Genomic DNA, 56926 nt, shown 5'->3' on the forward strand with positions numbered 1-56926 from the left:
GCGCGCGCTCGGCGGTGCAAGCGCACCGCTGAGCAAGCCTCGAAGGATGAACGGCCGAGGTGCCAGTTGGGCCGTCGTCCTTCGAGGGCCGCTGAAGAAGCGGCCACCTCAGGATGACGGTGATGGCTCAGCGTTCGTGGCGCGATTCGTCGAACACCCGGTCCAGCGCCGCGTCATACGTCGCCTGCACCAGCTCCGGATGCAGCTTCGCCAGCGCCTCCATCATCACGCCGGAATTGATCTCGAGCACGCGCCACGTGCCGTCGACACGAACCACGTCGATCGAGGCAAAGACAATGCCGATGGCGCGCGCGGCGTCGATCGCGAGCTTGACGCAGGCGGTGCGGACATCGCCATCCTCCAGCAGCACCGGTTTTGCGCCGGCGTCGAGATTATGCCGCCAATCCGCGCCACGCTGCTTGCTGTAGGCGACGCGCGGCAAATCATCCAGCAGCACCACCCGCACCTCGTCCTCGATCGCGACATAGGGCGAGATCACGAGGCCCGTGCTCATCGAGAAGATCTCGCTGGCCGCGCGGTCGAGGTCCGCCTCGGTCGTCACCTTGAATACCGAGCGGCCCGATGTTCCCTCGTTCGGCTTCACGACAACGCCCTGCGGATTGTTGCCGAGCAGCTCGAGCATGGCCTCTCGCCAGCCGGCGCCGACCACGTTCCTTCCCAGCTTCGGATTGAGGAAGAGGTGATGCGGAACGCAGGGCACGCGCTCCAGCGTCAGCACCTCGGCGGTGGCCGATTTGTCGTTGGCGAGACGGTGCGCGATCGCGCTGTTGAGGCCGATGTCGTAGCCGAAGGCGAAACGGCGCATCTGGCCCCGGCGCATCGCGATCAGCCAGCCGTCGGCGCGGACATCGACGGCGATGCCGTGGTCCGCGCAATAGCGCCTGATTGCCTGAACGAAGATTCGCTCGTCGCCTGTCATGTCTCTCCTCGTTCCTGTCGCCGAAGACCGCAAAAACGCGGGCAAAAGCGCCAATCGCGTGGGAAATCAGAGCTATTCTTAATGAAATTCTCGCGAGCGCGACGGAAATTAAGTGCTGCAATCGAGCCCTGCAGGGAAAAGAAATTGCCCTCTGTGCAGCAGAGGCAGCAGATTCGTTAATGATGCGTCCAATTCCGCCGCAAATGCCGGTTTGATCGGCATCAATTGCAGCCGAAACGAGGTTGATTATTGGTCTCAATGGCGTAGATCACACACGCGAAATCCTCCGCCATGGCAATGGTGTCCGCCCCGTTTTCAGGGGCAGGGCGACGCTGTTGCCCGAAAACCGCAATTATTCGGAATATCGAAAATCATGAGCGCGTTTTACCGAGAGAAGGTTCTTTCCGTCCAGCACTGGACCGACACGCTGTTCAGCTTCCGCGCCACGCGCGATACCGGCTTCCGCTTCCAGAACGGCCAGTTCGCCATGATCGGCCTCGAAGTCGACGGCCGTCCGCTGCTGCGCGCCTACAGCATGGCCAGCGCCAACCACGAGGAAGAGCTCGAGTTCTTCTCGATCAAGGTCCAGGACGGCCCGCTGACCTCGCGCCTGCAGAAGATCAAGGAAGGCGACACCATCCTGGTCGGCCGCAAGGCGACCGGCACGCTGATCACCGACAACCTCCTTCCCGGCAAGCGGCTGATGCTGCTCTCGACCGGCACGGGCCTCGCGCCGTTCGCGAGCCTGATCAAGGACCCCGAGGTCTATGAGCGGTTCGAGTCCATCGTGCTGGTGCACGGCTGCCGCCAGGTCTCCGAACTCGCCTATGGCGAGAAGCTGGTCGCGACCTTGCGCGAGGACGAGCTGTTCGGCGAGCTGCTCGCAGACAAGCTCGTGTACTATCCGACCGTGACCCGCGAGCCGTTCAAGAACCGCGGCCGCATCACCGACCTCATCAGCTCCGAGCAGATCTTCAACGACATCGGGCAGGGCCCGCTCGACATCGCAACCGACCGCATCATGATGTGCGGCAGCCCGGCGATGCTGGAAGAGCTGAAGGTGATGTTCGAGAGCCGCGACTTCATCGAAGGCAGCGGCAACAAGCCCGGCCATTTCGTCATCGAGAAGGCGTTCGTCGAGCGGTAAGCTCGAGCCACGCTCTCGTGCCCCGGACGCAGTGCAGCGCCCCCGGCGATGCGAAGCATCGTCCGGTGCGATGCGCTGCAGAGCCGGGGCCCATTTCACCATAGCATGTGCTGTTGCATTCTGGCTCCCGGGGTCCGCGCTGGCGCTTGCCCGGGACACAGCTGGTTCGCGGCCGTTGGGGCTGCTCAATTCGGCAGGCTCTGCTGCACTGCAAAATCTATCCGTCCGGCTGATTGATTTGTCTCGGCCGAATTCGCTAGCCTTGAAACAAGGGCCACGTCATATCCGTATGACAGGCGAAGGCGTATCGTACCGCCTCATGCTGGCGAGAGGATGGGAATCGTGGCCGACGACAACAAGACGCAGCAATCCCCCAAACGCCTGCCGCTGGCGGAAGAGGGGATCATGGAAACCCTGCTGCTGCCCTTCTCGCCCCGCTTCATCGTGCTGACGATCTGCGCGGTCGTCACCGCGCTCCTGATCGGTATCGGCATCGTCGACAGCAAGATCTTCGACATCCTGCTGGTGCCGATCCTGATCTTCGGCGCGCTGACGCTGCTCGGCGTCCGCGATCTCCTGCAGAAGAGCCACGCGGTGCTGCGCAACTACCCTATCTCGGCGCATATCCGCTTTCTGCTCGAAGAGATCCGCCCCGAGATGCGGCAATATTTCTTCGAGAGCGAGAAGGACGGCATGCCGTTCTCGCGCGACACCCGCGCGGTGGTCTATCAGCGCGCCAAGATGGAGCTCGACAAGCGTCCGTTCGGCACCCAGGAGGACGTCTACCGCGAGGGCTACGAGTGGATGCACCACTCGGTCGCGCCGAAGACGCATGCGCCGGAGAAATTCCGCATCACCGTCGGCGGTCCCGATTGCACCAAGCCCTATTCGGCCTCGGTGTTCAACATCTCCGCGATGAGCTTCGGCGCGCTCAGCCCCAACGCGGTGCGGGCGCTCAATGCCGGCGCGAAGAAGGGCGGCTTCGCGCACGACACCGGCGAGGGCGGCGTCAGCCCCTACCATCGCGAGATGGGCGGCGACATCATCTGGGAGATCGGCTCCGGCTATTTCGGCTGCCGTCATCTCGACGGCAGCTTCGATCCCGAAGCGTTCGCGCGCGTCGCCTGCGACGACCAGATCAAGATGGTCGAGCTCAAGGTCAGCCAGGGCGCCAAGCCCGGCCATGGCGGCGTGCTGCCGGCGGCAAAGGTCTCGGAGGAGATCTCCAAGATCCGCGGCGTCGCGATGGGCGAGGACTGCATCTCGCCGGCCTCGCACCGCGCGTTCTCCACCCCGGCCGGCATGATGCAGTTCATCGCCGAGATGCGCCGCCTCTCGGGCGGCAAGCCGGCCGGCTTCAAGCTCTGCATCGGCCATCCCTGGGAATTCCTGGCGATCTGCAAGGCGATGCTCGAGACCGGCATCTATCCGGATTTCATCGTCGTCGACGGCAATGAAGGCGGCACCGGTGCGGCGCCGCTGGAATTCATGGATCACTTGGGCACGCCGATGCGCGAGGGCGTCAATTTCGTTCACAACGCGCTGATCGGCATCAATGCGCGCGACCGCATCAAGATCGGCGCCTCCGGCAAGATCGCCACCGCCTTCGACATGGCGCGCGCCATGGCGATCGGCGCCGACTATTGCAACTCGGCGCGCGGCTTCATGTTCTCGCTCGGCTGCATCCAGTCGCTGAGCTGCCACACCGACCGCTGTCCGACCGGGGTGGCAACGCAGGACCCGACGCGCGCGCGCGCGCTCTATGTGCCGCTCAAGATCGACCGCGTGCACAATTATCACCACGCGACGCTGCATTCGCTGACCGAGCTGATCGCCGCCGCCGGCCTCGATCATCCGCAGCAGCTGCGCCCGATCCATTTCAGCCAACGGACTTCGACGACGCAGGTGAGATCCTTTGCTCAGCTCTATCCGGCGCTGCGTCCGGGCGAGCTGCTCGAAGGCACCGCGGACCCGCGTTTCAGCGACGCCTGGCGGATGGCACGCGCGGACACGTTCCAGCCGGCGCTGTAGCGGCAGCGCCCCACCGCGCTACCGGCCTGCGCAAGGCGAGAGCGGAGCGGGCTTTTAACGGTTGGTTCAACTTTGGGTGTAAATTATGCCCATGGACGAACGGCGCAACAAGGCAAGGCATCGCGTGCTGAAAGCCGGAACCATCGAGTTCGGCGGCGGCGCGATCGATTGCACCGTCCGCAACCTGTCCGACACCGGCGCCGCGCTCGACGTCACCAGCCCACTCGGCATTCCCGAGCATTTCACCCTGTTCGTTCCGGCGGACGCAACGCATCGCGCTTGCAGGGTGGTCTGGCGCAAGGAGAAGCGGATCGGCGTGAGATTCGGGTGAGTGGGTGCGGAGCGCGCCGCAATCTCCGGTGTCGTCCCGGACGAGCGCGCTTGTCCGGGACGACAGCGGAGATTGAGGTTCGCGCTTTGGCTCAATTTACCCCGTCTCGACCTCGCTCAGCCGGCTCGCCAAGATCTTGTCGATCCTCCGCCCGTCGAGATCGACCACCTCGATGTGCCAGCCGCCGAAGTCGAAGGCATCGCCAGTGTTCGGCAGCGCGTTGAATTGTTGCAGCACGAGGCCCGCCACCGTGTTGTAGCGGTGCGGCGGCAATTCGACGCCGAGCAAATCGCCGAACTCGTCGACCGGCATCCAGCCGGAGATCAGGAACGAATCGTCCGCGCGCCTGACATAGGCCGGCTCCGGCGGTCCCGCTTCGGAATGGAAGGCGCCGACGATCGACTCGAGGATGTCGGTGGCCGTCACCATGCCCTCGAAGCCACCGTATTCGTCGTAGACGAAACCGACATGAACCGGAGCGGTCCTCAGAATGGTCAGCACGTCGCGCGCATCCGCCGACGCCGGGATGCCGGGCGCCTCGCGCACCAGCGCGCGCAGGTCGGGGTTGCGTTCGTTCATATAGGCGACCAGCAGATCCTTGGCCTGGAGCACGCCGATCGGCTTGTCGCGGTCGCCGTCGGAGACGGGAAAGCGCGAGTGCGGGCTCCTGGCGACGATCTCGCGAATCTCCTCAGGCGGGGCGTTCAGGTCGATCTCGTCGACCTCCGTGCGCGGCGTCATGACCGCGCCGACCGGCCGGTCGCCGAGCCGCATCACGCCGGCGATCATCTCCTTCTCGCCGGGCTCGAGCACGCCTGCACTCTCGGCCTCGCTGACAAGATGATGGATCTCGTCCTCGGAGACCTTCTCCTCGGCCTTGCCGCCGCGGCCGAGCAAAGTGAGGATCAGCTTGCCGGAGACGTCGAGCAGAAAGACCAGCGGCAGCGAGACCTTCGCGAGCACGTGCATGGCCGGCGCGACCCTCACCGCGATGCTTTCGGGGTCGCGCAGCGCCACCTGTTTCGGCACCAGCTCGCCGACGATCAGGGTGGCGTAAGTGATGAGCGTGACGACGAGGCCGACGCCGACGATGTCGGCAAGGCCGGGGGACAGGCCGAGCTCGAGCAGCCATTGCGTCAGCCGCTGTCCGAGCGTCGCGCCCGAGAATGCCCCGGAGAGCACCCCGACCAGCGTGATGCCGATCTGCACCGTCGAGAGGAATTTGCCGGGATCGGCCGCCAGCGTCAGCGCCCGCTCGGCTCCGCGCACGCCCTTGGCCGCGAGCAGCGACAGCCGCGCCGGACGCGACGAGACCACGGCCAGCTCGGACATGGACAGGAGGCCGTTGATCACGATCAGGACGACGACGATGACGAGTTCGACCGAGAGCATTCAGGTTCCGAGGTAACGGAGTGCGGCCAGAGCAGCGGCACCTGCCTTGATATAGGTATTCGGAGCGGAAATGCCGGCAATTTCGCCACATCTGGCCGACGGAACCCGTGCGCGACAACGTTACCGAAGCGTCCTTGACGACCCGATACTCCGCGGAACTACGGATTGATGCTTAACCGCCCCTTCATGGCCGGCAGCTAGATTTTCGACATTGCAGAAATATATTCGGGGAACTCCAAGATGCGGATCGGGAAACTTTTTGCGCTGTCGATGCTGACGGTGACGGTCTTTGCGGTCGTCCTCGGCGCCGAGGTGCTGATCCCCCAGACGCGCATCTTCACGAACCGCTCCGACGCGATCAAGACGGTCGACGCCTTCGGTGCGATGTTGACCGTCAGCCAGCATATCGCCGGGTTTCGTGCGCCCTATATCGGTCCGCTCTTCCAGGAAGCCGCTGCGACGCCGGCCCAGAGCGAAGCTGCCGGGAAGGCCGCCAAAACGGCCGATGCCGGATTCGAGGCGGCAAGGCGCGCCATCATGGTGCTCGATGACAGCGCAGCGATGATCGACATTCTGGATCGCACCGCCCGACGGCTCAAGGATATCTACACGGCGGCAGATCGCGCGATGAGCGTTCCCCTGGCGGCGCGCGACAGCGCTGTGGTCAAGGGCTTCCTGCCAGCCGTTGCCGAGGTCCTCAGCAATATCGAGCCGGTCATGAACCAGCTCGAAGGGCAGGTCGTCAACGCCGATTCCTCGCTTGCGGCGCTCTTGAGCCTGGCGCGAACGGCGCAGGATCTGCGTGTCTCGGCCGGCAGCCGCGCCGCCACCTTGTCACCGGCTCTGTCCACACGCCGTCCGCTGGTGGCCGCCGAAATCTCGTTGATGGACCGCATGCAGGGACGTGTCGAAGCCGACCGCGAGCGCATCGAGGCCGGCATGCAGCAGCTCGGCAATCCGCCCCGGATCGCCACCGCGCTGAAGGCGGCGACGGAGTCCTATTTCGGAAAAGCAGCCCCGATCGTGGAGCAGGCGATGCCCGCGGCCCGCGGCGACGGCAAGTATGGCGTCAACGCCGAGGAGCTGGCGAAGGTGATCGTCCCTGCCATCCAGATGTTCTACGGCGTGCGCGACGCCGCGCTGGCCGAAGCGGCCGAGCGCGCCACGGCTGCGCGCAACGGCGCCCTGGCGATGCTCGCGCTGGCGGGCGTCGCGGTGCTGGCTTTGCTCGGAACGCTCGGTGGCGTGACCATGATGCTGCGCAAGCGCGTGGTGGCACCGCTCGGCCGGATCGCGGACGTGATCGGAACGCTCGCCGCCGGACAGCACGAGGTCGAGATTCCCACGACCGGCCGCGACGACGAAATCGGCCGGGTGGCGGGCTCGCTGCAGCACTTCAAGGATTCGCTGCTCGCCAAGAAAGCCGCCGACGAGGCCGCTGCGGTCGAGGCCGAGGCGAAGCTGCGGCGCAGCCAGCGCATGGACCAGATCGCGCGCGAGTTCGAAGCCATGATCGGCGACGTCATCAACACGGTGTCGTCGGCCTCGTCCGAGCTGGAAGTGTCCGCGGGCACGCTGACGAGCACCGCCGACCAATCGGAGAAGGTCACCGCAACTGTTGCGGCCGCCTCCGAGCAGGCTTCCACCAACGTGCAGACCGTTGCCGCGGCGGCCGAGGAGATGGCCTCGTCGGTCGACGAGATCAGCCGCCAGGTGCAGGATTCCGCGCGCATTGCCGGCGAGGCGGTGCAGCAGGCGGGGCGGACCAACGACCATGTCGGCGAGCTTGCCAAGGCTGCAGGGCGGATCGGAGATGTCGTCGAGCTCATCAGCCAGATCGCGGGCCAGACCAATCTTCTCGCCCTCAACGCCACCATCGAGGCGGCGCGCGCCGGCGAGGCCGGACGCGGCTTCGCCGTCGTCGCCTCCGAGGTCAAGGCGCTCGCCGAGCAGACCGCCAAGGCCACCGGCGAGATCAGCCAGCAGATCTCGGGTATCCAGACCGCGACGGAGGAATCCGTCGGCGCCATCAAGGCGATCGGCGACACCATCACCCGCATGTCGGAGATCGCCTCCGCGATCGCCTCGGCGGTCGAGGAGCAGGGCGCGGCGACGCGGGAGATTTCCCGCAACGTGCAGCAGGCCGCGCGCGGCACCCAGCAGGTCTCCGCCAGCATCGTCGACGTGCAGCGCGGCGCAAGCCAGACCGGCTCGGCGTCCGCCAACGTGCTGGCGTCGGCGAGATCGCTGTCCGGCGAGAGCAGCCGTCTCAAGGTCGAGGTCGGCAAGTTCCTCGACGCGATCCGGGCGGCGTAGACGGGGTCAAACACCCTCGCCGGGATTCTCCAGGCTGAACGTCTCGGACTGCTCGTCATAGGCGAACAGCTCGGCGTAGCGTCCCCAGGACACGACCGTCTTCAGCGTCTCGTCCGCATAGCCCTCGGACATGTAGTCCTCGAGCTCGTTGCGGAAACGCGCGGCCGGTGCCGTGTGCGAGGGACGTTCGTCGAGCACGCGGCGGATCAGTCCGATGACCGGCACGTAGGAAACCAGATGCTCCGCGAACAATCGCTTGCGTGCGTCGGTCTCGAGATGGGCGAAGCGCCGGCCGGCATCGGTGAGCATCAAATCGCCCTCGCTGAGCTGGGCGAAGCGCAGCAGCTGCAAGGACTCGCCGAGATGCAGGATCTCGTCGGCCTCGAACTGGAGCTGGCTTGCGAGCACGGGCAGGTCGGCGTGCCCGTGATAGGGTGGGCTCGCCAGGGCCTCGATCAGTCCGGACAATACGTTCGACGACACGTGGTGCAACGTCATGCCGACGCCGGTGCCCGGGATCCCCTCATGGGAAGGCATTTTGGGCTCGGCGCGCTGGGTCATGCGCGCGTAGATGCTGTCGACGAGCTGCCGGAAATAGGGATCGAGCCGGTTGCGCGGATGCGGCATGTCGACCTTGATCTCGGCGGCGACGCGGCCCGGATTGGACGAGAACACCAGGATGCGGTCGCACATCAGAACCGCTTCCTCGATATTGTGCGTCACCATCAGGACCGACTTGATCGGCAACCGGCCTTCGGTCCAGAGGTCGATCACATCTGTGCGCAGCGTCTCGGCGGTGAGGACGTCGAGTGCGGAGAATGGCTCGTCCATCAGCAAGAGGTCGGGATGGACGACCAGCGCACGGGCAAAACCGACGCGCTGGCGCATGCCGCCCGACAGTTCCTTGGGGTAGGCGGATTCGAAGCCGTCGAGGCCGATCAGGTCGATCGCGGCGAGCGCGCGCTTGCGCCGCACGGTGGTCTCGATGCCGAGTGCCTCCAGTCCGAGCTCGACGTTCTGGAGCACCGTCAACCAGGGAAACAGCGCGAACGACTGAAATACCATGGCGATCCCGTTCGGCGGACCGACGATGGTGTCGCCGCGGCAGGTCGCGCTGCCCGAGGAGGGCGTGACGAGGCCCGCGATGATCCGCAGCAAGGTGGACTTGCCGGATCCGGAGCGGCCGAGCAGGCCGACGATCTCGCCCGATCGGATCGTGAGGTCGACCCCGTCCAGCACCAGCAGCTGCTCGCCGCTGCCCTTCGGAAACGAGCGGGAGAGGTTCCGGATGTCGATGAGGGCGGATGGCTCTACCTGGTCAAGCATGGATTCCTCCTCATCAGCCGAGGCGAAGGCGGCGCTCGCCGAAGGCATAGAGTGGCCGCCAGAGCAGGCGATTGAACAGCGTCACCATGATACACATCGCGGCGATGCCGAGCACGACCCGCGGAAAGTCGCCGGCCTCCGTCGCCGTGGCGATATAGGCTCCCAGCCCGGTGGCCTGCAGATGCGTGTCGCCCCAGCTGGCGACCTCCGCGACGATGGACGCGTTCCATGAGCCGCCGGACGCCGTGATCGCGCCGGTGATGTAATAGGGAAAAATGCCGGGCAGGATCACCTTGAACCACCAGCGCCATCCGCCGAGATGGAAGCTGCTCGCGGCCTCGCGCAAATCGCCCGGAAAGGCGCTCGCACCCGCGATCACGTTGAACAGGATGTACCACTGCGTGCCCAGGATCATCAGCGGGCTCAGCCAGACATTGGCGCTCAACCCGTAGTGGACGATGAGAGAGACGAAGACCGGAAAGGCGAGGTTGGCCGGGAACGCGGCGAAGAACTGCGCAAGCGGCTGCACACGCTCGGCAAGCTTTGGACGAAGTCCGATCCACACGCCCACGGGCACCCAGATCAGCGTGGCGAGGCTGATCAGCACGACCACGCGCAACAGCGTGATGAGCCCGCTGCCGATGACGACGAGAACGTCGGACATTCCGAGACTGGCCGAGAGGTAGCGATAGGTCAGCCAGGCGGCATAGGCCGTGCCGGCGAGGACCAGGGCGATCCACAGCGTGTCGACGAGGCGGGACGGACGGCCCTTGCCGCTTCCCGCAGGAGACAGTGTCGGCAGCGGGACGCGCAAATTCGAGACCATCCTGTTCGCCGCCGCGAAGGGGCGCGTGAGGGCGCGCAGCGCCCGGGTGCGACGGAACAGGTCGAGCATCCAGGAGGTCGGCGCGTCGCCGGAGGCGGTTTGCTCGAACCGGAACTTGTCCGCCCAGGCGACGATCGGGCGAAACAGCAGCTGATCATAGGCGATGATCACGAGCAGCATGGCGAGGATGGCAAAGAGGATTGCGGACAGGTTCTGCTGCTGGATGGCCAGCGCGACGTAGGAGCCGACACCCGGCAGCGTCACCGTGGTGTTGCCGACGGTGATCGCCTCCGAGGCCACCACGAAGAACCAGCCGCCCGACATCGACATCATCGCGTTCCAGATCAGGCCCGGCATCGCGAAGGGCACGTCGAGGCGCCAGAAGCGCTGCCAGCCGGAGAGGTGGAAGCTGCGCGTGGCCTCCTCGAGGTCCTTCGGCACGTTGCGCATCGACTGGTACATGCTGAAGGTCATGTTCCAGGCCTGGCTGGTGAAGATCGCAAACACGGACGCGAGCTCGGCGCCCAGTACCTGGCCCGGAAACAGGTTCATGAAGAACACGACGGTGAATGTCAGAAAACCCAGGATCGGCACCGATTGCAGGATGTCGAGCAGCGGGATCAACACCATCTCGGCGCGCCGGCTCTTGGCGGCGATCGCCGCATAGACGAAGGTGAAGATGGTGGAGCAGACGATCGCGAGCAGCATCCGCAACGTCGTGCGCAGCGCGTAAAGCGGCAGGTTCGACGGGTCGAGCGATACCGGCGTCAGCTCGAGCTCCGACAGCGGCGCCGTGGTCTGCTCGCCGCCATAGACGATCAGCACCAGGGCGCCGACCACCAGGATCAGCGCGGCGATGTCCCAAACATTGGGACGCAGCGCCTGCCCGATGGCGGCGCTGCGAGAATCCTGGAGCTTCATGCGGCCTGCCCTTCTGGAAGGTTGGGCTGAAGTGCTGGGCTAGAACTCGGCGTGCAGGCGGCCCGAGAAGATCGAGACCGGGCCGCGGTCGGCGTTATAGGCCGGGTTCGTGATGAACTGGTAATCGAACGTCATCGTCGTCCAGGAATTGAGCTTCCAGGCATAGTAGGCTTCGAGGATGCGTTCCGGACTGTAGTTGAGCCGCCCGTCGCCGATCAGCAGGCCGGTGCCGCCGGCGGCGAGGAAATCGCGATGCGCGTCGGAGAGCCCGTTGACGGCGCCGCCGATGCCGATCGTATCGTCCGGCCGCCCCCAATGGCTGCCCTTGATCGACAGGCCGCCCGATACGCTGCGGTCGATGTCGGTGAAGGACAGGATCTGGTTCTGGCCGTCATTCCAGCTTGCGCGCGCGAACAGCCCGACGTCCTTGACGATCTGCTGCTCGAGGTTGACGTAGAAGCCGTATTTCGAACGGTCGCGCTGGTTGGCGATCGTGATGTCGTTGATGTCGAGCGCAGGGTTGGCAGCGGCGATCGCGACCACCTCGCGGTAATTGGCGGTGTTGCCGCTGTTGTAGAACGTGCCAAGCCGCAGCTTGCCGGGTTGGTCGAAGATCGAGTGGCGCTCTTCGAACTCGACGACGGCGCCGCCGGTCTTGAACACCAGCACGTCGCTGTTGGGCGCATCGGGGACCTGGAACAGGCCGGCGCGGACCGCCCAATCCTTGCGATTGAGCTCGACCACGGCGCCGCGGGTGTAGCCGGGCAAATCCGCGGGGAAGTCGTAAGCGGCCGACGACCACATCGCCCAGTTCATGAAGTCGGCGCGGGGATCCTTGGCGTAGGAATTGCCGTCGAAGAAATCGCCGACGGCGAAGCGGCCGACGATCAGCGTGACGCGGTCGATGTCACGCTTGCCCGCGAGCTGGTTCGGGGCGTCAGGCACTTCCTCCTGCTCGCCGCCGAGGCCAAAGGTCTGCCTGAAATAATAGCGTTGCGCGCGGATTCTCGGAAACGGCGCGCCGGCCTTCTGCGCCTCGCCGTTGGAGAAGCCGGCGAGGCCGAGCGTGCCGTTGATGCCGAAGCCCTGCGCCAGTTCGGGATTGAAGTAGAACTCGCCGCCGTCCCACAGCCGCGCGCCCAGGAAAGCCGTGGTCGTCCAGGTCGCCTGAAACTGGCCGCCGCCGGGAAGGCTCTGCGGGCTCGCATAGGGCGAGTGGATCGGGCCATAGCCTTGCGGCAGCACGGTGGTCTGGGCGTGGACGTTCCAGTCGCCGGACTCCGGCAGCTTCGTCTTGCCGTTGACCGGCGCCATCCAGGGCGTATCGCCGAAATGGTAGTTGAGGCCGAGCTTGAAGAGGTGAACGCGCGGCTCGACATTGACGTTGGCGAGACCGAATTCGCCGAGATCGTAGGTTCGGCGCGACAGCGCGACGTAGTCGTACTCGGCCTTCGCGGTCCAATTGCCGCTGACGGCGAATTCGAGACCGAGTCCCGCGGTCCAGCCGGTATGATATTTGCCGACCGGGAACAGCTCGGTGACGCCGTCGGCATCGTTGACATTGATATGGGTGTGCCCCCAGGCGAAACCGCCGGTGACGAAGGGCATGAAGCGATCGAAGGCATAGCCGATGCGGCCGCGCACGGTGCCGACATAATCGATCGTGGTGTTGAACGGAGCCGGGGCGCGCTGGTGCGCGGGAACATCGAGCGGGCCGGGAAACGTGGAGTCCGCTTCGATGCCGAGAACGACATTGTTCGCAAGCTGGCGATTGTAGCCGAGCTGGTACCCGCCGGTGAGGCCGGTGGCGGTGTGCGGCAAGGCCACGCCCTGCAAGGGCAGTGGGTTGGTGCCGGGTCCGAAGCTGGCGTCGCCGTAGCCGAAATGACCGCCGACATAGAACCCGGTCCAGTCGTAGAGGGTCTTTGCCGCGCGTGCCTTCAGCGGCAGATCGGCCGCATGGCCTGTTACAGGAAAAGCCAGCATGACCGAGGCAATCGCCGCGGCCGTCCGCAAATACCTGTAGCGGTGATCTCTCAAAGTCAAAACGCACGCCCCCAACGCGAATGTCATCCATCCACCGCGACATCCCTGCCGATTCGCGGCGGCCCTGTCACTAGGTCTTAGGCGCCCGCGCACCGCCGAGATGATCTCGGCTCTAGCCGGCTTCGTCCCAAGTTCCTGAACCCGAGACAAACCTTATTGCGATTAATTCGCAATAGTAACTGATAAGGATTGCCGTAGAGGATGGTTCGCACCGCTGTGTGACGAGGATGCAACAATTCCGGCGGCCCTAAAATGAATGACCCCGCCCGGGGGGACAGCCGGGCGGGGTCGGGGCACGACACGGGGTGGATGAGGCGCCCGTGTCGGACGCAGGATCCACGTTAGATCGGCCTCAGGTACTCAAATCAGTAGCAGGTACGAACGCGGCCGACGTACTGGCCGAAGGCGTTGTACTGGGCGACCCAGCCGCAGCGGTGATAGCCGTGATAATAGGGGTCGTTGCTGGCGGCGATCGCGGAGCCGACGACGGCGGCGGTGGCGATGCCGGCGCCCACACCCCAGACCCAGCCGGGCTGCTTGGCTTCGGCCTGCGAGGTGGTGGACACGATGCTGCCGGTCAGGGCGAGCGTGGCGAGAGCGGCGGCGGCAAGCTTGGTCTTGATCGACATGAGAAACTCCATCCGGGGTTGAGGCGGTCCGTTGTGGCCCGCGTGCCCAGTTGGACGGAGGCTCCTCGCGTCCGGTTCGAATGCGGCAAATCCGCTGCCGGAGACGAGAGCTTTCGCGAATGATTCCAGCAGGATATTGGCTAGCCGAGGGGCCCCTTGGCGAGACTGTTCACGTCGAAGTTATCGACCTCGCCGAGCAGCTCGCAAAAGGCGCGCGCGCCCTGGTCGAGCAGCTGCTCGCCTTTCGCCGGCTCAGCCAATGTCGCATTGCCGATCGCGCCGCTGGCGTTCAAATCCTGCGCCTGCCAGGCGAACGGTGCCGGCCGCTGCGTCGACAGCCAGCGATATTGCTTTTCCAGTGCGATGCTGCTCGCGGCAAAATCGGCGATCGCGGCTTGACGCACCTGATCGGGATAGCGCGCCAGCATGATCGAGGTCTCGATCGCGCCGCCATGAATGCCGTGGCGCACTTCCTCCGCCGGGAATAGCTTGTCGGCGCCTGAAAGCCGCGACCACGACGTCGTCACCACGAACAGTTTTTGATGCGCGCGAAGATCCTGCGCGACCAGCATCATCGCCGCGCTGTTGCCGCCATGGCTGGTGATGATGACGAGCTTCTTCACGCCGCGCCGCGCGATGTCTTCGCCGATCCCGGTCCATCGCTTCAGCGCGACCTCGGTCGGCAGCGTCTGCGTGCCCGGATAGTCGATATGCTCGGTGGAGATCCCGACCGGCTCAACGGGCAGGAACGTCGCTGGAACGCTGGTGGGCAACAGCTCGCGCGTGCGCGCCAGATAGGCGTCCGCGATCAGCACGTCGGTTGTGACGGGCAGATGCGGGCCGTGCTGCTCGGTCGCCGCCAGCGGCAGCACCGCGATCCAGCGCGCCGTCTCCGCAGCGGGCGCATCGGCCCAGCGGATCTCGGTCCAGTCGCGGGACGGCGTCATCAAGGTTTCTTTGCCCGAATTTGTCACGTAATTTGGGTTATCAGGGGGATGCGGACCCGGCCGGCGCGCGTCCCCCGATGTCATGCGGTTCTATCGCGTTGCGCTCATATGAGCCAGACGCGATTGGGCTTCAAGCGAACGACGGAGTGCCATTATGACCCACTTTCATCTGCGGCGAACGCTCACGGCGGGCCTCTTCGCCGCCCTCGTTTCTCTCGTGCCGGCGCGGGCCGAGACGCTCGACAAGGTCACTTTCGGCACCAACTGGGTCGCCGAGGCCGAGCATGGCGGCTTCTTCCAGGCGGTCGCCGACGGCACTTACAAGAAATACGGCCTCGACGTCACCATCGTCCCCGGCGGTCCCAACGAGAACAACCGGATGCTGCTGATCGCCGGCAAGATCGATTTCTTCATGGCCGCGAACACGCTGATGTCGTTCGACGCGGTCGCCAACAACGTCCCCGTCGTGACCATCGCCGCGATCTTCCAGAAAGACCCGCAGGTGATGCTGACGCAGCCGGATGTCAAGGTCAGCAAGATCGAGGATCTCAAGCCGCTGACGCTGTTCGTCTCCAAGGAGGGTATGGGCAGCTATTTCCAATGGCTGAAATCCGAATACGGCTTCAGCGAGAAGAACGTCCGCCCCTATAATTTCAATCCGCAGCCCTTCATCGCCAACCCCAAGAGCGCCATGCAGGGCTACGTCACTTCCGAGCCCTTTGCGGTCGAGAAGGCGGCGGGCTTCAAGCCCAACGTGCTGCTGCTGGCCGATTACGGCTTCAACACCTATTCGACCCTGATCGAGACCCGCCGTGACATCGTCGAGAAGAAGCCCGATCTGGTCCAGCGCTTCGTCGATGCCTCCATGATCGGCTGGTACAATTACATCTACCGCGACAATTCCGCCGGCAACGCCCTGATCAAGCAGCTCAATCCCGAGATGACCGACGATCTGCTCGCCTATTCCGTCGTCAAGATGAAGGAGCACGGCATCGTCGATTCCGGCGACTCCTTGAAGAACGGCATCGGCGCGATGAGCGACGAGCGTTACACCTCCTTCTTCAACAAGATGGTCAAGGCCGGCGTCGTGAAGGCGGATCTCGACTTCCGCAAATCCTATACGCTGCGCTTCGTCAACAAGGGCGTCGGCGTCGAGCTGCGTCCGAACAAGCCGTAGCGTATGTTGAGATTTGGCACGCCGGTGCGGCTCGGTCTCACCTCTCCCCGTTGGGGAAAGGTGAAGAGTGCTCGAAACGCGGCAGCCAGCAATCGATGACAGAGCGCTCGACCTCGCCCGCCGTCGAGGCGAGCCTGACGGCTCTCGCCGTCAGCCTGCGCGGCGTGACGAAGACCTACGACAACGGCGTCATGGCGCTCGGCCCGTTCGACCTCGCGGTGCGCAAGGGCGAGTTCATCTCGCTGCTGGGCCCGTCCGGCTGCGGCAAGTCGACGGTGCTGCGGCTGATCGCGCAGCTCAGCGCGCCGTCCTCCGGGATCGTGCGGGTGGCGCGCCACGAGGGCGAGCTGCAGCCGGGGCACGGCATCGGCTTCGTGTTCCAGGAGCCGACCCTGATGCCCTGGGCCAATGTGCGCGAGAACGTGCGGCTGCCGCTCAAGCTTGGCGGCGTGGCGAAGGCCGAGGGGCGCGCGCGTGCCGACGCCGTCCTGGACAGGGTCGGGCTTGCCGATTTCGCCGATGCCTTTCCGCGCGAGCTTTCCGGCGGCATGAAGATGCGGGTCTCGCTGGCGCGCGCGCTGGTCACCGATCCCGATATCCTGCTGATGGACGAGCCGTTCGCGGCGCTCGACGAGATCACGCGCTTCCGCCTCAACAACGATCTGCTCGCGCTGTGGCGAGCTCTCGGCAAGACCGTCATCTTCGTAACCCATTCGGTATTCGAATCCGTCTACCTGTCCCAGCGTGTGGTGGTGATGACGGCGCGGCCGGGCCGCATCCAGGCCGATATCCGCATCGAGACGGTCGAGCCGCGCGGCGAAGAATTTCGCACCTCGACCGCCTACGGCGACTACTGCCGCAAGGTCTCGGGCGCGCTGGCGCCGTCCTATTCGGGGCAGCCGCCGCTATGAGCGCCCAGCCCGGCATCGTCGCCAAGCCGCGAGGCGCGCAGCGCGCGCTGCGCCTGGTGCTTCCCGTCATCGTGTTCGCGGCCGGCCTCGTCGCCTGGGAACTGGTGGTCCGCCTCAAGGAGATCCCGCCTTACGTGCTGCCGGCGCCTTCCATCATCATCCTGACGCTGATCAAGGATTGGCAGGTGCTGTCGCAATCGCTGGCGACCACGCTGCTGACCACGCTCGAAGGTTTCCTCGCGGCCAGCATCGGCGGCATCGCGCTGGCGCTGTTGTTCAACCAGTCGAAATGGGTGGAATACTCGCTGTTCCCCTATGCGATCGTGCTCCAGGTCACGCCCGTCATCGCGATCGCGCCATTGTTGCTGATCTACCTGGAACAGCAGACCGCGGTCGTGGTCTGTGCCTTCATCGTCGCCTTTTTTCCGGTGCTGTCCAACACCACGCTCGGGCTCAATTCGGTCGATCGCAACCTCGCCGGCCTGTTCCAGCTCTATGGCGCATCAAAGCCGCAGACGCTGCGCTTCCTCAAGCTGCCGGCGGCGTTGCCCTACATTCTCGGGGGCTTGCGCATCGCGGGCGGCCTGTCGCTGATCGGCGCGGTCGTGGCCGAGATCGCGGCGGGAACGGCGGGCGCCGGCTCCGGGCTCGCCTACAGGATCGCGGAATCGGGCTATCGATTGAACATACCCCGCATGTTCGCAGCGCTGCTTTTGTTGTCGCTGGCCGGGATTGTCATCTATGGGGTGCTGGCGCTAGTTTCGCACCTCGTTTTACGGCGCTGGCATGAGAGCGCGCTTGGAAAGGAAAACTGATGGCTGCCGGTTCGATTTCGTCCGAAAAGATCGACCTTCTGATCTATGGGCCGGTGCGGCCGATCCTCGAGAACGGGTTTTCCGACCATTTCGTCGTGCACAAGGCCGAGACGCACGGCGACCTCGAACGGCTGACGCCGGCGATCCGCGAGAGGATCCGCGGCGTCGCCGTGACTTATCACACCGTCCGCGCCGACAGGGGTTCATTGTCGCAACTGCCCAAGATCGAGATGGTGGCGAGCTTCGGCGTCGGCTACGACCACATCGATGCCAAATACGCGGCCGAGCACAACATCATCGTCACCAACACGCCCGACGTGCTGACCGAGGAGGTCGCCGACGTCGCGATGGGCCTTCTGATCGCCACCTTGCGCGAGTTCATCAAGGCCGACCGCTATGTTCGCTCCGGGCTGTGGCAGACGCAGAACTACCCGCTCAGCGTCGGCTCGCTGCGCGACCGCAAGGTCGGCATCGTCGGCATGGGCCGGATCGGCCAGGCCATCGCGCGGCGGCTCGATGCCTCGCTGGTGCCGGTGGTCTATCACTCGCGCAACCCCTCCAAGGACGTCTCCTACAAGCACTATCCCGACCTGATCGAGATGGCGAAGGCGGTGGACACGCTGATGGTGATCGTGCCCGGCGGCGCCTCGACCAACAAGATGATCAATGCCGAGGTGCTGAAGGCGCTCGGCCCGCGCGGCGTTCTGATCAACGTCGCGCGCGGCTCCGTGGTCGACGAGCCGGCGCTGGTGCAGGCGCTGAAATCGGGCACCATTCTTGCCGCAGGCCTCGACGTGTTCGCGGCCGAGCCGAACGTGCCGGACGAGCTCAAGGCCATGCAGAACGTCGTGCTGCTGCCGCATATCGGCTCGGCCTCGGTGGTGACGCGCAACGCGATGGACCAGCTCGTGGTCGACAACCTCAAATCCTGGTTCGCCGGCAAGGCACCGTTGACGCCGGTGGCCGAGACGCCCTTCAGGGGACGCTGATGACAGCTCTTCGGGCCGTCGCATTCGCCGTCGCGGCCTGCTTGGCCGCGATCGGCGCTGCACATGCGCAGGATGCGACGAGCCTGAAGAAGTCGATGCCCGGGCAGTGGGAGCTCTCGACCACCGAGCGCAGCAAGACCTGCGTCGTCACGATGAAGGGCGATGCCGCAGGCCAGGGCTACAAGCTGGAGCTGGAGCCGGCCTGCAAGACCGCGCTGCCTTTCACCAAGAGCATCGTCGCCTGGAGCGTCAGGGGCCTCGACATCGTGCGCTTCCAGGACGCGACCGGCGAAGCCGTGATCGACTTCACCGAGGTCGAAGCCGGCATCTTCGAAGGCCTGCGCCAGGGCGAGGGCGTCTACATCCTGCAGGATCTCGCCGCGGCCCGCTCGATGGCCAAGTCGATGGACCAGATGATCGGCGACTGGGCGATGGTGCGCGGCAACGGCCAGCCGGTGTGCGGGCTGACGCTGACCAACACCGAGACGAGCCCCGACAATTTCCAGGTCTTCCTCAAGCCGAAATGCGACGCGGCGATCGCGCAGTTCAATCCGGCGCAATGGCGGCTCGAGCGCGGCCAGATCATCCTGATGTCGAAATCGGGCGATGTCTGGCAGTTCGAGGCCGACGACAACGCGCAATGGCGGCGCGTCCCCGACACCGCCGATCCCCTGATCATGCTGCGCCAGTAGCCGGCCCGACATACGCCGCCGCCGAATGCCGCCGCGCGAAGGCGGAACCCGCAGACCGGGCATCTCGTTGACGGAAGAAGTGATTTCGTTGGGAGATACGGCATGGCCAAGCGCATTCTCGCGATCGGCATCGAACCGGGCAATGCGGATTACAGCGCATTTCCGCAGATCACGCCCGAACATGTCCGCGGCTACATCGAGGCCCAGCTGCTGCGTCTGCGCGGCCTCGGCTTCGAGGTCACGAGCTGCCTGATCGATCTCGATGCGACGGCCGAGGCCGCCGTGACCGCGGCCTTGCGCGACGAGCGCTTCGACTGCATCGTGATCGGCGCCGGCCTGCGCGAGCCGAAGGAGCGCCTCGTGCTGTTCGAGAAGGTGCTCAACCTCGTCCACCGCCTGGCGCCGGAGGCCGCGATCTGCTTCAACACCACGCCCGCCGACACGGTCGAGGCGGTGCAGCGCTGGGTCGAGCCGTGAGATTGAATTCGGCCTCCCGGCGGTAGGGGCTGGGCCGGTTTCGACCCTTCGCCCCGGTACTGAATTCGAAATCTCGGCCAGCTTCGAACTTTGTCTCCCCCTCGCGTGACCAAAGACATAATGGTCAGAAGTCGATCGGGATTTGACATGAAATTCGCTGTCCTGGCTTTTTCGTGCCTTCTATTCCTATCGATACCCGCCGATGCAGATGACGCCGGCACCTTCAATGCGATGGTGGCTTTGGCTGATCAAGGAGATGCCGAGGCGCAATACCATGTCGGCATGATGTATAATAACGGCATCGGCACACAGCAGGATCGCGGCCGAGCGTTCGAGTGGTTCCAGAAATCGGCTGCGGCCAACGATCCGCTGGGGGCCTACAAGCTTGGCTGTTATTTTGACGGGCAAGGCGCGGGTATCGTCGCAACCGATTTCGATCAAGCATTGAAATACAAACTCGTTGCCGCCAAGGCGGGTTATGCGCGCGCCCAGCATGACGTCGCTCTCATGTATGACCGACAAGGGAATTCGGAAGAAGCGCTGAAATGGTGGAAGATGGCAGGCGAGCAGGGGCTTCCCTCTGCCCTCTTCAGCCTGTCCCGTGCGTATTCTGCCGGAAAGGGAACGCCGAGAGATCTGTCCCTGTCGTATGCGTATTTCAAGCTCTCGCAGCTGGCGCCGGCAAAGAATGTGAATGAGATGGCTTCCATGCTATCCAAGCCGGAACGCGAGAGGGCCGACAAACTGGTGGCCGCCTGGGAGCCGCAACCGACCGCGTTGACGCTCAAGGCATTGAGCGGCATCAGGGCCGCAGATGAGCACCTGAGAGTCGCCAAGAGCCAGGCGCACTGATTGCACCGAAGCGCGATGGCATAGTTTGATTGGTCGCCGCCGCGCTCGTTCCTGTACCGCTTGCGCGAGAGCCGGCGTCGGTCGCACGCTGCCCAACATCAACGGATGTGCCGCGCTCTGATCGTCGCGCCCGGTCAATCAGCTTGGGCTGCGCCGAAAGGCCTGCTTCTTCGCACGGTTTCCGCAGGTGCTCATCTCGCACCAGCGCCGGGACCCGTTCTTTGTTCGGTCAATGAACAGCCAGCGGCAGTCATCTGACGGACATTGCTTCAGGCGCGATAGCTCATCGCTCCGAAGCAAGTCAAGTGCAGACCAGGCGACGGCGCCGGTGATGGAGTCGATGCCCTGGAAACGCAGAGATACTGGACGTCCTGCCAGCGAGGCGGTGCGGAGCGCCTTCGCGGCATAGTCGCGGATGATGTCCAGCGCAGCTCGGGGAGACGGCTTGCCTGCCGCGATCGCCGAGCCAACCTCGCCGATGGCCAGGCGAAGATCGAGGATGCCCTTCATCAGCGCCTTGTGATCTGCGGGACGAACAGCGAAGTGGCCGTCGGTCAGGCCGGCTGCTCTCGACCATGCCAGGATGTCCGCGGGCGTTGCCAGATGGTCGATTTCCCGGTCTGTCCCGCGCCAGCTGATGGTGTTGGCAAGGTCGAGGGCGAGGTTACCTGCGACGCGATGCGGGAGTGACATTGGACACGCCTTGCTCGCCCCCGGCACGTCTGCTCATGATTGCCTTCAGCGCAAATTCTGATCGTTGACGAGGATGCGGTGGATTTCGATTCGTTCGGGGAGTTCGATCAGGAGCTCGGCATCGCGATCGAGATGATGGACCTTGGTGGGGGCTCCCTTCGTGAAGGCGGTCATGGCCTCGATAGTAGGCCAGTATGAGATGGTCGTGAACCAGGTCTCCTCCTCGCGGTCCTCACGGAAAAGCTGGACTCCCAGCGCAACCTTTTGCAGCGGTGGAATGCCTTCGGCCCGGATATAGGCTTCATACGTGTCTGCGACATCCGGTCGGGTATGCCCCCGCCAGATTCGTGCAATGGTCGGCTTTGTCGGCATGACGATCTCCTTTCAGGCTCTATCTCCACTCACGTTCAGGGCAAGGTCCGCGAAAGAAAATCGCGAACGAGCGGCAGGGCTTGCTCGAAATGCGTCTCCAGCAACCAATGGCCGGCCTCCGCCAGGAGATGAACCTCCGCATCCGGCAGATCGCGCAGGTAAGCGCGCGCCGACGGCTCGGGCATGTAGCCGTCCTGCGGTCCCCACACGATCAACGTCGGCGGTCGCCGCTCGCGCAGATAGGATTGGTAGCGCGGAAACCATTCGAGATTCTGTTCCAGCTTTTCCATCAGTCCGATCGAAATCGCCCGGCGCGTCGGCGTGTCCATCAGCGGCCAATGCAGCTTCCAAAGATCGGGTGGCACGCGGGCGGCGACCGCGTCGGAGACCTCGCCGACGAATTCATGGCGGAATCCGTCCTCGCTCACCGCCTCCTCGAGCATTCGGTGGTTTTCAGCCGACTTGTCCGCCCACCATGCCTTGATCGCCGCGTATTTTGGACCAAGGACGTCCGCATAGATGTCGCCGTTCTGAATGATCAGCGCTGCAATCCGGTCGGGATTGGCGATGGCGTGCCGCAGGCCGATCTGCGAGCCGTAATCGTGCAGCCACAGCACGTAGCGCTCCAGCCGCAGCGCATCGGCGACATCGGCGAGCACGCCGGCATAGGCGTCGAAGTCGTAGCCGAATTCAGCGGGATCTGGCGTGTCACTGTAGCCGAAGCCCGGCCAGTCGAAAGCGACGGTGCGCCATCGGTCGGCCAGCGCCGGCATCAAGCGTCGGAACTGGAAGGAAGAACAGGGATAGCCGTGAGGCAGAAGCAGGACAGGGGCCTCGCTCGGGCCGGCCTCTCGCAAGAAGAGATTGTGCCCGTTGACAACCGCCCATCGATGGCTGACGCCGATATCAGACATGGATTCTCCGTCTCAGACTGTACCGGTAAAACCCATTTAGCCGGTTCTCGTTCCCCCCTTGCGGCGCATTCGATCACGATCGGGTTTCCTTCGCATGCGGAACCGCTTCCCGTTCCGCGCTGGGGTCTCGTTCGGAGGTGCGGCGAGCGAAGGGGCGTCGCTGCGAACGTCAGCAGCAAGTTCTGTGGCAGTGAGCAGCCTAGATCAGCCGCATTCCGCGCAGGCTGGAATGCCCGCTTTTCCCGACGATGATGTGATCGTGGACGGCAATGCCGAGCGGCTTGGCGATGTCGATGATCGCTTTCGTCATCTGGATGTCGGCCTGCGACGGCGAGGGATCGCCGGAGGGGTGGTTGTGCACCAGGATCAAGGCCGTCGCCGATAATTCCAACGCGCGCTTGATCACTTCGCGCGGATAGACCGGGGTGTGGTCGACGGTGCCGGTCTGCTGCACCTCGTCGGCGATCAGCTGGTTGCGCTTGTCGAGGAAGAGCAGGCGAAACTGCTCCTTGTCGGCGAACGCCATGCTGGAGCGGCAATAGTCGATCACCTCGTTCCAGGACGACAGCGCATTGCGGCTGTTGACCTCGCCCCGGGTCACGCGGCTCGCGGCGGCGGCAATCAACTTGAGCTGGTTGATCGCGGATTCGCCGATGCCGTCGACCTCGCGCAGCCGCGCCACCGGCGCATGCACGACCTCGGCGAACGAGCCGAACGTCTTGATCAGCGCCTTGGCCAGCGGCTTGGTGTCGCGCCGCGGCAATGCCGGAAACAGCGCCATCTCCAGCAATTCGTAGTCGCTGAGCGCATCCGCGCCGGCGTTGTAGAAGCGCTCGCGCAGCCGTTCGCGATGGCCGTGATAGTGCGGCACCTCGTCAGGCTTGCTCTTGTCGTGGTCTCGCTTGGCGGGCATCGGCCGCCAGCATTGCCGGGAGCTAGCGTTTTTGCAACCGTCAATTGCGGGGCGCGCCGGCCGGCGTCCTGATGGTCGGTGCGCGCGCGGGCGCCGTGACCGCCACCACCCCGGCGAGAATGAGCGCCATTCCGGCAACGCTGGACCAGCTCAAGTGTTCGCCGAGAATGGCGGTGCCGAGCGCCACGGCGAATCCCGCACGCAGATAGCTCCCGCTGGTCGTGCCGAGCGGGCCGAGCGTGCGGATCAGGCGGAAATAGATCACCATCGCCAAGGCTGTGCAGACCACGCCGAGCGCGATCAGTGCTGCGATTGCCTGCGCGGGCGGCTGCGCCAGCCTCCACGGCTGTTCGAGAGCCGCGGCGGTCGGGAGCATCAGTACCGTGGCGCAGCTCATCGCCCCTGCTGCGGTGACGATCGCGGGATGGCCCGAGAACCGCTGCCCCCAGATCGGTGCGAGCGCGTAGCACAAGCTCGCGCCGAGCACCGCCATCTGGGCCAGTGGCGCCGCCGTGCCGATCCCGGACAGCGCGTCGATGCCCATGGTCAGGGCCACGCCCGCAAGGCCGAGCGCAACGCCGACGATCTTGCGGCCGCCGATCGTCTGCCGTCCGCGCCCGGTCATGACAGCGATCACCAGCACGAACATCGGTGGGGTCGCATTGAGCACACCGGCAAGCCCGCTGGCGATATGCATTTCGCCCCAGCTGATCAGGGTAAAAGGCAGCGCGCTTTGCAGCAGCCCCTGCACGAACAAGGCGGCCCAGACCGATTGCCCGCGAGGAAGGACGTGGCCCTGCGCGGTCGCAATCAGGATCAGAAGCATCGCGGCTATGGTCACGCGAGCGGCGACCATCGTGAACGGCGGGATCGTTGCGACAGCGAGCTTGATGAGCGTGAACGAGCTGCCCCAGATCAGCGAGAGCAGCAGCAGGAGCCCGACCTCGATTGCGAGATTGGTCGTCGTGTGTTGCGCCTGTGTGTGTTGTGCCTGTGTGCTCATGCGATTTGCTCCTGGATCGACACCATGATCCGGAGCAGCGGCGCGGGCTGGCTGAATTCGGACCTCGTCGCCCGGTGACGTCCGATTTCAGCTACTCGGTGCGCTGCATCGAAACTATGATTTGGTCATGGCGAAGAATTCAGCCGAGCGGCAAACGCTGCCACCGCATCTCGACTGGGAGACCTGCGATCGGGCCCGGTTGGCGCGCGCCCGCGCATTCGACGGCCTGTTCTTTTCCGGGGTTCGCTCGACGCGCATCTATTGCCGGCCGGTCTGTCCGGTGCGCCCGGCGCGCTCGGAGAACGTCACCTTCTATGCGACCGCGGCTGCCGCCGAGCGGGCCGGCTTTCGCCCGTGCCTGCGTTGCCGCCCTGAAACGGCGCCGGGCTCGCCCGCCTGGATGGGAACGGCCACTACCGTCGCGCGCGGCATGCGCCTGATCCATGACGGCTTTCTGGACCGGGCGTCGATGAGCGAGCTTGCGGAAGCCCTTGGCGTCGGGCCGCGCCATCTGCTGCGCCTGTTCATGCGCCATGCCGGCGCGAGCCCGAGCGATATCGCGGCAACCCGCCGCGTGCAGGAAGCCAAGCGTCTGATCGATCAGACCGACATGACGTTGGCGGAGATCGCGTTTGCGGCGGGCTTCGGCAGCGTGCGCCGCTTCAACGACGCTTTCGCGGCGACCTATAAGAGAGCGCCATCGTCATTCCGCCGCCGGCGCTAGCCGACGCGTCGGGATCACCCGATCTGCTTCTCGCCGTGCCGCTCCGACAGCGTGAAGATCTCGACGCCGGTGGCGGTGACGCCGACGGAGTGCTCGAACTGTGCCGACAGCGAGCGGTCGCGGGTGACGGCGGTCCAGCCGTCCGAGAGGATCTTCACATGCGGCTTGCCGAGATTGATCATCGGCTCGATGGTGAAGAACATGCCGGGCTTGAGCTGCACGCCTTCGCCCGGACGGCCGATATGGATGATGTTCGGCTCGTCGTGGAACATGCGGCCCAAGCCATGGCCGCAGAAATCACGCACCACGCTCATGCCCTGCGGCTCGACGAAGCTCTGGATGGCGTGACCGATGTCGCCGGTGGTGGCGCCGGGCTTCACCGCGGCGATGCCGCGCATCATCGCCTCATACGTCACCTCGATCAGCCGCTCCGCCTTGCGGGCGATCGGGCCGACCGCATACATCCGGCTGGAATCGCCGTACCAGCCGTCGACGATGAAGGTGACGTCGATATTGACGATGTCGCCTTCCTTCAGCGGACGATCGCCGGGCATGCCGTGGCAGACCACGTGATTGAGCGAGGTGCAGGTCGAATAGCGATAGCCGCGATACATCAGCGTCGCCGGGTAGGCGCCATGGCTGAAGGCGAAGTCGCGGACGAATTGGTCGATGCGCTCGGTCGGCACGCTGGGCCCGACGATGTCGGTGAGCTCGTCCAGGCATTTCGCCACCAGGGCGCCCGCCTTGCGCATGCCGGCAAAGGCGGCCGGCCCATGCAGCTTGATCTGTCCGGTCTTGCGCAGCGAGGTATCGGTGGCTTCGACGTAGCTCATGCTTGTGCAGTCTTCCTTGGGCGGTCTTCCGGGCTGATCGCGATTGTCGGTGGAAAGGCTTGATTTCAGGCCCCAATTTAATGATTGCGGGCCTTCATGCAAGCCGAGGCAGGGCGTTTTCGAGCGAAGTGGCTAACCGGTTCGCGTGAAGAAAACGCGTCAAAACAAGATCCTTGCCAGCCTTGGTTGCGAAAGCGGCCTAATTCGGGACTTCTACGGTGGTTTCCACCGGCAGCGCGCCGCCGCGGATGCGGATTTCGCGGACGGGGTAGGGAACCCGGATGCCCTCCTGCTTGAAGGCGTCCCACAGCGCCAGCATCACGTCGCTCTTGACCTTGTCCATGCCGTCGGGGTCGGCGATCCAGAAGGTCAATGAGAACTTCATGCCGGCTTCGGCGAACTCGGTGAGGATGCAGGTCGGCGGCTTGCCTTTCTGCGCGCGCGGATGGGCTTCGGCGATCTCGGCCGCGAGCTTGCAGACCACTTTCGGGTCGGCATCGTAATTGGTGCCGAAGGCGATCTTCACCAGCGTGTTCTTGTCGGTATAGGTCCAGTTGACGACCTTCTGCGTCACCAGGTCCTCGTTCGGCACCAGGAACTCGCGGCCGTCGCCGGCGGCGACGGAAATATAGCGCGTCTTCATCGCGCTGATGCGGCCGGTATTGTCGCCGATGGTGACGAGGTCGCCGGGCTTCACCGACTTGTCGGCGAGCAGGATGATGCCGGAGATGAAATTGGCGACGATCTTCTGCAGGCCGATACCGATGCCGACGCCGACCGCGCCGGAGAACACCGCGAGCGCCGACAGGTCGATGCCGACCGCGCCGAGCGCGATGACGATGGCGACGGCCAGAAGCCCGATGCGGATGATCTTGACCAGCAGCACCTGCACCGACGGCGTCAGGTCGGCGGTCGCGTTGATCCGGCTCTCGGCGAAATTGCTGGTGATGTTGGTGGCCCAGAGCGCGATGAGGAGCAGCGCGCCGGCCTTGATTGCCAGCAGCGGGGTCAGCCTGAGGCCGCCGAACACGATGGCGTAGGCATCGAGCAGGTCGACGGTCGCATCGAACTGCCCGAGGATGGACAGCGCGGCGACGAACCACGCCGTGATCGACACCAGCTTGACGATGAAGGCATTGCGCAGCACCGAAGTCACGAGCCGGATCACGAGCCAGGCCAGCCCGAGCTTGGCGGCGACCATGAGCAGATAGGAGCGGCTCGGCCAGGTCGCGTGGTACATCACGAGGCGTGAGATGATCACGAGTAGAGTGAACACCGCTGTCGAGGCGCTGGCGACCATCACCCGGGCGAAGTGCCGGAGCGGCAGCGGCCAGCGCATCGCCAGCGAGGTCATGTCGACCCGGTTGCGGACGGCGGTCTCCGCCGCATAGGCGATGCCGGCCGCGACCAGAATGAGCCCGAATTGCAGGTAGAACCAGGGCGAGGAGATCTCCGCCCCGACGCTGCGCGCGGTGGTCTGCACGAACTCCATGAAGTCCTTGAGGTCCATGTCCATCGGTCTCGTCGGCAAGCGGGGAGGAATTGATTCGAGGGAGCCGCAGAATCCCACAAAGGGCACGGCCGGGCCACCGATACACCGGCATGTGATGGACGTTAAGGCCGTAAAAGCGGCCAGATTGCCGCGAGATGCGAAAATGGGTTGGCGCGCGGAGGCGGCGACGATAGAGATGCATGGATATATGTTTGGGTAAATCCGTTGGTCGCGGCGCGCTTCGCCTCTCCCCGTGTGCGGGGAGAGGCCGAAATTCGAGCGCAGCTTGAATCTCGGGTGAGGGGGACTCTCCGCGAGTCTCACTGTCACCGTCCCCGCGGAGGCTCCCCCCTCACCCCACCCTCTCCCCGCAAGCGGGGCGAGGGAGCGCCGGGCCAGTGGCCCCATACTGAACTCGCTCATTACTTGGAGTAACCCGCAGCACCGCATGGCCTCTCTCGACTCCGTCAGCCTCGCCATATTGCTCGGCGCCGTCCTCGTCATGGCCGGCATCCTGTCGAGCCTGCTTGCGCTCCGCTTCGGCGCGCCCCTGCTGCTGGTCTTCCTTGCGGTCGGCATGCTCGCCGGCGATTCCGGTCCCGGCCAGCTCCAGTTCGACGACGTCCGCACCACCTATCTGGTCGGCTCGGTGGCGCTGGCCCTGATCCTGTTCGATGGCGGCCTCAGGACACGCTTTGCCAGCATCCGCACCGTGCTCGCGCCGTCCGTGGTGCTCGCGACCGCCGGCGTGCTGCTGACCGCGCTGATCACGGCGCCGTTCGCCAAATTCGCGCTCGACCTCAACTGGACGGAATCGCTGCTGGTCGGCGCCGTGGTGGCCTCGACCGATGCGGCCGCGGTGTTCCTGCTGGTGCACACCCAGGGCCTGCGCCTGCGCCCGCGCGTCGGCGCGACGCTGGAGGCGGAATCCGGCACCAACGACCCCTTCGCGATCTTCCTCACCTTGATGCTGGTCGAGTACATCTCGGTCGGGTCGAGCTCGGCCGGCCACGTGCTGATGGAATTCGTGCAGGAGGCGGTGCTGGGCGCCGTCGTCGGCTTCATCGGCGGACGTCTCGTCGTCATCGCGCTCAACCAGGTGGCGCTGCCGCAGGGCCTGCATGCGCCCTTCGTGACCACGGCCGCGCTGGTGATCTTCGGCGGCGCGCAGATGATGCATGCTTCCGGCTTCCTCGCGGTCTATCTCGCCGGCATCATCATCGGCAACCGGCCGACGCGCGCGCATAACCAGGTCGTGGCCTTCCTCGATGCCGCGACCTGGCTGGCGCAGATCGTGATGTTCGTGCTGCTCGGCCTCTTGGTCTCGCCGAGCAGGTTGGGGGCCAGCGTGCTGCCGGCGGTCGCCGTCGCGCTCGTGCTGATGCTGGTGGCGCGGCCGATCGCCGTCTTCGTCTGCCTTGCGCCGTTCCGCTTCAACTGGCGCGAAAAGATCTTCATCGCCTGGACCGGCCTGCGCGGTGCGGTCGCGATCTTCCTGGCGTCGATCCCGATGCTGGTCGGCCTGTCCAAGGCCTATCTCTATTTCGACGTCGCCTTCGTCGTCGTCATCATCTCGCTGCTGCTGCAGGGCTGGACCCTGGCGCCGGCCGCGCGCAAGCTTCACGTGGCGCTGCCGCGCGCCGACCGCGGTCCGCGGCGTGTCGAATTGGATCTGCCCGGCCAGCTCGAGCAGCAGCTGGTCGGCTATCCGGTGCGGCCCAAGAGCCTGTATTTCCGCCGCGGCCTGATCCCGTCCTGGTCCAAGCCGACGCTGGTGATCCGCAACGAGAACATCCTGACGCCGCTGGAGGCCGACCCGATCGCGCCCGGCGACTACATCTATCTGCTGGCGCCGCCGGAAAAGGCCGAATCGCTCGACCGCTTCTTCGTCGACATGCAGCCGAGCTCGGCGCCGGATCCGCATCTGCTCGGCGACTTCATGGTCTCCGGCGAGCACACCCTCGCCGAGCTCGCCGAGATCTACGGCGTCAGGATCGGCGCGGACGAGGGCAAGCTGACCCTTGCCGACTATTTCGACGTTCATCTCGACCACGCGCCGAAGGAGGGCGCCGAGCTCGCCCTAGACGAGATCGTGCTGGTCGCGCGCAGCATCTCCGGCGGCCGCGTCAACGTCGTCGGCTTGCGCCTGCCGGAAGATGACGAAACGCCGCCGCCGCTGACCCGCGCGCAGGCGCTGCGGAAGAAGCTTTCGGATGTGTGGGCCTCGGTGGCGGGGGTTTAGCGACGCTCTCGTGTCCCGGACGCGCTGCAACGCGTAAGCGTTGCTGCGCAGAGCCGGGACCCATGGCGCGGTGTGGGCCCCGGCTCTGCGACGCATCACTGCGTGCTGCGTCGCGTCCGGGGCACGAAACTCTCCTCACGCCAGCATCTTCACCCCGCCGAAACTCGTCACCCGGCCCTGTTTCAGCATCACGATCTGCGTGGCGAGCTGGCGCAGCTCGGCGGCGTCGTGACTGACATAGACCATCGGCACATTGGCCTCGTCGCGCAGCCGCACCAGATAGGGCAGGATCTCGAGCTTGCGGCCCTCGTCGAGCGCGCCGAGCGGCTCGTCGAGCAGCAAGAGCCGCGGTCGTGACAGCAGCGCGCGCCCGAGCGCGACGCGCTGACGCTCGCCGCCGGAGAGTTTTCCGGGACGACGATCGAGCAGGGCGCCGATATCGAGCAGGTCGATGACGCGCTTGTGCTGGGCCGGATCTGGCGCAAGGCCGTTCATGCGCCGGCCATAATCGAGATTCTGCGCTACGTTGAGGTGCGGGAATAGCCGAGCGTCCTGAAACACGTAGCCGATGCGGCGGCGCCAGCTCGGCACGTGGATGCCGGCCGCAATGTCGTCCACGGTCTCGCCGTCGATCACGATGGTGCCGCGGTCGGGCCGCAACAGGCCTGCGATCATGTTGACCAGCGAGGTCTTGCCGGCGCCCGACGCGCCGAACAGGCCGATGACGCGGCCCTCGCTGGTGAAGGACGCCTGAAGCGAGAACTCGCCGAGCTTCTTTTCGACATCGACGCGCAGCATGGTCAATTCCCGTGCAGCCGCGCGGTGGCGCGGCGGGCGAACCATTCGGCTGCTATCAGCGCACCCAGCGCCAGCACGATCGAGACGATCACGAGCCGGCCGGCCGCGGCATCGCCGTCAGGCGTCTGGATCAGCGAGTAGATCGCCGACGAAATCGTCTGGGTCTCGCCGGGAATGTTGGAGACGAAGGTGATGGTCGCGCCGAACTCGCCGATTGCCTTGGCGAAGCCGAGCACCATGCCGGCGAGCACGCCGGGCAGCGCCAGCGGCAGCGTCACGGTGAAGAACACTTTCCATGGGGCGGCGCCGAGCGTTTCGGCAGCCTGCTCCAGCCGCCGATCGATCGCCTCGATCGACAGCCGCATCGGGCGCACCAGCAGCGGAAACGCCATCACGCCGCAGGCGAGCGCCGCGCCGGTCCAGCGGAACGAGAACACGATACCGAGATAGTCGGCGAGGAAGCCGCCGACGAGGCCGCGCCGGCCAAAGGTGAGGAGCAGCAGATAGCCGGTGACGACAGGCGGCAGCACCAGAGGCAGATGCACGACCGCGTCGAGCACCGATTTGCCCCAGAAATCCCTGCGCGCCAGCAGCCATGCCAGCGCGATGCCGAACGGCGTCGCGACCAGCGTGGCAATGGTCGCGACCCTGAGCGAGAGCAGGATCGCGGTCCATTCGGCGGGAGAGATCTCGAACATCAAGTGCTGAATATCAGATTGTCGGGCTGACCAGGAACTTGAAGCCGTATTTTTCCAGGATGGTCTTGGCGCCCGAGGAGCGCAGGAAGGCGAGATAGTCGCTGGTCCCGGCCTTCGCGATTGTGGTCGCGGCAACCGGATAGATGATCGCGGGGTGCGAGTCCGCCGGGAAGGTGCCGACGATCTTGACGCCGGGCTCGACCTTGGCGTCGGTGGAATAGACGATGCCGAGATTGGCCTCGCCGCGCGCGACCAGCGTCAGCGCCGCGCGCACGCTCTCGGCCATCGCGAATTTCGCTTCGGCGGCCTGCCAGGCGCCGAGCTTCTCGAGCGCCGCCTTGGCATATTTGCCTGCCGGCACCGACTTGACGTCGCCGGTCGCGATCCTGCCGTCGCCGGCGAGCTTGGCGAGATCGAAGCCCTGGGTAATCGCGACGTTGTCGATCTTGGAATCCTTCGGCGCGATCAGCACGATGCTGTTGCCGAGCAGATTGACCCTGGAAGCCTCGTCGATGGTCTTCCTGGCGATCGCGTAGTCCATCCAGTCGGTGTCGGCCGAGACGAACACGTCCGCCGGCGCGCCCTGCTCGATCTGCCGGGCGAGCACCGAGCTCGCGGCATAGCTGACCGAGAACCTGATTCCGGTCTTGGCCGTGTAGGCTGCATTGACCTCGTCGAGCGCATTCTTCATCGACGCGGCGGCGAACACGGTGATGGTTTTGTCCTCGGCGGCGGCCGGCGAAAGGGGGGCGGTGGCAAGGATCACGAAGGCGGTGAGAAGTCCGGACAGACGAAACATGGATGCGCTCCGTGCGAGCTCGCGCGCGCAGGCGGCGCACGCAAATCTGGCGTTGGGTGGGTCAGATGCGACGGGCGGACGCGCCGTTCCACGGCTCCCCGGTGGCTTACGGCCAGCGTGGGATATCGCAGCCGCGAAGATAGCAGGCCAGGTCGGAAGGTCAAACCTGGTGCGTCATCCCGGGGCGCGCGTAGCGCGAGCCCGGGATCCATAGCCACAGGATTGTGTTTGGCGAAGACTCGGCGTTGCCACTTCGTCCGACGACCACTCCCTGGGGCTCTGGGTCCCGGATCTGCGCGCGCTTGGGGCGCGCTTGTCCGGGACGACGGCGATGGGTGAGGGGACAGCGCACCCTACGGCTTCGCATCGCCCGCGTGCAGCACCGCCTTGCACGCCGCCGGCATCTGCGCCAGCGTCATCGGCGGCTTCGGTTTTGGCGGCTCCGGCGGCGGCTTGGGGTGCAGCACTGCGTCGGAGAACCAATAGGCGAGATCGGCGGGCTTGCAGCCTTCGTCCTCGGCCTGCGACGGCTGGCCCTCGCACTCCTCGGCACCTGCCGGGCAGCGCATGCGGATGTGGAAATGGTAGTCGTGGCCCCACCAGGGGCGGATCTTCGCCAGCCACGCGCGGTCGCCCTTGGCCTCGCGGCACAGCGCCTTCTTGATCGCGGCGTTGACGAAGATGCGCTGCACCGCCGGCTCGCGCGCCGCATCGCGCAGCACCAGGACATGGCCGGGCGTGAACACGCGGGGGTCGATGTCGAGCCGGTCCTGACGCACCATCATCACCGCCGACATGTCTTCGCGCTCCTCGCGCGAGAGGCGGCGGTCCGGCATCGGCGTCAGCCAGATGTCGGCGTCGAGACCGATCTGGTGGCTGGCATGGCCCGACAGCGCCGGGCCGCCGCGCGGCTGCGCGATGTCGCCGACCAGGATGCCCGGCCATCCCGCGTCCTTGTGCGCCCTGGCCGCAAGCCGCTTGATCAGGCTGATCATCTCGGGGTGGCCATAGCTGCGATTGCGCGACAGCCGCATCACCTGCCAATGATCGCCGTTGAGCGGCATCTGCTCCGCGCCGCCGATGCAGCCCTTGGTGTAGGAGCCGATGACATGGGCCGGCCCCTTCGACGGCAATAGCTTTCGCGCGAACAGCTCCTTGGCGGCCAGATCTGGGTCGTTCGGATTGGCGAGCGGCGGCAGCGGCTTCGGATTCATACTGCCCTTGTCCTGGGCCAGCGCGCCGCCGGCGGCCAGGGGGACGAACCAAAGCAGGAGGAGGATGATGCCGCGGCGACTCATGCAGACGTCCTTATAGCCCAATGCGGCATCAGGGGTAAGAATGAGGCTGGAGCCGGCTGCCGGCTCGCCGCTGCGCGCTAAATCGTGCCTCGAGCCGCGTTTCTTAAGGGTGCAATAACCCTATCCTGCATTGACCAAAATTCGTGCGCGGCGCGAGGAAAACCCGCGGCTCGCATGCAATCGCGCGTGATTTCGGAACTGATTCAAGCGCGCGCGCAATTTTGCATCAGGCCGATCGTTGATTGCGGCTCCAGACACAATGTGACGGCGCCTGCCGCCATAGCCGCGCCGCGCAAACAGGCAGCAAGGTCCGCCTCGCGCGGACCGCGGCCGGGCAAGATTACTTTTTTTTCAGACACTTGCCCCAAGACTTTTCCTCTCAAGACTTGCGCGGGCGGGCGCGACGGGAACGGGTGAAGTTGGGTTTGAAGTCTCGAAAAGCAAAAAAACGAAAGCAAGGCGTGCTTGCCCGGTCCGGCCGATCGCCGCGCAAGCCGCGCTTCGCGTGCGCATCGCGAGCCCTGTCCGAACGCGATGAAGTCTTGCGCAGTCGCGCCGAGACGGAAGCCGCGATCGCGGACGCGCGCAAATCCCATGAGCGGCTGCGCCAGGCCATCGACATCCTGCCGCAAGGCATCGTGTTCCTCGATGCCGAAGGCCGCTACGTCCTCTGGAACAAGAAGTACGCCGAGATCTACAGCAAGACCGCCGATCTGTTCGAGGAAGGCGCCCGTCTCGAAGACACGCTGCGCATCGGCGTTGCCCGCGGCGACTACCCGGAGGCCGTGGGCCAGGAGGAAGCGTGGATCGCCGAGCGTCTGCAAAAGCTCTATCAGCCCGGCGCGCGCCACGAGCAGAAGCTGTCGGACGGCCGCGTCATCCTGATCGACGAGCGCTTGACCGATGACGGCGGCGTGGTCGGCCTGCGCGTCGACATCACCGAGCTGAAGCAGCGCGAAGCCTCGTTCCGCCTGCTGTTCGACGGCAATCCCGTCCCGATGATCGTCTGCGCGCTGGACGACGAGCGTATCCTCGGCGTCAACGATGCCGCGGTCGCGCATTACGGTTACAGCCGTGCCGAGTTCGAGCGATTGACGATCCGCTCCCTGCAGGCCTTCGACAGCGAGCCGCCCTGGACCGCCGACCGTTCCAGCGAGGAGCAGGCCGGCCGCACCTGGAAGCACGTCAAGGCCGACGGCGCGCTGATCGACCTTGCGATCTATTTCCGCGAATTGACCTATGCCGACCGGCCCGCGGTGCTGCTTGCGCTGATGGACATCACCGAACGCAAGCGCGCCGAGGCGCGGCTCGCCTTCATGGCCCAGCATGACGCGCTGACCGGCCTGCCCAACCGCGCCCTGCTGCGCCAGCAGACCGACGAGATGCTGCTGCACACGCGGCGCAGCCCCGAGAAGGTCGCGCTGCTGATGCTGGGGCTCGACAATTTCAAGGCAGTCAACGACACGCTCGGACACGCGGTCGGCGACAAGCTGTTGCGCGGCGTCGCCAAGCGGCTGCGCTCGACGCTTCGCGAGGAAGACGCGCTGGCGAGACTCAACTCGGACGAGTTCGCGATTGCGCAGAGCGGGCTGATGCGGCCCGAGGACGCGGTGGGGCTGGCAAAGCGCCTGCTCGAGGCCATCGCCGATCCCTATCTGCTCGACGGTCATTCCGTGGTGATCGGCGCCTCGATCGGCATCGCGATGGCGCCGGGCGACGGCGATGATTCCGAGAAGCTGCTCAAGAGCGCCGACATGGCGCTGTCGCGCGCCAAGCAGGATGCACGTGGCAGCTTCGCCTTCTTCGAGGCCGCGCTGGATGCGAAAGCGCAGAGCCGCCGTAAGATCGAGGTCGAGCTGCGCGACGCGATCCAGAACGACGTGCTGCGTCCGTATTATCAGCCGCTGATCGACCTCCAGAGCGGCCGCATCACCGGCTTCGAAGCGCTGGTGCGCTGGCCGCATGCCGAGCGCGGCATGGTCTCGCCGGCCGAGTTCATTCCGGTCGCCGAGGACACCGGCCTGATCAATCCGCTCGGCGGGTTGATGCTGCGCCGGGCCTGCCTCGATGCCGCGGCCTGGCCGGACGACGTCCTTATCGCCGTCAATCTGTCGCCGCTCCAGTTCCGCGGCGGCAATCTGCTCTCGATGGTGACCGAAGCACTCAAGGCGTCCGGCTTGCCGCCGCGGCGGCTCGAGCTCGAGATCACCGAGACGCTGCTCCTGGAAAAGAGCGCGCAGGTGCTGGCGACGCTGCATGCCTTGCGCGCGTTGGGCGTGCGCATCTCGATGGACGATTTCGGCACCGGCTATTCCAGCCTCAGCTATCTGCGCAGCTTCCCCTTCGACAAGATCAAGATCGACCAGTCCTTCGTTCGCGATTTAGGGGCCAACCGCGAGGCGCAGGCCATCATCCGCTCCATCGTCAGTCTCGGCAAAGGCTTGGGCGTCACCATCACCGCCGAAGGCGTCGAGACCGAAGCCGAGCTGAGCTGCCTGCGCGCGGAAGGCTGCCACGAAGGCCAGGGCTTTCTGTTCAGCAAGGCCCGGCCCAATATCGAGATCGTCAGCCTGCTCGCCGCACAGCGCGGCATCGACGGCGATGACGCCGCGCTGGTGGCGTGAGGGGCGGTCGCCGCTTGGCGATGCCGATGTAAAGGGACGCGCTGCTTTCTCCATCGTCGCAACACGAGGCCGAAACTCGAAGTCCGACTAAGGGGCGGCCTCATGACGCCGGCTTGCTAACACAAAGCGGAAATCTGCCGCCCGACGGCGCTCGGCGGCTTGTGCCTATCAGCTGACCTGCACTGAGATGTCGTTAAGAGCCGCCTTCGACAATGGCGGACCTGAGGTCGGCCAGCCGAGTTGTGCTCCAGGAGAAAGTGTCCCACCCATGTGCCGAGTACAAAATTCTTTCTCTACGCGCTTGGTTGTGGACAAGGGGGCGTCCGGTTCAGAGGGAGCACTACGAATGTTTGGTAAGTCTGACGGCACTTGGTTGAACGAGCCGAAAACATGGTCCGAAAAGGAAAACCTCCTTGAACTAATAACAGACCAGGCCACTGACTTTTGGCGCGAGACACACTACGGCTTTATCCGCGATAGCGGACATTTCCTCGGTTTTGAGACGGGAGATGCGTTCACGGCCGAACTTCGCATCCGAGCTGATTTTAGGGCGCTCTACGATCAAGCGGGCCTGATGGTGCGTATAGACGAACGTCGCTGGCTTAAGGCGGGGATCGAGTTTTCGGACGGGCGCGCCATGCTTTCGAGCGTGCTGACTGCGGGGCAATCGGACTGGGCAACAGCCCACTATGAGCACGACGCCAGTGACTTCCGATTACGTGTCACGGTTGCGCATGGTGTGCTTCGTTTGCAGGCATCGACCGATGGAAAGATGTGGCCTCTCATGCGGCTCGCGCCATTCGCGGAGAGTTCTTCCTATCTCGTTGGACCTATGGCTTGCACGCCGGAGCGGTCGGGATTAGCGGTCGCCTTTTCGGAGTTTCGGCTGGTGCCGCCGCTTGGCAAGGAGCTTCATGATCTTGAATGAGGAGCACAAGCGAAAGCGAGTCGACGTCCGCTAGCCAGGCAAACTGGCGATGTCCGGTGTTGTGAACAGACACGGGTCCTACTCGGCGCGGGCTGACCGGGTTTACGACCACACGCCCTCGCTCGTCGAAATCAGGCCGCGGCGCGGCCAAGGTCGAGCGATGGTCTGCGCTTGGTCGGGAAGCTCAGTGCCACGGCGACGGCGGCAAGGCCGATCGCGAACGAGCCGGCGTGCAGCCAGGTGTAGCGCTGGAAATTGTCGAACACGAGCCCGCCGGCCCAGGGTCCGAGCGCCATGCCGAGGCTGGCGAAGGCCGATACCGCGCCGAACACCGTGCCCATGATGCGGGCGCCGAAGAACTCGCGCACCAGCACCGCATAGAGCGGCATCACCCCGCCATAGGCGAGGCCGAACACCACCGAGAGCGCGTAGAATTCGCCGAGCTGCGCCACCGCAAGATAGCTCGCGATGCACATCGCCTGCACGAGGAGCCCGCCGACCAGCACGGGCTTTGCACCGATGCGGTCGGCCAGCGCGCCGAGCAGCAGGCGGCCGCCGAGGCCTGAGACGCCGGCGACGCTGTAGACCGTCACCGCCGTGAGCGGAGCGATGCCACACACCATTGCGTACGACACCATGTGGAAGATCGGGCCGGAATGCGCGGCGCAGCAGGCGAAATGCGCTGCCGCCAGCGCGATGAATTGCGGCGTGCGCAACGCCTGCGCCGCGGTCAGCTCGACCTCCGGCGCAGCGTCTGCATTCGCGGTGCCTGCCGCTGCCGGCGCCGGACGCACCAGGAAGCAGGCGGGGATCAGCAGCGCCCAGGCTGCACAGCCGATCACCAGCATGGCGGTGCGCCAGTCATAGGTCGTGATGAGCCAGCTCGCGAACGGCGCGATCGTCACCGGCGACACGCCCATGCCGGCCGAGACCAGCGCTACCGCAAGGCTGCGGTTCTTCTCGATCCAGGCGCTCGCCAGCGCCATCATCGGTGCATAGAAGCTGCCGGCGGCAATGCCGATCAGCACGCCGAAGCAGAGCTGGAACTGCCACAGGCTCGTCGCCTGGCTTGCGGTGACGAGGCCGAGCCCCAGCAGCAGGCTTCCCGCGAGCACCACGATGCGGGTGCCGAACCGGTCCGACAGCGCGCCCCACAGGAACGCGGCAAATCCCATGAAGAGGAAATCCAGCGTCGCCGCCGCCGACACCCCGGCGCGCGACCAGCCCATGGCGTCCGAGATCGGCTGCAGGAACACCGCCAGCGACAGCATCGTGCCGAACCCGACACACGTCATCAGCGCGCCCGCGGCGACCACGACCCAGCCATAGTCGAAGCGTGACGGCTTGCTCATGCGTTTCCTTGGCGCTGTTGGTTTTGTTGACGGTGCGCGCGGAGATGGTGGCCCAGATGCCGACGGAGGGCAAGGCGCGTTGGGCGTATACTGACACCGTCCAGTCCTGATGATAGCATCCCCTCGTCACCGGCCTGCTTTGTTGTTCTCACAGACGCACCACCAAGAACGCGTGAGGAGGCAAGTTCAATGACATGGGGAGCGCTCTTGGGGCCGCACGGTTGCCGCAGGCTTGTCTTACCGGTCATTGTCGCCGCGGCGATCTCGGCACCTCTCGCATACGCGCAGGACGGCCAAAACTCTGCCCGCGAGCCGGGGCCGGTGTTTTCGGATAGCGGCCCGGATGCCGAGCTCTACGGCGCGGCTGAGGGCTATCCAGTCGGCACGCGCGGGGCTGCCCCGCAGCTTGACAAGCTGGTCGGGGTCTACAGCCATTTCGACGAGCTCTACAAGTCGCGCGCGATAGGTCGCGCGACGGTGCCGTGGCAATTCAAGCGCGCGCCAGAGCCGTCGATTGCCTATCATTTCGATAACCAGCGGCTCAGCATCGCGGACTACCTCAAGCGCAACCCGGTGACGGGCCTCTTGATCGCCCGGGACGACACCATCCTGTACGAGCACTATCAATATGCGCGGACCGACCACCATCGCTTTGTCTCGCAGTCCATGGCGAAGACGCTGGTGGCCATGCTGGTCGGGATCGCGGTCTCGGAGGGGCGGATCAAGTCGATCGACGACCCCGTCTCAACCTACGTTCCCGGCCTTGCAGGAACGGAATATGGAAACACATCCATCCGCGCCCTGCTGAACATGTCTTCGGGCGTCGAGTTCTCGGAAGTCTATGACGGCAAGGACGACATCGCCCGGCTTGGGCGGGCCCTGTTCGTCGACGAGCCGAAGGACCCCGCTGCCGTCGTCGCGCAATTCAATACCCGAACCGCACCGCCGGGGACCAGATGGCATTATGCCAGCGTTGAAACGGAAATCCTCGGCCTGGTCCTGCGCGCCGCCACGGGCACGCCGCTTGCCGACTATCTCCACGACCGGATCTGGGATCCCATCGGCACCGAAGCGAATGCCTCATGGGCGATCGACGGCAGCGGGCAAGAGATCGCCTTTTGCTGCTTCAACGCGACCTTGCGCGACTATGCGCGCCTGGCCCGGTTGCTCGCACATGACGGTGCCTGGGAAGGCCGTCAATTGATCCCCCGGCAATGGCTGCTCGATGCCACGACCGTCAGGCCAGAGGATGGTCATCTCGCGCCGCACGTGGCCACACGCTATTTCGGCTACGGCTATCAGGTGTGGCTCCTCCCTGGCGAGCAGCGCAGATTTGCCCTGCTGGGCATCCGCGGTCAGGTCATCCTGGTCGATCCGGCTTCCAAGCTCGTCATGGTGCACACCGCCGTTCGCCAAAAGCCGTCCGAGCCGGGCGCCCTCAGGGAGCCGCTCGCGCTGTGGTTTGCCGTGCTGCAACAGCTCGGGCAATGATGAACTGATGACGCCTGCCAATGGCATACAGCCGCGCTGGCGCGGCCGGTCGGGTCCGTCTTCTGGCCGGTATTCGCCGGCCAGTCGGTGATGGGGGGCCGCAAGCCGCGGCTGCATTGAACCTGTCCGGCTTCCGGGAGCACCAACGGCGCGTAAGTCCCGATAGCCGCGACGAGGGAAGGCGCGATGAGGACCCTAAAAGCATCAATCTGCGCTGCAGTTGCTGCGCTTGCCTTGAGCCTGTCGTTCGGCGCGCCATCCCATGCCGAACATGACGAGGCGGGCACCCTCACGCTGCAGATGAAGCAACTCTATCGGGCCGGCAAATACACCGAAGCGCTGCCATTGGCTCAGAAATCCCTGACTCTGCGCGAGAAGGAGTTCGGCCCTGACGATGCGGCCCTCGCGATGCCGCTGAACGACCTCGGCACGATCCACTACAACCTCGGCCAATACGCGGTTGCGGAGCCGCTCTACAAGCGCGCGCTGGCGATCCGGGAGCGGACACTCGGTCCGGATCATCCGGAACTTGCGATGGTGCTGAACAACCTCGGCGATCTCTACCGCGCGGAACAGCGTTACGCGGAAGCGGAGCCGCTGCTCAAGCGGTCGATCGCCATCAGCGAGAAGTCGCTCGGCCCCAATGACCCGTCGATCGTGCTGGCGTTGAGCAACCTCGGCGCGGTCTACAGCAACCAGGGCCGGTACGACCGGGCCGAGCCGCTGTTCAAGCGAGGGCTGGCCGTTCTCGAGAAAGCGCGCGGCCCGGACGATCCCGAAGCCACGGTGCTGATGAGCAACCTCGCCGATGCCTATATCCATCGGCGCCGCTATGCCGAGGCCGAGCGGCTGCTGAAGCGCGCGATGGCGGTGACCGAGAAGGCGTTCGGGCCCGACCATCCGGATGTCGCGCAGGCACTGAACAATCTGGCCGCGCTCTACGGACGGCAGGGACGTAACGCCGAAGCCGAGCGCCTGTACAAGCGGTCGGTGGCGGCCATGGAGAAGTCGCTTGGTCCCGACCATCCGGACCTCGCCTATGTTCTGCAGAACCTTGCAGCTCTCTACAAGGACCAGGGACGCTACGCCGATGCCCAGCAGGTCCTGAAGCGGTCGATGGCCATCCGAGCCAAGACCAGGCCGATCTGAAGAGCCGCGCTGGTGGTAGAGCGATTTGTTCGGCGCAGCCCGAAGAGCGAAGTTGGACGCGAAACCCAGCGAGCTTCATCTTCATGTCGGATCGTCAGGGAGCATCGCTAGATACTACGTCCGCCCGTCAGCTTTCGCAGGGCGGGCAAGGCACCGAGCGCCGTGCCTGCCATTCTTCCCGAGAGCACACAGGGTGGGCACGCTTCGCTTCGCCTCCGATACGACTTTTCTATTTTTTTAGCGCATTGACGCCGGACCATGTCGGCATGGGTCGGGCTCGATCGTCCTTGGGTGGACACGTCCCGGACGTGCAGGAGATCGACCCGGCACACCTGACGTGATTTCGTCGATTCGAACCGTCAAATTCGCACTGGAGCAATGCCCATGAGGATCACCGTCGAAACCAGCGTCGCAGCCCCCATCGATCAGGTCTGGCAGGCCTATACGACGCCTGCCGACATCGTGAAGTGGAATGCGGCGTCCGACGACTGGCACACGACCAAGGCGACGGTCGACCTGCGGGAAGGTGGCGCCTTCTCGTCGCGGATGGAAGCCAAGGACGGCAGCATGGGCTTCGACTTCGCCGGCACCTACACCAGGATCGTGGAACACAAGCGGATCGAATATGCGTTCGGCGACCGCAAGGCCGAGGTCGAGTTCGTGCCCGCGGCGAACGGCATTGTCGTCCGCGTCGTGTTCGATGGCGAAACGACGCACTCGGTCGAGCAGCAGCGGGGTGGCTGGCAGGCGATCCTCGACAATTTCGCACGGTACGTCGAGGCGAAGCGGAAGCTGTGATCGATCAGGAACAGGCGCGCTGACGGACGCCTGCATCAAACCCGCTGCGATGCTGCCATCATCCCCCTGTTTTGTTTTGCCCGACCGAGCAAACGGATTTCGTGAAATCGAACAAGCGCAATGCCGCCAAGGGGGCGGCTACTGTGCATGGGGTTGTTTTCGCGTTTTTTGTTGTCCGGCCCCGGGATCCGGGCCGGCCCCTGCCTCGTGGCGCAGGAAGGCCCCCTCAGCTGTCCACCTTCAGCGCCGCGATGAAGGCTTCCTGCGGGATGTCGACCTTGCCGAACTGCCGCATCTTCTTCTTGCCTTCCTTCTGCTTCTCCAGAAGTTTGCGCTTACGCGTGATGTCGCCGCCGTAGCATTTCGCGGTGACGTCCTTGCGCAGCGCGCGCACCGTCTCGCGGGCGATCACCTTGCCGCCGATCGCCGCCTGGATCGGGATCTGGAACATGTGCGGCGGGATCAGCTCCTTCATCTTCTCGACCATGGCGCGGCCGCGGCCCTCGGCGCGGGTGCGGTGCACCAGCATGGAGAGCGCATCGACCGGCTCGGCATTGACCAGGATCTGCATCTTGACGAGATCGGCCGGCTTGTAGTCGGTGAGATGATAGTCGAACGAGGCGTAGCCCTTGGAAACCGATTTCAGGCGGTCGTAGAAGTCGAACACGACCTCGTTGAGCGGCAGATCGTATTTCACCATGGCGCGGGAGCCGACGTAAGTCAGCTCCTTCTGCGCGCCGCGGCGGTCCTGGCACAGCTTCAGCACGCTGCCGAGATATTCGTCCGGGGTGAGGATGGTCGCCTCGATCCAGGGCTCGTCGATCTCGGCGATCTTGACCACGTCGGGCATGTCGACGGGATTGTGGATCTCGATCTCCTGGCCGTCGGTGAGCTTCATCTTGTAGATGACGCTCGGCGCGGTCGCGATCAGATTGAGGTCGAACTCGCGCGACAGCCGCTCCTGGATGATCTCGAGGTGCAGAAGTCCGAGGAAGCCGCAGCGGAAGCCGAAGCCGAGCGCGGCCGAGGTCTCCATCTCGAAGGAGAAGCTGGCGTCGTTGAGCCGCAGCTTGCCCATCGCCGCACGCAGCGTCTCGAAATCGTCGGCATCGACCGGGAACAGGCCGCAGAACACGACCGGGATCGCCGGCTTGAAGCCCGGCAGCATTTCCGTAACAGGCTTCCTGTCGTCGGTGATGGTGTCGCCGACGCGGGTGTCGGCGACTTCCTTGATCGCGGCGGTGATGAAGCCGATCTCGCCGGGGCCGAGCTCGTCGACCTGCTGCATCTTCGGCGTGAAGAAGCCGACGCGCTCGACGTCGTAGGCCGCGCCCGTGCCCATCATGCGCACGCGGCTGCCCTTCTTCATGACGCCGTCGACGACGCGGATCAGAACGACGACGCCGAGATAGACGTCGTACCAGCTGTCGACCAGCAGCGCCTTCAGCGTGGCGTCGCGGTCGCCCTTCGGCGGCGGCAGGCGGGTGACGATGGCCTCCAGCACGTCGGGGACGCCGAGGCCGGTCTTGGCCGAGATCATCACCGCGTCGGAGGCGTCGATGCCGATGACGTCCTCGATCTGCTGCTTGATCTTCTCGGGCTCGGCGGCGGGAAGGTCGACCTTGTTCAGGACCGGGACGATCTCGTGATTGTTGTCGAGCGCCTGGTAGACATTGGCGAGCGTCTGCGCCTCGACGCCCTGGCTGGCGTCGACCACCAGCAGGGAACCCTCGCAGGCCGCCAGCGACCGCGAGACTTCGTAGGCGAAGTCGACATGGCCGGGCGTGTCCATCAGGTTGAAGATGTAGTCCTTGCCGTCCTTGGCGCGGTACGACAGGCGCACCGTCTGCGCCTTGATGGTGATGCCGCGCTCGCGCTCGATATCCATGGAATCGAGCACCTGCTCCTTGCCCGCCATTTCGCGGTCGGAGAGGCCGCCGGTCATCTGGATCAGGCGGTCGGCCAGCGTCGACTTGCCATGGTCGATATGGGCGACGATGGAGAAATTGCGGATGTTGGAAATGGGGACGGTCGTCATGGGCGCGGGATACCACTCACATCCCCGTGCGGCAACCATATTGCTGTAATTTCAGGGCCTTTCTTCACGCCAAGCTGATTCCACGGCAGGCCAAAACGCGCTACGCAACGGCGCATGTCCACCACCTCGATCCCATCCGCCAGAGCGCGGGCGAAGACCCGCTTGAGTTACAACCGCTTCCGGGCCTGGCTGGTCGCCTGCGCGGTCCGCCCCGAGGCGAGATTGTGGCTGGTGATCCAGCTCGCCATCCTGCATGCGGTGCTCTGGACCTTCATCCTGATCAATCTCAAGGCGGCGCAGGACGTTCACATGGACGTCGCAGAAGCCTATGGCTGGGGCCAGAAATTCCTGTGGGGCTACGGCAAGCACCCGCCGCTGTCGGGCTGGGTCGCAGGCCTCTGGTTCACGGTGTTCCCGGCCGCGGACTGGGCGACCTATGCGCTGGCGATGGCGACCGTCAGCGCCGGCATGGTGATCTGCTGGCTGGTGGCCTTGCGCGTGGTGGATGCGCGCCGCGCCTTCCTGGTCGTGGTGATGGTGGCGCTCTACCCGATCTTCAATTTCAAGGGTTTCAAGTACAACCCGGATCTGCTGCAGCTCGTCACGCTACCGCTGCTCGTGCTCGCTTATCTCAACGCGTTCGAGAAGCGGAGCTGGCAGTCCGGCGTCTTGCTCGGGCTCGCCGGCGCGCTGGCGCTGATGACCAAATATTGGGTGCTGACCATGATCGGCGCCATCGGGCTTGCCGCGCTGATCCATCCGGAGCGGCTGAAATTCCTGCTCTCGCCGGCGCCGTGGGTGGCGATCGTGACGATGGTGCTGGCGATGATCCCGCACTTCGTCTGGCTGGCCGAGGCGCATTTCGTGCCGCTGACCTATGCCGGCGACACCTACAGCCTCCAGGACAAGAGCCAGGTGCATCAGCTCGTCGCCGGCTACTTCCTGCATAATTTCGGCTTGCTGGCCTTGCCGGTGGCGCTCGCCGGGCTGGCGATGGCGCTGGTGCCGCCGTGGCTGACGCTGCTGGTGCGCGCGCCCGCGCGCATCGTCACGCGGGCGTGGCGGCGCGGCGCCAATTCCGGCGTCAATGTCTCGCAGGCGCTGAATGTCTGGATCATCCAGATCATCGTCGCGTTCGGCCCGCCGCTCGGCGCGCTGCTCTTCAGCATCTACATGAAGACCGATTGGGGCATCTCGCTGTTCTTCCTGGTGCCCCTGGCGCTGGTCGCGATCCCCACATTGCGCGTGCAGGGCGCGAGCCTGTTCAACATCGCGGCGATCTGGCTCGTGCTCAGTGTCGCGACGCTCGTCGCCTCGCCCTGGATTGCCGCGGGCGAGCTGGCGGCCAATGCCGGCAACACCGCGACCTATGGCGCGCGCTCGGATCTTGCGCGCGAGCTGACCCAGGCTTGGCACGCGCGCTTCGCTTCGCGCTGGGCCGTCGTCGCGGGCAGCATGGAATCGATCCAGCCGATGGTGTTCTACAGCCCGGATCATCCGGCGGCGTTCACGCCGAACGAGGCCTGGGCCTCCGGGCTGACGTCGCTCGACGAGGTCAAGCGATACGGCTTCATCGGCGTGTTCGATGCCACCGACGAACGCCTGCCCAAGTTCGAGAAATGGATATCGGAGACCGCGCCGAATGCCGAGCGCGTGGTGATGACCACGCGCCGCTTCACCCACGGCAAGGCCGGCCCGTCGATGAGCTGGCATATCTACATCGCGCCGCCGGGGAAATAGCCGAGCTGCCGTAGGGTGGGCAAAGGCGCGCAGCGCCGTGCCCACCATCTTCGGCCATCGTGAAAGGTGCGTGGGCACGCTTCGCTTTGCCTACCCTACGGCACCGAGCGCTTGGCTCAGACCCCTTCCTCGTTGAACTTGCTTTCAACGAGTTCCGTGATCGCCGCGAGTGCGGCTTCGGCCTCAGCGCCGGCGGCGGCGACCGTGATGGTGGTGCCAGGTCCTGCGGCGAGCATCATCAGGCCCATGATCGAAGTGCCGCCGACGGTCTCGCCGCCGCGCGTCACCCACACTTGCGCGTCGAAGCGCTCGACCGCCTGGACGAATTTCGCCGAGGCGCGGGCGTGCAGACCGCGCTTGTTGATGATCAGGAGATCCTTGGAGATCGCGCCCGCGGGCACGCTTGTCCCGGCTTGTGGCGCGTCGCCGCTCATTTGCCGGCGAGCACGCGGCTGGCGATGGTGACGTATTTGCGGCCCGCTTCCTGGGCCATCGCGATCGCGTCAGGCAGCGGACGCTCCTCGCGCACCTTGGCGAGCTTCACCAGCATGGGAAGGTTGATGCCCGCGAGCACTTCGACCTTGGGCCGGCTCATGCAGGATATTGCAAGGTTCGACGGCGTGCCGCCGAACATGTCGGTGAGGATCGCAACGCCATCGCCGGAATCGACGCGGTTAACCGCTTCGATGATGTCGCTTCGGCAGAGATCGGAATCGTCTTCGGCACCGATCGTGATCGCTTCGATTTGTTTTTGTGGGCCCATGACATGTTCAAGCGCTGCCTTGAATTCGTCGGCAAGGCGCCCGTGGGTCACAAGTACTAGACCAATCATCGGAAAACTCCTCGCGGGCGCTTTTGGTGCACCGCACGAACGCGCCACTTTGACCATCCAGAGCCCCCGCGCAAGAGGGGATGTTGCGTATCTCCCTGAATCTATACTGATGGATGAGGGGAGCTGCGCCGGTCTATTCGGTCGCGATAGTGGGGCTCATATGGTTACCATTTCCCTTCAAACAATCGCCTGAAGGCTTAACGGAAGATGAACTCTTGGTAGTGGTCAAGGCCGCAACAACCAGGGGGAGGGGTGAATAATCGCGGCCAACCGGGATTCGCGGTATCTCGACACCGGAAATGCTGGTTTTCAGGGCTTCGGGCGGCGGCAGCCGCTCGGCGTCCGGGGCGTCCAGATCGACCACGAGACCGACGGTCGCATGCTCCACGAAGTCGCAGCGGCGGATTCCGAGGCCCCGGATCTCGATCAGGCCCTTAAGGCGCGGCGCGGGGCGGACCTCAATTTCATCGCCGACTGTCGCCAGATGGACACGGTCATCCCCGACCAGAACGGCCCTGTCGACCACGCCCGCGCGTCCCGCCATGATCAAATCGAAGGCAAGGCGCGACTTGCCGGAGCCCGAGGGCCCGCGGATCAGCACCGCCAGGGGCCCGACCTTGACCGCGGAGGCGTGAACGCTGGGTCCGGGGTCGCTCATAGCGCCGGCAGCCTCACCACGAAGCGCGCACCCGATACGGTCGGGACGCCCTCGTCATCCGGCGGGCCTGCGCGGTTCTCGGCCCAGATGCGTCCGCCATGGGCGTCGACGATCTGCTTGGAGATCGACAGGCCGAGGCCGGAGTTCTGGCCGAACCCCTGATGCGGACGGTCGGTGTAGAAGCGCTCGAAGATGCGCTCCAGCGCGTCGTCGCGAATGCCGGGGCCGTCGTCGTCGACCACGATCTCGATCTCGGAGCGCACGCGACGGCAGGTGAGGCGCACCTTGTTGCCGGCTTCCGAGAACGATTGTGCGTTGGAGAGCAGGTTGGAGACCACCTGCCCGAGCCGCGAATCATGGCCACTCACGGCGAAGGTGTCGGTCGGGCTGCGGCCCTCGAAGCGCGTCTCGACCGCGACGTCATGGCCGAGCTTGGTTTCGTTGGCGACGGACACCAGCGTCGTCAGCAGGCGGCGCAAATCGACCGGGATCGCATCCTGGCGCTGCAATTCGGCATCGAGGCGGCTGGCGTCGGAGATGTCCGAGATCAGGCGGTCGAGCCGCTTGACGTCGTGCTCGATCACCTCGAGCAGGCGCGCGCGGCTGGTCTCGTTGCGCGCCAGCGGCAGCGTCTCGACCGCCGAGCGCAGCGAGGTCAGCGGGTTCTTCAGTTCGTGGGCGACGTCGGCGGCGAACATCTCGATCGCCTCGATCCGGCTGTAGAGCGCGCTCGTCATGTCGCGCAATGCGCCCGAGAGATGGCCGATCTCGTCGCGGCGGCGGGTGAAATCCGGAATCTCGATGCGGGCCTTGATGCGGCGGCGGACGCGCTCGGCGCTGTCGGCGAGCCGGCGCACGGGCCCGGCGATCGTGCTCGCGAGCAGCAGCGACAGCATGATCATGACGGTGGCCGCGACGCCGCCGACCTTCAGGATGGCGAGGCGCTCGGCGGTGACCATCTGGTCGATGTCGTCACCTTGGGTCGACAGCATCAAGGCGCCGTGAATCGCGCGCGAGCGCAGCACGGGGACGGCGACCGAGACGATCACCTCGCCGCGCGCATTGACCCGCACCATCGAGCGCTTCTGGCCCTGGAGCGCATCGCCCACCTCGGCATAGCCGTTGCCGTTCTCGGGCCCGAGCTCGCGATAGAGCGGCAGGTCGCCGCGGTTCAGCCAGGTCCGCACCGCGACCATGCCGCGTTCGACGATGCCGGGCTTCTCGGCCGGCGGCGGCAGATTGTAGCGCAGCACGTTTTCGAGGTTGCGGCTGTCCACCAGCAGGCTGCCGTTCGGATCGTAGATGCGGGCGCGCGTCTTGGTCGGCGAGATCAGCGTGCGCAGCACCGGCGCCACCCGCTCCGGATTGATCGGGAAGTCCAGCGGCGAATATTCGTCCGAGCCGCCATAGGTCTCGCCCGGCTTGAGGTCGAGCAGCCGGTCGGGATCGATGGTGATGGCGTTGGTCTGCACCGTGGCGGAGGCCGCGATCGCGCCGGCGATGATCTCGGCCTGCACCAGGAGGCTCTGCGCCCGCGCGTCGATCAGGCCGGCGCGGAATTGCGACAGATAGAGGATGCTGGCGACCAGCGCGACGAGGCCGGCGAGGTTGAGCGAGACGATGCGGCGGGTGAGGCTGGAAAAGGACAGCGCGAAGAAGAACTGCCCGGCGCGCTTCAGCCAGTTCAGCGGTCGGAAGCCCTGCGGCCTGCCTTCGACAAATTGATCCTGAACGCCGTCGGCTGCGACGTCGCCGGCGCTCTGGTTCGGATCAGGCTGCGTTCGGTCCAGCAATGCTTACGCCCGTGTTAGGACGGCGTTGAGAAGGTCCCCACATTCTAGAGCATGATCCGGAAAAGTGTGCAGCGGTTTTCCGAAAGGATCATGCTCAAGAAACAAACCAAGGCACGATGATCTCATCGCGCTTTGGAGCGATCCCGGTCCCGATGGAATCAGGACCGGCGAAGCTCTTAGTCCGTTCGTGAAGTTGCCTGCCGCCTCAGGCTTCCTTGAAACGATAGCCGACGCCGTACAGCGTCTCGATCATCTCGAACTCGTTGTCGACCACCTTGAACTTCTTGCGCAGCCGCTTGATGTGGCTGTCGATGGTGCGGTCGTCGACATAGACCTGGTCGTCATAAGCGGCGTCCATCAGCGCGTTGCGGCTCTTCACCACGCCGGGCCGGGTCGCCAGCGCCTGCAGGATCAGGAATTCGGTGACGGTCAACGTCACCGGCTCGTTCTTCCAGGTGCAGGTATGCCGTTCCGGATCCATGCGCAGGAGGCCGCGATCGAGCGCCTTGGCGTCGTTCTCCTTCGGCGCGACGGTCGGGTCCTTCGGCGCCGAGCGGCGCAGCACCGCCTTGACGCGCTCGACCAAAAGGCGCTGTGAAAACGGCTTGCGGATGAAATCGTCGGCGCCCATCTTGAGGCCGAACAGCTCGTCGATCTCCTCGTCCTTGGAGGTCAGGAAGATCACCGGCAGGTCGGATTTCTGCCGCAGGCGGCGCAGCGTCTCCATGCCGTCCATGCGAGGCATCTTGATGTCGAGGATGGCGAGATCGGGCTGGGTGGTGCGGAAACCGTCCAGCGCGGAGGCGCCGTCGGTGTAGGTCATGATGCGATAGCCTTCGGCTTCCAGCGCGATCGAGACGGATGTGAGAATGTTGCGGTCGTCGTCGACCAAAGCGATTGTGGGCATGAGCCTCTGCTTTCTGCTTTCCGTTTGGGTCGTGGCTTGAAAACGGCGAGCAATCCAGTGATGCGCCGCATACATGGGTGCCGAAGTCGGCAGTCGAACCTTGTCACCGAGCAATGCAAGCTGGGCTGAAGTGTGACCAAGTTCCACGAAACACGGCAGATTCGCCGCATGTCGACCCATAACCAGACCCCCGTTTACCCGAAAAAAGGCCTCCCTTGCAACCACCTGAGCCGAGAAAGCCGATGCAACCGACCCCTGATTTCGACCCCGCAAAGCTCGCCAAATCCCTGCTGCGGCGATCGCGCCAGGGGGCGCTGGCAACGCTCATGGCCGGCAGCGGCGACCCCTATTGTTCCCTGGTCAATCTGGCCAGCCATCCCGACGGCTCGCCGATTCTGCTGATCTCGGGCCTTGCCGTGCATACAAGGAACATCCTTGCCGACAGCCGGGTCTCGCTGATGCTGGACGAGCGGGCGGAAGGCGATCCGCTGGAGGGCGCCCGGATCATGCTGTCGGGCCGGGCGGAGCAGGCCGAGGCCGAGAAGGACCTGCTCCAGCGGCGGTATCTCAATGCCCATCCGTCGGCGGAAGGCTTTGTTTCCTTTAAGGATTTCTCATTCTTCCGGATCCGTCCCACGGGAACCCATCTGGTCGCCGGTTTCGGCCGGATCGTCGACCTCAAGCCCACGCAGTTCCTCACGGCTCTCACCGGGGCCGACGACCTGCTGGCGGCGGAGGAGGGCGCTGTCGCGCATATGAACGCCGACCATCGGGAGACCATGGGCCTCTATGCGACGAAGCTCCTGGGTGCCGGCGCGGGTGACTGGCGCTGCACCGGCTGCGATCCGGAAGGCCTCGACATGCAGGACGGCCAGACCGTGCTGCGGCTGAACTTCCCGGAGCGGGTGACCGACGGCACGTCGCTGCGCAAGATGCTGGTGCGCCTCGCTGGCGAAGCGCGCACGAAGATGGACCAGAACGCAAGGATTTGAACGCCGCTATCCATCGCTGCGACCCAAGACGGTGAGGTCCTGGGGCTGGCAGCGAGAGGGTTCATGACACGTCGTTGGGCATTGGCTGCGGGCCTGGGGCTCGCGATCGTCGCGTCGTCTGCCTCGCCTGGCCTTGCCCAGAAGGGGGATCTGTCAGCGCAGAGCGCGCGCATCAACGCGCTCCGGAGCGCCGGCAAATATTCCGAGGCGCTGCCGCTGGCGCAGGCCATGGTGGCCTCGCTCGAGAAGACCAGCAACAACCGCGACCTCGCCGCGACGCTCAACAATCTTGCGCAGATCGAAGCCGACCAGGGCCACGACGATCAGGCTGAGCCGCTCTACAAGCGCGCCATTGCGCTGATGGAGAAGGGGACCGGTCAGGGCAGCGTCGAGATCGCGCCGATCCTGAACAATCTGGCGGCGCTCTATCAGCGGCAGAGCCGCTTCACGGAAGCCGAGCCGCTGTTCAAGCGCGCGCTGACCGTTCGCGAGCAGGCGCTGTCGCGCGAGCATCCCGACATCGGCCAGTCCCTCAACAATCTCGCCACTTACTATGTGAAGCAGCAGCGTCATGCCGAGGCCGAGCCGCTGTTTCGGCGGGCGCTTGCGATCTACCAGAAGGTCGGCGGTCCCGAGCATCCTGCGGTCGCCACCGTCCTGAACAACATCGGTCAGGTCGATCGCGACCTCAACCGCGACGCGGAGGCCGAGGCGCCGATCAAGCGCTCGCTCGCGATCCGCGAGAAGGCGCTGGGACCGGATCATCACGACGTGGCGCGCTCACTCAACAATCTCGCCGGGCTCTACGAGCACCAGCAGCGCTATGCCGAGGCCGAGCCGCTCTATCGCCGCGCCCTGTCGATCCGCGAGCGGGCGCTCGGGCCCGACCATCCCGATGTCGGGACCTCGACCAGCAATCTCGCCAATTTCCTTCAGGTCTCCGGGCGGACAGTCGACGCCTTGCCGCTTGCGGAAAAGACGCTCGCCAACAATCGCGCGCAGCTGCGTGTCGTGCTGCCCATCCTGTTCGCCGCGCGGCAGCAGCGTCTCCTAGGGGATGACATGGCGCTGGACCAGGCGCTCGCGGCGATCCAGCGCGGCACGCAATCCTCCGCCGCCGCTGCCGTGAACAAGCTCGCGGTGCGGATGGCCGCCGGCAGCGACCGGCTCGCCGAGCTCGTGCGCAAGGATCAGGATCTCACCGCCGAGTCCGAAGCGCTCGACAAGGCGATCGTCGCGGCAGTGTCGAAGCCATCCGCTCAGCGCGACCTCGCGGTCGAGCAGCGCAGCCGCGCGAGGATCGCGGCGATCGGAAACGAGCGCAGCACATTGCAGAAGGCCCTCACGCTCGAGTTTCCCGACTACGCCTCGCTCTCCAACCCGCTGCCGCTGGCGGTGAAGGACATTCAGCCGCTGCTGTCGGCTGACGAGGCGATGGTGATCTATTCCGTCGTCGATAAGCAGAGCTATGTCATCGCGATCACGCGCGAGGGCGTCGACTGGAAAGAGATCCCGCTCGGCGCGGATGCGGTGACGCAGAAGGTCGCCGCCTTCCGCAGGGGGCTGGACGTCGGCAAGGCGCGCGATGCCTCCGGCAAGTCAGGCCTGTTCGATCTCGGGCTGGCCCATGAGCTCTATTCGGCGTTGCTCGGCCCGGTCGAGGCCTTGACGAAGGACAAGCGTAATTTGCTGGTGGTGCCGTCGGCGGCGCTGACGGCCTTGCCGTTTCATCTGCTGGTGACGCAGCCACCGCAGGCTGCGATTCCGGACCGGCTCGACGGCTATCGCAGCGCCGCCTGGCTGCTGCGGCGTCAGGCCGTCTCGGTGTTGCCGTCGGTGATCAGCCTGAAATCGCTGCGCGCCGTCGCCCGCAGGGACCAGGGTGCAAAGCCGATGACCGGCTTCGGCGATCCCGTGTTCAATCCCGCGGCCGAAGGACCGGCCGACCGTCGTGCAGCCAGCGGCAAGGTCGCCGCGCGCAGCATCGCGACCGTCGCCTATACCGATTTCTGGCGCGGCGCCGGCGTCGATCGCGCGCGGCTGGCGCAGGCGCTGCCGCAACTGCCCGATACCGCCGACGAGCTGAACGCGGTGGCGAGGGACGTCGGCGCGGCTGCTGCCGACATCCATCTCGGACGCGATGCCAGCGAAACGACGCTGAAGCGTGCAGCGCTTGCTCAATACGGCATCATCTACTTTGCCACCCACGGCCTCGTTGCCGGCGACGTCAAGGGATTGGGGGAGCCCTCGCTTGCGCTCTCCATCCCCGACCAGCCGACGGAGCTCGATGATGGTCTTCTCACCGCGAGCGAAGTAGCCCAGCTCAAGCTCAACGCCGATTGGGTGGTGCTGTCCGCCTGCAACACCATCGCCGGCGACAAGCCCGGCGCCGAGGCATTGTCGGGATTGGCGCGCTCGTTCTTCTACGCAGGGGCCCGCGCGCTCCTGGTCTCGCATTGGGCCGTGGACTCGGAAGCGGCCACCCGCCTGACCATTTCGACATTCGAGCTGCTCAAGAACGAGCCAAAGATGGGGCGTGCCGAAGCCTTGCGCCGCGCGATGTTGACATTTGTCGACGACACCTCCTCGCCGCGCAACGCCTACCCTGCCATGTGGGGGCCGTTCGCTCTGATCGGCGAAGGTGAGGTGAAATAAGGAAGGCGCCGCGGCAATTGTGCGTCGCAATAACCTGACGTAACGCGCAAACACGCATTTGGTTGCGCGATCATCGGCGATTTTCGCGATGCGTCCGCTCAGAGCTGACATGCGCGACGTTTGGCGCGGTCCTTGAATAAACCAAATCCTGCGGGATCAGCTTGGCAACGCCAGCGTTCATCATTATTAGGTCGTTCAGCCGAGGCCGAATGGCCCTTTCATCACGGTGACCGCGACGGCGCCAAACTTGGTCCGCTGAATGTCGTGGGTTCTAGGAGGATTTTTTCGTGCAAGAGACGGGCGTGCGCAACGGTGCCTTCGGCGCCGACAAGTTCGGCTTAAAGAATCTCAAGCAGGTTCACTGGAACCTCGGTGCGCCGCAACTCTATCAATACTCGCTCGCTGCGGGCGAGGCGGTGCTGTCTGCTGACGGCGCGCTCTGCGCCGACACCGGCGAGTTCACCGGGCGCAGCCCGAAGGACAAGTTCACGGTGCGTGACGCCACCACCGACAAGAAGATGTGGTGGGCCGGCAACCAGTCCATCACCGCAGAGCAGTTCGAGACGCTCTATCAGGATTTCCTCAAGCACGCCGAAGGCAAGAAGCTGTTCGCGCAGGATCTCTACGGCGGTGCCGATCCCGCCTACCGGATCAAGACGCGCGTCTTCACCGAGCTTGCCTGGCACTCGCTGTTCATCCGTACGCTCTTGATCCGCCCGGAGGCGATCGAGCTGTCGACCTTCGTGCCGGAGCTCACCATCATCGACATGCCGAGCTTCCGCGCCGATCCCAAACGCCACGGCGTGCGCTCGGAGAACGTGGTCGCGATCGATTTCGCCCGCAAGATCGTCCTGATCGGCGGGTCTTATTATGCCGGCGAGATGAAGAAGTCGGTCTTCACCACGCTGAACTATTACCTGCCCGAGCGCGGCGTGATGCCGATGCACTGCTCGGCCAATGTCGGCGCCAAGGGCGACACCGCGATCTTCTTCGGGCTGTCGGGCACCGGCAAGACCACGCTGTCGGCCGACCCCAACCGCACGCTGATCGGCGACGACGAGCACGGCTGGGGGCCGAACGGCGTCTTCAATTTCGAGGGCGGCTGCTATGCCAAGTGCATCAAGCTGTCGAAGGAAGCCGAGCCCGAGATCTACGCGGCCTCGACCCGCTTCGGCGCGGTGCTCGAGAATTGCGTGCTCAACGAGGACACCCGCGTCGTCGATTTCGACGACGGCTCCAAGACCGAGAACACGCGCTCGGCCTATCCGCTCGACTTCATCCCGAACGCCTCGCGCACCGGCCGCGCGCCGCAGCCGAAGAACGTGGTGATGCTCGCCGCCGACGCCTTCGGCGTGCTGCCGCCGATCGCCAAGCTGTCGCCGGCGCAGGCGATGTATCACTTCCTGTCCGGTTACACCGCCAAGGTCGCGGGCACCGAGCGCGGTCTCGGCAACGAGCCGCAGCCGGAATTCTCGACCTGCTTCGGTTCGCCCTTCCTGCCGCTCGACCCCTCCGTCTACGGCAACATGCTGCGCGACCTCATCGCCCAGCACAATGTCGATTGCTGGCTGGTCAACACCGGCTGGACCGGCGGCAAGTACGGCACAGGCAGCCGCATGCCGATCAAGGTGACCCGCGCGCTGCTCACCGCCGCGCTCGACGGCTCCTTGCGCAACGTCGAATTCCGCACCGACAAGTATTTCGGCTTCGCGGTGCCGACCGCGCTGCCCGGCGTGCCCAGCGAAATCCTCAACCCGGTCAACACCTGGAAGGACAAGGACGACTTCGACAAGACCGCCCGCGCGCTGGTCGGCATGTTCCAGAAGAACTTCGCCAAGTTCGAAGCCCAGGTCGACGCCGACGTGCGTGCGGCAGCCCCGGACGTGAAGCTCGCGGCGGAGTAATCGCTCTGTCTTCAGCGAAATGGGCGGCCGCAAGGCCGCCCTTTTCATATGTGCGCAAACTCTCTCCACCGTCATTGCGAGCGCAGCGAAGCAATCCAGAATCTTTCCGCGGGGGACAGTCTGGATTGCTTCGCTGCGCTCGCAATGACGAACGTTGTGGAGACAGCTACGCCTTGAAATACGCAATCTGCGTCGTGGTCGCGAGCAGCCGGCCGTTCGGCGACCACAGCTCGGCGTTCTGGTCGGCGTAGCTCTTGTGCATGATCTTGGAATCAGCCGTCGCCAGCACGCGGGTGATGTCTTCGGCCGCGAGCTCCTCGCTGTCGGTGTGGAAATAGGTCGTCAGCGACACCGTGCCGAACGGCACCAGCTCGCGCCTTGCATGGAAGATGCGGCCGAAGAAGGCGTCCGACATCGACGTCAGCGACAGCATGTCGAGCTTGCGCGGCGTGCGGTCGCTGATCCAGATCTTCGAATAGGTGCTGGCGGGCTCCGCCTGCTGCGGGCCGATCCGCATCTCGCCCTCGACGAAGCGGAAATCGTACTGGTTGGCCCAGGACGCCGCGATCTTCGGAAACGGCATGGTCTCCTCGAACGGTTTTGCGTCGGGATATTGCGCCACCCGGTGCTCCCAGGACGGCCGGCGCTCGGCGAACACCGCGGTGGCGAGCGTTGCGACCTCGCCGCCGCCCTGGCTGAGCTCGACGCTCCAGTGCTGGCTGGAGCGGTTGGCCTTGACCAGCCGCACGTCCAGGTCAAACGGTCCCTTGGCGATCGGCGCGCAGTAATTGACGGTGAGCGCCAAGGGATCGCCGGCGGCTTGCGGATGCTCGATCAGCGCCCGCAGGATCGTCGCGGCCGTGGCGCCGCCGAACGGGCCGACAAAGGCCCAGTAATCGTTGCTGGTGTGCCCCTGCCAGCTGGAGTCACCGGCGGTGATGCGGGTGGCTTCGTCGAACGGGTGCGGGAGCTTGGCGTGCATCGTGGTCCTCGGTGCCTCTCCGATCGTCATTGCGAGCGCAGCGAAGCAATCCAGGCTGCCTCCGCGGAAAGATTCTGGATTGCTTCGCTGCGCTCGCAATGACGGCGTTTGAGGTGACGGCGCCGGCATCGCAGACGCCGCCGTGGGGATGATCATAGTCATATCATCATCCCGCGCGAAGGATGCAATAACCTCGCAGGTAACGCCGCTTCCACGCCGCGGAAAATCAGCCCGCGGCGTCGCGCAAATTCGGCAGCAGCGGCGTGGTCGGATTCACCGGCACGTTCCAGATCTCCTCGGCGTATTCGCGGATGGTGCGGTCCGAGGAGAACCAGGCCATGCGCGCGACGTTGAGGATCGAGGCGCGGGTCCAGGCCGGCGCCACCTGCCAGCGCGCATCGACCGCGCGTTGCGCTTCGTAATAGGAATCGAAATCGGCGCTGACCATGTAATGGTCGAGATAGCGCAGCGCGTGCGCGATGGATTCGAAGCGGCCGGGATCGCCGGGCGAGAACTCGCCGGCGCCAATCGCGTTGATG

Annotated in this window: 49 protein-coding genes (1 of these 49 running past the window's edge); 22 read left to right on the plus strand and 27 right to left on the minus strand. The window is 65.1% G+C overall.

The window, feature by feature from the left end:
* Positions 1-127: 127 nt before the first annotated feature.
* On the minus strand, positions 128-940 hold the full coding sequence (locus AC066S_RS00290; RefSeq protein WP_478268650.1) for an ATP-grasp domain-containing protein: 813 nt from the start codon (positions 938-940) through the stop codon (positions 128-130).
* Positions 941-1313: 373 nt separating this feature from the next.
* Between AC066S_RS00290 and AC066S_RS00295 the strand changes: the two genes are divergently transcribed.
* The 3 genes from AC066S_RS00295 to AC066S_RS00305 all read left to right on the plus strand — a co-directional run bounded on the left by AC066S_RS00295 (position 1314) and on the right by AC066S_RS00305 (position 4449).
* Positions 1314-2087 (plus strand): ferredoxin--NADP reductase, encoded by a 774-nt coding sequence (locus AC066S_RS00295; RefSeq protein WP_478268651.1) that lies wholly within the window; start codon positions 1314-1316, stop codon positions 2085-2087.
* A gap of 333 nt (positions 2088-2420) precedes the next feature.
* Entirely contained in the window at positions 2421-4118 is a 1698-nt protein-coding gene (locus AC066S_RS00300) for an FMN-binding glutamate synthase family protein (protein WP_205680543.1), read from the plus strand.
* 91 nt (positions 4119-4209) lie between these two features.
* The gene (locus AC066S_RS00305) at positions 4210-4449 is read left to right on the plus strand and encodes a PilZ domain-containing protein (protein ID WP_126261099.1); all 240 of its coding nucleotides are present in this window, start codon (positions 4210-4212) and stop codon (positions 4447-4449) included.
* A gap of 96 nt (positions 4450-4545) precedes the next feature.
* Here the strand turns inward: AC066S_RS00305 and AC066S_RS00310 are convergent, their stop codons facing one another.
* Positions 4546-5841, minus strand: coding sequence for a hemolysin family protein (locus tag AC066S_RS00310; RefSeq protein WP_126261011.1), 1296 nt, complete (start codon positions 5839-5841; stop codon positions 4546-4548).
* A 240-nt stretch (positions 5842-6081) separates the two neighbouring features.
* Here AC066S_RS00310 and AC066S_RS00315 point away from each other — a divergent pair, with 240 nt between their 5' ends.
* Positions 6082-8157, plus strand: coding sequence for a methyl-accepting chemotaxis protein (locus AC066S_RS00315; RefSeq protein ID WP_478268652.1), 2076 nt, complete (start codon positions 6082-6084; stop codon positions 8155-8157).
* Positions 8158-8163: 6 nt separating this feature from the next.
* On the opposite strand, the gene AC066S_RS00320 is transcribed toward AC066S_RS00315, so the two are convergent.
* From AC066S_RS00320 to AC066S_RS00340, 5 genes are all read right to left on the minus strand, one after another.
* Positions 8164-9483 carry an ABC transporter ATP-binding protein gene (locus AC066S_RS00320; RefSeq protein ID WP_478268653.1) on the minus strand — a complete coding sequence of 440 codons (1320 nt, stop codon included), beginning with the start codon at positions 9481-9483 and terminating at the stop codon, positions 8164-8166.
* 13 nt (positions 9484-9496) lie between these two features.
* Positions 9497-11230, minus strand: coding sequence for an ABC transporter permease (locus AC066S_RS00325; RefSeq protein WP_478268654.1), 1734 nt, complete (start codon positions 11228-11230; stop codon positions 9497-9499).
* Positions 11231-11269: 39 nt separating this feature from the next.
* Positions 11270-13216 carry a carbohydrate porin gene (locus AC066S_RS00330; protein WP_478268655.1) on the minus strand — a complete coding sequence of 649 codons (1947 nt, stop codon included), beginning with the start codon at positions 13214-13216 and terminating at the stop codon, positions 11270-11272.
* Positions 13217-13641: 425 nt separating this feature from the next.
* Positions 13642-13905 carry a hypothetical protein gene (locus AC066S_RS00335; protein ID WP_028133984.1) on the minus strand — a complete coding sequence of 88 codons (264 nt, stop codon included), beginning with the start codon at positions 13903-13905 and terminating at the stop codon, positions 13642-13644.
* A 140-nt stretch (positions 13906-14045) separates the two neighbouring features.
* Positions 14046-14852, minus strand: coding sequence for a creatininase family protein (locus AC066S_RS00340; RefSeq protein ID WP_478268656.1), 807 nt, complete (start codon positions 14850-14852; stop codon positions 14046-14048).
* Positions 14853-15006: 154 nt separating this feature from the next.
* On the opposite strand from AC066S_RS00340, the gene AC066S_RS00345 reads away from it, so the two are divergent.
* From AC066S_RS00345 to AC066S_RS00375, 7 genes are all read left to right on the plus strand, one after another.
* Entirely contained in the window at positions 15007-16029 is a 1023-nt protein-coding gene (locus tag AC066S_RS00345) for an ABC transporter substrate-binding protein (RefSeq protein WP_126261018.1), read from the plus strand.
* A gap of 95 nt (positions 16030-16124) precedes the next feature.
* Positions 16125-16940, plus strand: a complete 816-nt coding sequence (locus tag AC066S_RS00350) for an ABC transporter ATP-binding protein (protein ID WP_126261019.1) — start codon at positions 16125-16127, stop codon at positions 16938-16940.
* Positions 16937-17755, plus strand: a complete 819-nt coding sequence (locus tag AC066S_RS00355) for an ABC transporter permease (protein WP_126261020.1) — start codon at positions 16937-16939, stop codon at positions 17753-17755. Before AC066S_RS00350 ends, AC066S_RS00355 begins: the two co-directional genes overlap by 4 nt.
* The gene (locus tag AC066S_RS00360) at positions 17755-18744 is read left to right on the plus strand and encodes a 2-hydroxyacid dehydrogenase (protein ID WP_478268657.1); all 990 of its coding nucleotides are present in this window, start codon (positions 17755-17757) and stop codon (positions 18742-18744) included. The genes AC066S_RS00355 and AC066S_RS00360 overlap by 1 nt, the downstream gene beginning before the upstream one ends.
* A complete protein-coding gene (locus tag AC066S_RS00365) occupies positions 18744-19436 on the plus strand; it encodes an AprI/Inh family metalloprotease inhibitor (protein WP_478268658.1) in 693 nt (230 codons plus the stop codon). Before AC066S_RS00360 ends, AC066S_RS00365 begins: the two co-directional genes overlap by 1 nt.
* A 102-nt stretch (positions 19437-19538) precedes the next feature.
* On the plus strand, positions 19539-19913 hold the full coding sequence (locus tag AC066S_RS00370) for a hypothetical protein (protein WP_126261023.1): 375 nt from the start codon (positions 19539-19541) through the stop codon (positions 19911-19913).
* 147 nt (positions 19914-20060) lie between these two features.
* On the plus strand, positions 20061-20765 hold the full coding sequence (locus tag AC066S_RS00375) for a tetratricopeptide repeat protein (protein ID WP_164719012.1): 705 nt from the start codon (positions 20061-20063) through the stop codon (positions 20763-20765).
* Positions 20766-20903: 138 nt separating this feature from the next.
* Here AC066S_RS00375 and AC066S_RS00380 read toward each other — a convergent pair whose 3' ends face one another.
* From AC066S_RS00380 to AC066S_RS00400, 5 genes are all read right to left on the minus strand, one after another.
* Complete coding sequence (locus AC066S_RS00380) at positions 20904-21458, minus strand: CGNR zinc finger domain-containing protein (protein WP_478268659.1); 555 nt, start codon at positions 21456-21458, stop codon at positions 20904-20906.
* Between the two features lie 45 nt (positions 21459-21503).
* Positions 21504-21830 (minus strand): antibiotic biosynthesis monooxygenase family protein, encoded by a 327-nt coding sequence (locus AC066S_RS00385; protein WP_478268660.1) that lies wholly within the window; start codon positions 21828-21830, stop codon positions 21504-21506.
* A gap of 35 nt (positions 21831-21865) precedes the next feature.
* On the minus strand, positions 21866-22744 hold the full coding sequence (locus AC066S_RS00390; RefSeq protein ID WP_478268661.1) for an alpha/beta fold hydrolase: 879 nt from the start codon (positions 22742-22744) through the stop codon (positions 21866-21868).
* A 199-nt stretch (positions 22745-22943) separates the two neighbouring features.
* A complete protein-coding gene (gene radC, locus AC066S_RS00395; protein ID WP_126261028.1) occupies positions 22944-23657 on the minus strand; it encodes a RadC family protein in 714 nt (237 codons plus the stop codon).
* 40 nt (positions 23658-23697) lie between these two features.
* Positions 23698-24660 (minus strand): DMT family transporter, encoded by a 963-nt coding sequence (locus AC066S_RS00400; protein WP_478268662.1) that lies wholly within the window; start codon positions 24658-24660, stop codon positions 23698-23700.
* 127 nt (positions 24661-24787) lie between these two features.
* Between AC066S_RS00400 and AC066S_RS00405 the strand changes: the two genes are divergently transcribed.
* Positions 24788-25384 carry a bifunctional transcriptional activator/DNA repair enzyme AdaA gene (locus AC066S_RS00405; protein WP_478268663.1) on the plus strand — a complete coding sequence of 199 codons (597 nt, stop codon included), beginning with the start codon at positions 24788-24790 and terminating at the stop codon, positions 25382-25384.
* 14 nt (positions 25385-25398) lie between these two features.
* Here the strand turns inward: AC066S_RS00405 and map are convergent, their stop codons facing one another.
* Positions 25399-26217 carry a type I methionyl aminopeptidase gene (gene map / locus AC066S_RS00410; protein WP_478268664.1) on the minus strand — a complete coding sequence of 273 codons (819 nt, stop codon included), beginning with the start codon at positions 26215-26217 and terminating at the stop codon, positions 25399-25401.
* Between the two features lie 199 nt (positions 26218-26416).
* The gene (locus AC066S_RS00415) at positions 26417-27733 is read right to left on the minus strand and encodes a mechanosensitive ion channel family protein (RefSeq protein ID WP_164719013.1); all 1317 of its coding nucleotides are present in this window, start codon (positions 27731-27733) and stop codon (positions 26417-26419) included.
* A gap of 424 nt (positions 27734-28157) precedes the next feature.
* On the opposite strand from AC066S_RS00415, the gene AC066S_RS00420 reads away from it, so the two are divergent.
* The gene (locus AC066S_RS00420; RefSeq protein WP_126261032.1) at positions 28158-29951 is read left to right on the plus strand and encodes a potassium/proton antiporter; all 1794 of its coding nucleotides are present in this window, start codon (positions 28158-28160) and stop codon (positions 29949-29951) included.
* Positions 29952-30086: 135 nt separating this feature from the next.
* Here AC066S_RS00420 and modC read toward each other — a convergent pair whose 3' ends face one another.
* The 4 genes from modC to mepA all read right to left on the minus strand — a co-directional run bounded on the left by modC (position 30087) and on the right by mepA (position 33544).
* Entirely contained in the window at positions 30087-30749 is a 663-nt protein-coding gene (modC, locus tag AC066S_RS00425) for a molybdenum ABC transporter ATP-binding protein (RefSeq protein ID WP_126261033.1), read from the minus strand.
* 2 nt (positions 30750-30751) lie between these two features.
* Positions 30752-31447, minus strand: coding sequence for a molybdate ABC transporter permease subunit (gene modB, locus AC066S_RS00430; protein WP_126261034.1), 696 nt, complete (start codon positions 31445-31447; stop codon positions 30752-30754).
* Positions 31448-31460: 13 nt separating this feature from the next.
* The gene (gene modA, locus AC066S_RS00435) at positions 31461-32246 is read right to left on the minus strand and encodes a molybdate ABC transporter substrate-binding protein (protein ID WP_126261035.1); all 786 of its coding nucleotides are present in this window, start codon (positions 32244-32246) and stop codon (positions 31461-31463) included.
* A 353-nt stretch (positions 32247-32599) separates the two neighbouring features.
* A complete protein-coding gene (mepA, locus tag AC066S_RS00440) occupies positions 32600-33544 on the minus strand; it encodes a penicillin-insensitive murein endopeptidase (protein ID WP_126261036.1) in 945 nt (314 codons plus the stop codon).
* Positions 33545-34005: 461 nt separating this feature from the next.
* Here mepA and AC066S_RS00445 point away from each other — a divergent pair, with 461 nt between their 5' ends.
* Together AC066S_RS00445 and AC066S_RS00450 are read left to right on the plus strand one after the other, a co-directional pair.
* Complete coding sequence (locus AC066S_RS00445; RefSeq protein ID WP_478268665.1) at positions 34006-36168, plus strand: EAL domain-containing protein; 2163 nt, start codon at positions 34006-34008, stop codon at positions 36166-36168.
* Between the two features lie 346 nt (positions 36169-36514).
* Positions 36515-37096, plus strand: coding sequence for a DUF1349 domain-containing protein (locus AC066S_RS00450; RefSeq protein WP_205680541.1), 582 nt, complete (start codon positions 36515-36517; stop codon positions 37094-37096).
* Between the two features lie 131 nt (positions 37097-37227).
* On the opposite strand, the gene AC066S_RS00455 is transcribed toward AC066S_RS00450, so the two are convergent.
* Positions 37228-38448 (minus strand): MFS transporter, encoded by a 1221-nt coding sequence (locus AC066S_RS00455; RefSeq protein WP_126261039.1) that lies wholly within the window; start codon positions 38446-38448, stop codon positions 37228-37230.
* Positions 38449-38655: 207 nt separating this feature from the next.
* Between AC066S_RS00455 and AC066S_RS00460 the strand changes: the two genes are divergently transcribed.
* From AC066S_RS00460 to AC066S_RS00470, 3 genes are all read left to right on the plus strand, one after another.
* Positions 38656-39939: a serine hydrolase domain-containing protein gene (locus tag AC066S_RS00460; protein WP_478268666.1), complete on the plus strand. Its 1284-nt coding sequence runs from the start codon at positions 38656-38658 to the stop codon at positions 39937-39939.
* Between the two features lie 186 nt (positions 39940-40125).
* Positions 40126-41088 (plus strand): tetratricopeptide repeat protein, encoded by a 963-nt coding sequence (locus AC066S_RS00465; protein ID WP_126261040.1) that lies wholly within the window; start codon positions 40126-40128, stop codon positions 41086-41088.
* Between the two features lie 384 nt (positions 41089-41472).
* Positions 41473-41886 carry an SRPBCC family protein gene (locus AC066S_RS00470; RefSeq protein ID WP_135170509.1) on the plus strand — a complete coding sequence of 138 codons (414 nt, stop codon included), beginning with the start codon at positions 41473-41475 and terminating at the stop codon, positions 41884-41886.
* Between the two features lie 226 nt (positions 41887-42112).
* On the opposite strand, the gene lepA is transcribed toward AC066S_RS00470, so the two are convergent.
* Positions 42113-43924 carry a translation elongation factor 4 gene (gene lepA, locus AC066S_RS00475; protein ID WP_126261042.1) on the minus strand — a complete coding sequence of 604 codons (1812 nt, stop codon included), beginning with the start codon at positions 43922-43924 and terminating at the stop codon, positions 42113-42115.
* A gap of 114 nt (positions 43925-44038) precedes the next feature.
* Here lepA and AC066S_RS00480 point away from each other — a divergent pair, with 114 nt between their 5' ends.
* Positions 44039-45664, plus strand: a complete 1626-nt coding sequence (locus AC066S_RS00480; protein ID WP_135170510.1) for a glycosyltransferase family 39 protein — start codon at positions 44039-44041, stop codon at positions 45662-45664.
* 116 nt (positions 45665-45780) lie between these two features.
* Here AC066S_RS00480 and AC066S_RS00485 read toward each other — a convergent pair whose 3' ends face one another.
* From AC066S_RS00485 to AC066S_RS00505, 5 genes are all read right to left on the minus strand, one after another.
* On the minus strand, positions 45781-46098 hold the full coding sequence (locus AC066S_RS00485; RefSeq protein WP_126261044.1) for an HPr family phosphocarrier protein: 318 nt from the start codon (positions 46096-46098) through the stop codon (positions 45781-45783).
* Positions 46095-46496, minus strand: coding sequence for a PTS sugar transporter subunit IIA (locus AC066S_RS00490; protein ID WP_007597752.1), 402 nt, complete (start codon positions 46494-46496; stop codon positions 46095-46097). Before AC066S_RS00490 ends, AC066S_RS00485 begins: the two co-directional genes overlap by 4 nt.
* Before the next feature lie 133 nt (positions 46497-46629).
* Positions 46630-47154: an HPr kinase/phosphorylase gene (locus AC066S_RS00495; protein ID WP_135170511.1), complete on the minus strand. Its 525-nt coding sequence runs from the start codon at positions 47152-47154 to the stop codon at positions 46630-46632.
* Positions 47151-48947, minus strand: coding sequence for a sensor histidine kinase (locus tag AC066S_RS00500; protein WP_164719014.1), 1797 nt, complete (start codon positions 48945-48947; stop codon positions 47151-47153). Before AC066S_RS00500 ends, AC066S_RS00495 begins: the two co-directional genes overlap by 4 nt.
* Before the next feature lie 205 nt (positions 48948-49152).
* Positions 49153-49854: a response regulator transcription factor gene (locus AC066S_RS00505; RefSeq protein WP_008542552.1), complete on the minus strand. Its 702-nt coding sequence runs from the start codon at positions 49852-49854 to the stop codon at positions 49153-49155.
* 242 nt (positions 49855-50096) lie between these two features.
* On the opposite strand from AC066S_RS00505, the gene AC066S_RS00510 reads away from it, so the two are divergent.
* From AC066S_RS00510 to AC066S_RS00520, 3 genes are all read left to right on the plus strand, one after another.
* A complete protein-coding gene (locus tag AC066S_RS00510; protein ID WP_478268667.1) occupies positions 50097-50846 on the plus strand; it encodes a HugZ family pyridoxamine 5'-phosphate oxidase in 750 nt (249 codons plus the stop codon).
* 63 nt (positions 50847-50909) lie between these two features.
* On the plus strand, positions 50910-53501 hold the full coding sequence (locus tag AC066S_RS00515; protein ID WP_478268668.1) for a CHAT domain-containing tetratricopeptide repeat protein: 2592 nt from the start codon (positions 50910-50912) through the stop codon (positions 53499-53501).
* A gap of 287 nt (positions 53502-53788) precedes the next feature.
* A complete protein-coding gene (locus AC066S_RS00520; protein WP_126261048.1) occupies positions 53789-55405 on the plus strand; it encodes a phosphoenolpyruvate carboxykinase in 1617 nt (538 codons plus the stop codon).
* A gap of 166 nt (positions 55406-55571) precedes the next feature.
* On the opposite strand, the gene AC066S_RS00525 is transcribed toward AC066S_RS00520, so the two are convergent.
* Both AC066S_RS00525 and AC066S_RS00530 read right to left on the minus strand, forming a co-directional pair.
* Positions 55572-56387 carry an acyl-CoA thioesterase gene (locus AC066S_RS00525; protein WP_478268669.1) on the minus strand — a complete coding sequence of 272 codons (816 nt, stop codon included), beginning with the start codon at positions 56385-56387 and terminating at the stop codon, positions 55572-55574.
* A gap of 226 nt (positions 56388-56613) precedes the next feature.
* Positions 56614-56926: the end of a glycogen/starch/alpha-glucan phosphorylase gene (locus tag AC066S_RS00530; RefSeq protein ID WP_478268670.1), read on the minus strand. The gene runs 2213 nt beyond the window's last position; only the last 313 of its 2526 coding nucleotides appear in the window; the start codon falls outside the window, past its right edge; its stop codon occupies positions 56614-56616.

The organism is Bradyrhizobium sp. CFUWI (assembly GCF_056429085.1).

What these genes read in the sequence shown, in the direction of transcription:
- AC066S_RS00485 (WP_126261044.1), bottom strand. Translation starts at nt 46,098, where the DNA reads ATGAGCGGCGACGCGCCACAAGCCGGGACAAGCGTGCCCGCGGGCGCG.
- AC066S_RS00490 (WP_007597752.1), bottom strand. Translation starts at nt 46,496, where the DNA reads ATGATTGGTCTAGTACTTGTGACCCACGGGCGCCTTGCCGACGAATTC.
- AC066S_RS00465 (WP_126261040.1), top strand. Translation starts at nt 40,126, where the DNA reads ATGAGGACCCTAAAAGCATCAATCTGCGCTGCAGTTGCTGCGCTTGCC.
- AC066S_RS00525 (WP_478268669.1), bottom strand. Translation starts at nt 56,387, where the DNA reads ATGCACGCCAAGCTCCCGCACCCGTTCGACGAAGCCACCCGCATCACC.
- AC066S_RS00355 (WP_126261020.1), top strand. Translation starts at nt 16,937, where the DNA reads ATGAGCGCCCAGCCCGGCATCGTCGCCAAGCCGCGAGGCGCGCAGCGC.
- lepA (WP_126261042.1), bottom strand. Translation starts at nt 43,924, where the DNA reads ATGACGACCGTCCCCATTTCCAACATCCGCAATTTCTCCATCGTCGCC.
- AC066S_RS00320 (WP_478268653.1), bottom strand. Translation starts at nt 9,483, where the DNA reads ATGCTTGACCAGGTAGAGCCATCCGCCCTCATCGACATCCGGAACCTC.
- AC066S_RS00385 (WP_478268660.1), bottom strand. Translation starts at nt 21,830, where the DNA reads ATGCCGACAAAGCCGACCATTGCACGAATCTGGCGGGGGCATACCCGA.
- AC066S_RS00415 (WP_164719013.1), bottom strand. Translation starts at nt 27,733, where the DNA reads ATGGACATGGACCTCAAGGACTTCATGGAGTTCGTGCAGACCACCGCG.
- AC066S_RS00290 (WP_478268650.1), bottom strand. Translation starts at nt 940, where the DNA reads ATGACAGGCGACGAGCGAATCTTCGTTCAGGCAATCAGGCGCTATTGC.
- AC066S_RS00390 (WP_478268661.1), bottom strand. Translation starts at nt 22,744, where the DNA reads ATGTCTGATATCGGCGTCAGCCATCGATGGGCGGTTGTCAACGGGCAC.
- AC066S_RS00325 (WP_478268654.1), bottom strand. Translation starts at nt 11,230, where the DNA reads ATGAAGCTCCAGGATTCTCGCAGCGCCGCCATCGGGCAGGCGCTGCGT.
- AC066S_RS00295 (WP_478268651.1), top strand. Translation starts at nt 1,314, where the DNA reads ATGAGCGCGTTTTACCGAGAGAAGGTTCTTTCCGTCCAGCACTGGACC.
- AC066S_RS00380 (WP_478268659.1), bottom strand. Translation starts at nt 21,458, where the DNA reads ATGTCACTCCCGCATCGCGTCGCAGGTAACCTCGCCCTCGACCTTGCC.
- modC (WP_126261033.1), bottom strand. Translation starts at nt 30,749, where the DNA reads ATGCTGCGCGTCGATGTCGAAAAGAAGCTCGGCGAGTTCTCGCTTCAG.
- AC066S_RS00515 (WP_478268668.1), top strand. Translation starts at nt 50,910, where the DNA reads ATGACACGTCGTTGGGCATTGGCTGCGGGCCTGGGGCTCGCGATCGTC.
- AC066S_RS00405 (WP_478268663.1), top strand. Translation starts at nt 24,788, where the DNA reads ATGGCGAAGAATTCAGCCGAGCGGCAAACGCTGCCACCGCATCTCGAC.
- radC (WP_126261028.1), bottom strand. Translation starts at nt 23,657, where the DNA reads ATGCCCGCCAAGCGAGACCACGACAAGAGCAAGCCTGACGAGGTGCCG.
- modB (WP_126261034.1), bottom strand. Translation starts at nt 31,447, where the DNA reads ATGTTCGAGATCTCTCCCGCCGAATGGACCGCGATCCTGCTCTCGCTC.
- AC066S_RS00335 (WP_028133984.1), bottom strand. Translation starts at nt 13,905, where the DNA reads ATGTCGATCAAGACCAAGCTTGCCGCCGCCGCTCTCGCCACGCTCGCC.
- AC066S_RS00350 (WP_126261019.1), top strand. Translation starts at nt 16,125, where the DNA reads ATGACAGAGCGCTCGACCTCGCCCGCCGTCGAGGCGAGCCTGACGGCT.
- AC066S_RS00470 (WP_135170509.1), top strand. Translation starts at nt 41,473, where the DNA reads ATGAGGATCACCGTCGAAACCAGCGTCGCAGCCCCCATCGATCAGGTC.
- AC066S_RS00330 (WP_478268655.1), bottom strand. Translation starts at nt 13,216, where the DNA reads ATGCTGGCTTTTCCTGTAACAGGCCATGCGGCCGATCTGCCGCTGAAG.
- AC066S_RS00495 (WP_135170511.1), bottom strand. Translation starts at nt 47,154, where the DNA reads ATGAGCGACCCCGGACCCAGCGTTCACGCCTCCGCGGTCAAGGTCGGG.
- AC066S_RS00345 (WP_126261018.1), top strand. Translation starts at nt 15,007, where the DNA reads ATGACCCACTTTCATCTGCGGCGAACGCTCACGGCGGGCCTCTTCGCC.
- AC066S_RS00300 (WP_205680543.1), top strand. Translation starts at nt 2,421, where the DNA reads ATGGGAATCGTGGCCGACGACAACAAGACGCAGCAATCCCCCAAACGC.
- AC066S_RS00455 (WP_126261039.1), bottom strand. Translation starts at nt 38,448, where the DNA reads ATGAGCAAGCCGTCACGCTTCGACTATGGCTGGGTCGTGGTCGCCGCG.
- AC066S_RS00450 (WP_205680541.1), top strand. Translation starts at nt 36,515, where the DNA reads ATGTTTGGTAAGTCTGACGGCACTTGGTTGAACGAGCCGAAAACATGG.
- AC066S_RS00305 (WP_126261099.1), top strand. Translation starts at nt 4,210, where the DNA reads ATGGACGAACGGCGCAACAAGGCAAGGCATCGCGTGCTGAAAGCCGGA.
- AC066S_RS00310 (WP_126261011.1), bottom strand. Translation starts at nt 5,841, where the DNA reads ATGCTCTCGGTCGAACTCGTCATCGTCGTCGTCCTGATCGTGATCAAC.
- AC066S_RS00315 (WP_478268652.1), top strand. Translation starts at nt 6,082, where the DNA reads ATGCGGATCGGGAAACTTTTTGCGCTGTCGATGCTGACGGTGACGGTC.
- AC066S_RS00375 (WP_164719012.1), top strand. Translation starts at nt 20,061, where the DNA reads ATGAAATTCGCTGTCCTGGCTTTTTCGTGCCTTCTATTCCTATCGATA.
- AC066S_RS00480 (WP_135170510.1), top strand. Translation starts at nt 44,039, where the DNA reads ATGTCCACCACCTCGATCCCATCCGCCAGAGCGCGGGCGAAGACCCGC.
- AC066S_RS00510 (WP_478268667.1), top strand. Translation starts at nt 50,097, where the DNA reads ATGCAACCGACCCCTGATTTCGACCCCGCAAAGCTCGCCAAATCCCTG.
- mepA (WP_126261036.1), bottom strand. Translation starts at nt 33,544, where the DNA reads ATGAGTCGCCGCGGCATCATCCTCCTCCTGCTTTGGTTCGTCCCCCTG.
- AC066S_RS00365 (WP_478268658.1), top strand. Translation starts at nt 18,744, where the DNA reads ATGACAGCTCTTCGGGCCGTCGCATTCGCCGTCGCGGCCTGCTTGGCC.
- AC066S_RS00360 (WP_478268657.1), top strand. Translation starts at nt 17,755, where the DNA reads ATGGCTGCCGGTTCGATTTCGTCCGAAAAGATCGACCTTCTGATCTAT.
- map (WP_478268664.1), bottom strand. Translation starts at nt 26,217, where the DNA reads ATGAGCTACGTCGAAGCCACCGATACCTCGCTGCGCAAGACCGGACAG.
- AC066S_RS00340 (WP_478268656.1), bottom strand. Translation starts at nt 14,852, where the DNA reads ATGACGCCGTCCCGCGACTGGACCGAGATCCGCTGGGCCGATGCGCCC.
- AC066S_RS00420 (WP_126261032.1), top strand. Translation starts at nt 28,158, where the DNA reads ATGGCCTCTCTCGACTCCGTCAGCCTCGCCATATTGCTCGGCGCCGTC.
- AC066S_RS00400 (WP_478268662.1), bottom strand. Translation starts at nt 24,660, where the DNA reads ATGAGCACACAGGCACAACACACACAGGCGCAACACACGACGACCAAT.
- modA (WP_126261035.1), bottom strand. Translation starts at nt 32,246, where the DNA reads ATGTTTCGTCTGTCCGGACTTCTCACCGCCTTCGTGATCCTTGCCACC.
- AC066S_RS00370 (WP_126261023.1), top strand. Translation starts at nt 19,539, where the DNA reads ATGGCCAAGCGCATTCTCGCGATCGGCATCGAACCGGGCAATGCGGAT.
- AC066S_RS00505 (WP_008542552.1), bottom strand. Translation starts at nt 49,854, where the DNA reads ATGCCCACAATCGCTTTGGTCGACGACGACCGCAACATTCTCACATCC.